At 41.3% G+C, this 57,671-nt stretch carries 54 protein-coding genes, 4 tRNA genes and 2 pseudogenes (1 of these 60 running past the window's edge); 24 read left to right on the top strand and 36 right to left on the bottom strand.

Annotated elements, in window-relative coordinates; translation table 11 throughout:
* Positions 1-836: the 5' portion of an acyl-CoA dehydrogenase family protein gene (locus FTU36_RS01635; RefSeq protein ID WP_180116683.1), read on the bottom strand. It extends 826 nt beyond the left edge of the window; only the first 836 of its 1,662 coding nucleotides appear in the window; it begins with the start codon at positions 834-836; its stop codon lies off the left edge, out of view.
* Between the two features lie 91 nt (positions 837-927).
* Here FTU36_RS01635 and FTU36_RS01630 point away from each other — a divergent pair, with 91 nt between their 5' ends.
* On the top strand, positions 928-1,536 hold the full coding sequence (locus FTU36_RS01630) for a TetR/AcrR family transcriptional regulator (protein ID WP_180002945.1): 609 nt from the start codon (positions 928-930) through the stop codon (positions 1,534-1,536).
* A 204-nt stretch (positions 1,537-1,740) separates the two neighbouring features.
* On the opposite strand, the gene FTU36_RS01625 is transcribed toward FTU36_RS01630, so the two are convergent.
* Positions 1,741-1,920, bottom strand: a complete 180-nt coding sequence (locus tag FTU36_RS01625; RefSeq protein WP_180048821.1) for a hypothetical protein — start codon at positions 1,918-1,920, stop codon at positions 1,741-1,743.
* A gap of 211 nt (positions 1,921-2,131) precedes the next feature.
* Positions 2,132-2,287, bottom strand: a complete 156-nt coding sequence (locus FTU36_RS01620; protein WP_180116682.1) for a hypothetical protein — start codon at positions 2,285-2,287, stop codon at positions 2,132-2,134.
* A 1,166-nt stretch (positions 2,288-3,453) separates the two neighbouring features.
* Between FTU36_RS01620 and FTU36_RS01615 the strand changes: the two genes are divergently transcribed.
* Positions 3,454-4,974: a catalase gene (locus FTU36_RS01615; protein WP_111884100.1), complete on the top strand. Its 1,521-nt coding sequence runs from the start codon at positions 3,454-3,456 to the stop codon at positions 4,972-4,974.
* Between the two features lie 82 nt (positions 4,975-5,056).
* Here the strand turns inward: FTU36_RS01615 and FTU36_RS01610 are convergent, their stop codons facing one another.
* The 9 genes from FTU36_RS01610 to hcaE form a co-directional block, all read right to left on the bottom strand.
* Positions 5,057-6,112 carry an MBL fold metallo-hydrolase gene (locus FTU36_RS01610; protein WP_180116681.1) on the bottom strand — a complete coding sequence of 352 codons (1,056 nt, stop codon included), beginning with the start codon at positions 6,110-6,112 and terminating at the stop codon, positions 5,057-5,059.
* Between the two features lie 60 nt (positions 6,113-6,172).
* Positions 6,173-7,114, bottom strand: coding sequence for a cation diffusion facilitator family transporter (locus FTU36_RS01605; protein ID WP_078192768.1), 942 nt, complete (start codon positions 7,112-7,114; stop codon positions 6,173-6,175).
* Positions 7,115-7,345: 231 nt separating this feature from the next.
* Entirely contained in the window at positions 7,346-8,248 is a 903-nt protein-coding gene (locus FTU36_RS01600; RefSeq protein ID WP_168377924.1) for a DMT family transporter, read from the bottom strand.
* Positions 8,249-8,684: 436 nt separating this feature from the next.
* Positions 8,685-9,920 carry a 3-phenylpropionate/cinnamic acid dioxygenase ferredoxin--NAD(+) reductase subunit gene (gene hcaD, locus FTU36_RS01595; protein WP_180116680.1) on the bottom strand — a complete coding sequence of 412 codons (1,236 nt, stop codon included), beginning with the start codon at positions 9,918-9,920 and terminating at the stop codon, positions 8,685-8,687.
* 11 nt (positions 9,921-9,931) lie between these two features.
* Positions 9,932-10,894, bottom strand: a complete 963-nt coding sequence (locus FTU36_RS01590) for a 3-carboxyethylcatechol 2,3-dioxygenase (protein ID WP_180116679.1) — start codon at positions 10,892-10,894, stop codon at positions 9,932-9,934.
* Between the two features lie 65 nt (positions 10,895-10,959).
* A complete protein-coding gene (gene hcaB / locus FTU36_RS01585; protein ID WP_067763930.1) occupies positions 10,960-11,778 on the bottom strand; it encodes a 3-phenylpropionate-dihydrodiol/cinnamic acid-dihydrodiol dehydrogenase in 819 nt (272 codons plus the stop codon).
* Positions 11,779-11,780: 2 nt separating this feature from the next.
* Positions 11,781-12,107: a 3-phenylpropionate/cinnamic acid dioxygenase ferredoxin subunit gene (gene hcaC / locus FTU36_RS01580; protein ID WP_067763933.1), complete on the bottom strand. Its 327-nt coding sequence runs from the start codon at positions 12,105-12,107 to the stop codon at positions 11,781-11,783.
* On the bottom strand, positions 12,107-12,625 hold the full coding sequence (gene hcaF, locus FTU36_RS01575) for a 3-phenylpropionate/cinnamic acid dioxygenase subunit beta (protein WP_067763936.1): 519 nt from the start codon (positions 12,623-12,625) through the stop codon (positions 12,107-12,109). Before hcaF ends, hcaC begins: the two co-directional genes overlap by 1 nt.
* Entirely contained in the window at positions 12,622-13,989 is a 1,368-nt protein-coding gene (hcaE, locus tag FTU36_RS01570; protein ID WP_067763943.1) for a 3-phenylpropionate/cinnamic acid dioxygenase subunit alpha, read from the bottom strand. The genes hcaF and hcaE overlap by 4 nt, the downstream gene beginning before the upstream one ends.
* A gap of 279 nt (positions 13,990-14,268) precedes the next feature.
* Between hcaE and hcaR the strand changes: the two genes are divergently transcribed.
* Positions 14,269-15,174 carry a DNA-binding transcriptional regulator HcaR gene (gene hcaR, locus FTU36_RS01565; RefSeq protein ID WP_180002937.1) on the top strand — a complete coding sequence of 302 codons (906 nt, stop codon included), beginning with the start codon at positions 14,269-14,271 and terminating at the stop codon, positions 15,172-15,174.
* 406 nt (positions 15,175-15,580) lie between these two features.
* Here hcaR and FTU36_RS01560 read toward each other — a convergent pair whose 3' ends face one another.
* From FTU36_RS01560 to FTU36_RS16870, 8 genes and pseudogenes are all read right to left on the bottom strand, one after another.
* The gene (locus FTU36_RS01560; RefSeq protein ID WP_168377928.1) at positions 15,581-16,438 is read right to left on the bottom strand and encodes an alpha/beta fold hydrolase; all 858 of its coding nucleotides are present in this window, start codon (positions 16,436-16,438) and stop codon (positions 15,581-15,583) included.
* 293 nt (positions 16,439-16,731) lie between these two features.
* Positions 16,732-18,012, bottom strand: a complete 1,281-nt coding sequence (locus FTU36_RS01555) for an OprD family outer membrane porin (protein WP_180116678.1) — start codon at positions 18,010-18,012, stop codon at positions 16,732-16,734.
* Positions 18,013-18,581: 569 nt separating this feature from the next.
* Positions 18,582-19,601, bottom strand: a complete 1,020-nt coding sequence (dmpG, locus tag FTU36_RS01550) for a 4-hydroxy-2-oxovalerate aldolase (RefSeq protein WP_180116677.1) — start codon at positions 19,599-19,601, stop codon at positions 18,582-18,584.
* Positions 19,602-19,612: 11 nt separating this feature from the next.
* On the bottom strand, positions 19,613-20,509 hold the full coding sequence (locus FTU36_RS01545; RefSeq protein ID WP_180048814.1) for an acetaldehyde dehydrogenase (acetylating): 897 nt from the start codon (positions 20,507-20,509) through the stop codon (positions 19,613-19,615).
* Between the two features lie 36 nt (positions 20,510-20,545).
* Entirely contained in the window at positions 20,546-21,343 is a 798-nt protein-coding gene (gene mhpD, locus FTU36_RS01540) for a 2-keto-4-pentenoate hydratase (RefSeq protein WP_078189749.1), read from the bottom strand.
* 692 nt (positions 21,344-22,035) lie between these two features.
* Positions 22,036-22,704 (bottom strand): HAD-IA family hydrolase, encoded by a 669-nt coding sequence (locus tag FTU36_RS01535; protein ID WP_180116676.1) that lies wholly within the window; start codon positions 22,702-22,704, stop codon positions 22,036-22,038.
* Positions 22,705-22,856: 152 nt separating this feature from the next.
* Complete coding sequence (locus FTU36_RS01530; RefSeq protein ID WP_078189751.1) at positions 22,857-23,828, bottom strand: RluA family pseudouridine synthase; 972 nt, start codon at positions 23,826-23,828, stop codon at positions 22,857-22,859.
* 55 nt (positions 23,829-23,883) lie between these two features.
* A pseudogene (locus FTU36_RS16870) lies at positions 23,884-24,192 on the bottom strand (hypothetical protein).
* 394 nt (positions 24,193-24,586) lie between these two features.
* On the opposite strand from FTU36_RS16870, the gene FTU36_RS01525 reads away from it, so the two are divergent.
* From FTU36_RS01525 to FTU36_RS01500, 6 genes are all read left to right on the top strand, one after another.
* Positions 24,587-28,015 carry an Rne/Rng family ribonuclease gene (locus tag FTU36_RS01525; RefSeq protein WP_180048811.1) on the top strand — a complete coding sequence of 1,143 codons (3,429 nt, stop codon included), beginning with the start codon at positions 24,587-24,589 and terminating at the stop codon, positions 28,013-28,015.
* Between the two features lie 185 nt (positions 28,016-28,200).
* Positions 28,201-30,042, top strand: a complete 1,842-nt coding sequence (locus tag FTU36_RS01520; protein ID WP_180062897.1) for a long-chain-acyl-CoA synthetase — start codon at positions 28,201-28,203, stop codon at positions 30,040-30,042.
* A gap of 140 nt (positions 30,043-30,182) precedes the next feature.
* A tRNA-Lys gene (locus FTU36_RS01515) sits at positions 30,183-30,258 on the top strand.
* Between the two features lie 21 nt (positions 30,259-30,279).
* Positions 30,280-30,355, top strand: a tRNA-Lys gene (locus FTU36_RS01510).
* Positions 30,356-30,404: 49 nt separating this feature from the next.
* Positions 30,405-30,480 (top strand) — tRNA-Lys (locus FTU36_RS01505).
* 262 nt (positions 30,481-30,742) lie between these two features.
* Positions 30,743-30,818 (top strand) — tRNA-Lys (locus FTU36_RS01500).
* A gap of 122 nt (positions 30,819-30,940) precedes the next feature.
* Here FTU36_RS01500 and FTU36_RS01495 read toward each other — a convergent pair.
* Positions 30,941-31,594, bottom strand: coding sequence for a hypothetical protein (locus FTU36_RS01495; protein ID WP_180116675.1), 654 nt, complete (start codon positions 31,592-31,594; stop codon positions 30,941-30,943).
* A gap of 300 nt (positions 31,595-31,894) precedes the next feature.
* Here FTU36_RS01495 and FTU36_RS01490 point away from each other — a divergent pair, with 300 nt between their 5' ends.
* Complete coding sequence (locus FTU36_RS01490) at positions 31,895-32,152, top strand: PspC domain-containing protein (protein WP_180116674.1); 258 nt, start codon at positions 31,895-31,897, stop codon at positions 32,150-32,152.
* A 117-nt stretch (positions 32,153-32,269) separates the two neighbouring features.
* On the opposite strand, the gene FTU36_RS01485 is transcribed toward FTU36_RS01490, so the two are convergent.
* Both FTU36_RS01485 and FTU36_RS01480 read right to left on the bottom strand, forming a co-directional pair.
* A complete protein-coding gene (locus FTU36_RS01485; protein WP_180048808.1) occupies positions 32,270-33,376 on the bottom strand; it encodes an HPP family protein in 1,107 nt (368 codons plus the stop codon).
* A gap of 258 nt (positions 33,377-33,634) precedes the next feature.
* On the bottom strand, positions 33,635-34,147 hold the full coding sequence (locus FTU36_RS01480) for a hypothetical protein (RefSeq protein ID WP_180089023.1): 513 nt from the start codon (positions 34,145-34,147) through the stop codon (positions 33,635-33,637).
* A 200-nt stretch (positions 34,148-34,347) separates the two neighbouring features.
* On the opposite strand from FTU36_RS01480, the gene glyQ reads away from it, so the two are divergent.
* The 8 genes from glyQ to FTU36_RS01440 all read left to right on the top strand — a co-directional run bounded on the left by glyQ (position 34,348) and on the right by FTU36_RS01440 (position 41,439).
* Positions 34,348-35,331, top strand: a complete 984-nt coding sequence (glyQ, locus tag FTU36_RS01475) for a glycine--tRNA ligase subunit alpha (RefSeq protein ID WP_078192785.1) — start codon at positions 34,348-34,350, stop codon at positions 35,329-35,331.
* Positions 35,331-37,400: a glycine--tRNA ligase subunit beta gene (gene glyS / locus FTU36_RS01470; RefSeq protein WP_180116673.1), complete on the top strand. Its 2,070-nt coding sequence runs from the start codon at positions 35,331-35,333 to the stop codon at positions 37,398-37,400. Before glyQ ends, glyS begins: the two co-directional genes overlap by 1 nt.
* Before the next feature lie 107 nt (positions 37,401-37,507).
* Positions 37,508-37,981, top strand: coding sequence for a hypothetical protein (locus tag FTU36_RS01465; protein WP_180007118.1), 474 nt, complete (start codon positions 37,508-37,510; stop codon positions 37,979-37,981).
* A gap of 307 nt (positions 37,982-38,288) precedes the next feature.
* On the top strand, positions 38,289-38,573 hold the full coding sequence (locus tag FTU36_RS01460) for a DUF3060 domain-containing protein (protein WP_180116672.1): 285 nt from the start codon (positions 38,289-38,291) through the stop codon (positions 38,571-38,573).
* A 106-nt stretch (positions 38,574-38,679) separates the two neighbouring features.
* Entirely contained in the window at positions 38,680-39,069 is a 390-nt protein-coding gene (locus FTU36_RS01455; RefSeq protein WP_078189759.1) for a hypothetical protein, read from the top strand.
* A 352-nt stretch (positions 39,070-39,421) separates the two neighbouring features.
* Positions 39,422-40,069 (top strand): hypothetical protein, encoded by a 648-nt coding sequence (locus FTU36_RS01450; protein ID WP_180116671.1) that lies wholly within the window; start codon positions 39,422-39,424, stop codon positions 40,067-40,069.
* A 260-nt stretch (positions 40,070-40,329) separates the two neighbouring features.
* The gene (locus FTU36_RS01445; protein WP_180116720.1) at positions 40,330-40,818 is read left to right on the top strand and encodes a hypothetical protein; all 489 of its coding nucleotides are present in this window, start codon (positions 40,330-40,332) and stop codon (positions 40,816-40,818) included.
* A 111-nt stretch (positions 40,819-40,929) separates the two neighbouring features.
* Positions 40,930-41,439, top strand: a complete 510-nt coding sequence (locus tag FTU36_RS01440; protein ID WP_180041819.1) for a hypothetical protein — start codon at positions 40,930-40,932, stop codon at positions 41,437-41,439.
* A 30-nt stretch (positions 41,440-41,469) separates the two neighbouring features.
* Here FTU36_RS01440 and FTU36_RS01435 read toward each other — a convergent pair whose 3' ends face one another.
* From FTU36_RS01435 to FTU36_RS01420, 4 genes are all read right to left on the bottom strand, one after another.
* The gene (locus FTU36_RS01435) at positions 41,470-41,895 is read right to left on the bottom strand and encodes a hypothetical protein (protein WP_180116670.1); all 426 of its coding nucleotides are present in this window, start codon (positions 41,893-41,895) and stop codon (positions 41,470-41,472) included.
* A 56-nt stretch (positions 41,896-41,951) separates the two neighbouring features.
* Positions 41,952-42,905: a 2-hydroxyacid dehydrogenase gene (locus FTU36_RS01430; RefSeq protein ID WP_180116669.1), complete on the bottom strand. Its 954-nt coding sequence runs from the start codon at positions 42,903-42,905 to the stop codon at positions 41,952-41,954.
* A gap of 97 nt (positions 42,906-43,002) precedes the next feature.
* Complete coding sequence (locus tag FTU36_RS01425; protein ID WP_180002912.1) at positions 43,003-43,194, bottom strand: hypothetical protein; 192 nt, start codon at positions 43,192-43,194, stop codon at positions 43,003-43,005.
* 124 nt (positions 43,195-43,318) lie between these two features.
* Entirely contained in the window at positions 43,319-44,590 is a 1,272-nt protein-coding gene (locus FTU36_RS01420; protein ID WP_180116719.1) for an alpha/beta fold hydrolase, read from the bottom strand.
* Between the two features lie 116 nt (positions 44,591-44,706).
* On the opposite strand from FTU36_RS01420, the gene FTU36_RS01415 reads away from it, so the two are divergent.
* Positions 44,707-45,483: a class I SAM-dependent methyltransferase gene (locus FTU36_RS01415; protein ID WP_180108796.1), complete on the top strand. Its 777-nt coding sequence runs from the start codon at positions 44,707-44,709 to the stop codon at positions 45,481-45,483.
* Positions 45,484-45,492: 9 nt separating this feature from the next.
* Positions 45,493-46,068 (top strand): hypothetical protein, encoded by a 576-nt coding sequence (locus FTU36_RS01410; protein ID WP_168377944.1) that lies wholly within the window; start codon positions 45,493-45,495, stop codon positions 46,066-46,068.
* A 128-nt stretch (positions 46,069-46,196) separates the two neighbouring features.
* On the opposite strand, the gene FTU36_RS01405 is transcribed toward FTU36_RS01410, so the two are convergent.
* The 3 genes from FTU36_RS01405 to FTU36_RS01395 form a co-directional block, all read right to left on the bottom strand.
* Positions 46,197-46,607, bottom strand: coding sequence for a GFA family protein (locus FTU36_RS01405; protein ID WP_180048801.1), 411 nt, complete (start codon positions 46,605-46,607; stop codon positions 46,197-46,199).
* A 73-nt stretch (positions 46,608-46,680) separates the two neighbouring features.
* Positions 46,681-47,886: a TIGR03862 family flavoprotein gene (locus tag FTU36_RS01400; RefSeq protein WP_180048800.1), complete on the bottom strand. Its 1,206-nt coding sequence runs from the start codon at positions 47,884-47,886 to the stop codon at positions 46,681-46,683.
* A 6-nt stretch (positions 47,887-47,892) separates the two neighbouring features.
* Positions 47,893-48,543: an SAM-dependent methyltransferase gene (locus FTU36_RS01395; RefSeq protein ID WP_180116718.1), complete on the bottom strand. Its 651-nt coding sequence runs from the start codon at positions 48,541-48,543 to the stop codon at positions 47,893-47,895.
* Between the two features lie 83 nt (positions 48,544-48,626).
* Here FTU36_RS01395 and FTU36_RS01390 point away from each other — a divergent pair, with 83 nt between their 5' ends.
* Positions 48,627-48,812 (top strand): DNA gyrase inhibitor YacG, encoded by a 186-nt coding sequence (locus FTU36_RS01390; RefSeq protein WP_078189771.1) that lies wholly within the window; start codon positions 48,627-48,629, stop codon positions 48,810-48,812.
* Positions 48,813-48,905: 93 nt separating this feature from the next.
* Here the strand turns inward: FTU36_RS01390 and FTU36_RS01385 are convergent, their stop codons facing one another.
* The 5 genes from FTU36_RS01385 to FTU36_RS01365 form a co-directional block, all read right to left on the bottom strand.
* A complete protein-coding gene (locus FTU36_RS01385; protein WP_078189772.1) occupies positions 48,906-49,550 on the bottom strand; it encodes an MBL fold metallo-hydrolase in 645 nt (214 codons plus the stop codon).
* 12 nt (positions 49,551-49,562) lie between these two features.
* Positions 49,563-50,585 (bottom strand): ferrochelatase, encoded by a 1,023-nt coding sequence (gene hemH, locus FTU36_RS01380; protein ID WP_180116668.1) that lies wholly within the window; start codon positions 50,583-50,585, stop codon positions 49,563-49,565.
* A gap of 65 nt (positions 50,586-50,650) precedes the next feature.
* Complete coding sequence (locus tag FTU36_RS01375) at positions 50,651-51,679, bottom strand: DUF4062 domain-containing protein (RefSeq protein WP_180116667.1); 1,029 nt, start codon at positions 51,677-51,679, stop codon at positions 50,651-50,653.
* A 122-nt stretch (positions 51,680-51,801) separates the two neighbouring features.
* Positions 51,802-52,689, bottom strand: coding sequence for a glutamate racemase (gene murI / locus FTU36_RS01370; protein ID WP_168377950.1), 888 nt, complete (start codon positions 52,687-52,689; stop codon positions 51,802-51,804).
* Positions 52,690-52,738: 49 nt separating this feature from the next.
* Positions 52,739-53,347 carry a DUF1285 domain-containing protein gene (locus FTU36_RS01365; protein ID WP_168377951.1) on the bottom strand — a complete coding sequence of 203 codons (609 nt, stop codon included), beginning with the start codon at positions 53,345-53,347 and terminating at the stop codon, positions 52,739-52,741.
* 194 nt (positions 53,348-53,541) lie between these two features.
* Here FTU36_RS01365 and FTU36_RS01360 point away from each other — a divergent pair, with 194 nt between their 5' ends.
* The gene (locus FTU36_RS01360; protein WP_067764047.1) at positions 53,542-55,254 is read left to right on the top strand and encodes an electron transfer flavoprotein-ubiquinone oxidoreductase; all 1,713 of its coding nucleotides are present in this window, start codon (positions 53,542-53,544) and stop codon (positions 55,252-55,254) included.
* 438 nt (positions 55,255-55,692) lie between these two features.
* Here FTU36_RS01360 and FTU36_RS16665 read toward each other — a convergent pair.
* A pseudogene (locus FTU36_RS16665) lies at positions 55,693-55,881 on the bottom strand (transposase); the annotation flags it as partial.
* Between the two features lie 356 nt (positions 55,882-56,237).
* Between FTU36_RS16665 and FTU36_RS01355 the strand changes: the two are divergent.
* The gene (locus FTU36_RS01355) at positions 56,238-57,014 is read left to right on the top strand and encodes a hypothetical protein (protein WP_111885928.1); all 777 of its coding nucleotides are present in this window, start codon (positions 56,238-56,240) and stop codon (positions 57,012-57,014) included.
* Between the two features lie 4 nt (positions 57,015-57,018).
* The gene (locus tag FTU36_RS01350; protein WP_180066218.1) at positions 57,019-57,564 is read left to right on the top strand and encodes a hypothetical protein; all 546 of its coding nucleotides are present in this window, start codon (positions 57,019-57,021) and stop codon (positions 57,562-57,564) included.
* Positions 57,565-57,671: the final 107 nt, after the last annotated feature.

Below are 57,671 nucleotides of genomic sequence, written 5' to 3'. Positions count from 1 at the left end.
ACTTCCGAGCTTGAATTACTGCGGTTACCGACTTTTTCTTTTAGGCGTTGCACCTGAATATTATTCTTCGTGCCATCTTCCAACCAACGTGGCACAAAGAAACAAGCCAAGCCATCTTGTTCGGTTTTTGCCACCACCAAATGCGCATCACACATCGGTGCAGAGAAAAACCATTTATGCCCCGTGAGTAAATAAGCTTTGCCTCGTCCTGTTTCTGCCACAGGCACAGCTATAGTTTCATTAGCACGTACATCCGAACCGCCCTGCTTTTCAGTCATGCCCATACCGAGCCAAATCGACATTTTCTGCGCAATCGGTACATCGCGTTCATCATATTCAGTCGATAGTAGTTTCTCTCCAATTTTGGCCCACAGTTCAGGTTCACGCTGAATGAGTGGAATACTGCCGAGTGTCATTGAATTTGGACATAAATTGCCGCACTCGACCTGACCTGCTAAATAAAAACGTGCTGCCCACTCCACCCATTTTGTCTTGGAATTTGGCTGATTAAATGGATGTGCATGGGTATCAAACTGGCGGTTGAGCCCCATCCATTTATGCCATGAAGGATGAAACTCGATAAAGTCAGTACGGCGGCCTCGCGCATCGAAGGCATGTAAAATTGGGGTATGTTTGTTGGCTAAAGCCCCATGCTGAAAGTATTCACTCGAACCTGCCACTTTGCCCATTTCGCATAAAGTCGGCTGATCATGGCTGCTGCAGCGTTTTAAGATTTCATGTAAAACCGTATCGCTTGAAAATAGATTGTAGTTTTCTAGTTCATCAAATTGGTTGCTGATTTGATGCGTCATCCATGTCTGTTCTAATGTATTCATCGTCTATATTTTCCGCTTGTTCTTGTTGGCTTTTCATTTCAGTATAGAGAAAATTTAAAGCATAGACGTTCGGTTTTCCGCGCTTAAAAATATGAAGCATTCAGCCATTCAAATACGGCGTAAGCCACGTCAATCACGTGCCAAACTGACGCAAGAAGCCTTACAGGACAGTTTTGTTCGGCTTTTGCATGAGCGTCCTGCCAGCCAAATTACCATTCGGGAAATTACCGACCTTGCAGGCGTGGGCTTGGGAACGTTCTATGAATATTTTTCTAAAAAGGAAGATTTGATTGCGCTAACCATTCATTTACATGTGAAACACAATGCGGAAAGCTTAAAAAGTTATGCACATAGCTTGATCAAGTTATCCACAGATTTGAAGTTTCAGACTTATTTAGAGCGAATTATTCATTTTCAAATTGAGCAAATTCAAGCACAGCAGTTTTTATGGTCACAGGTGTTTTTGTTAGAACGGCAGATTTCAGATATTGAAAGTTACCGTAAGAGTTATGCCATGATGGTGCAAATGTGGCGCAGTATGCTTGAGCCATTTATACAGGATGATGAACAGCTCAAACAGATGGCTTTAAATATGCAGCGGGTGTGTTATGGCTTTGTGTCGCAAACTTTATTGATTGAGCCTGATTTTGGGGAGTGGGATGAATTAAAGCGAGATATAATTCATATGTTGCGCGATTAGACTTCGCGGACAAGTCTAATGATGTTTCAAATGCATCGGTGAATAAAATAAAGTCATGTTATTTACAAAAAATCGGCTCTTAAACCAGTTATTTTAGATATTTAGGAAATTCATTTTTACGGTAGAAGAAAATCATTCATCACTTGTTTCATCCGTCAATAAAAGTGCTTTAGAAGTTAAGCTTTTATTGCCAGCTTACTTGTCTCATTTATACGCCTTTGCAATGCTGGCCAGTTGTAAGCTCTTTAAAAATTCAGCCGTATATTTTGGACTATGGCCTAATGCACCACGATGATAGCCATTTGGGATCGCCTGATAGACTACTGGCAATTTTTTATTTGCACACTTTTTGGTAATAACTTTGAGTACCAAGGTGATCGACAAATGGTCTGCGGCGCCTTAAACAAACATCAGTGTTACGGTTAGGGTCATATATTCAATCGACTGCCGTTTTAAATAGCTTAGGGATGGCCTTAAGTCTGAATTTTTTAAAAGATTGGCTGAGGTGCTTGTTTTAACTAATTTTTTAGTTCTGATAAACAGCGTTTACGGGCCTGATTTAGTAAAGACTTCATATCTGGACTAACCTGTTGATCTACATTGATCGATCTGCTTCGGCTGCTCCCAACAACACGATGGGGAAAAATGCCGCTACGTTGGTATCTGGATTTGGATTGGTTTCTACGTATTCAGCAATACATTCATATTGATAACCACCCGGTGCCAAGGGTATTGCAGCTTTAAGATTCAATTCAAGCGCATCTTTTTGTCCCTGAGCTGCAACCGCAATAGCAGCTGCACCACCTTGACTATGCCCCCATCACCATCCAGTCTTTATTAAATTGCTTCGGCTTCCAAGAATGCAGTGCATGTACAGAATCCACCAAATTATAAACTTAACTGACTACATTCATATAAGGGTGCTGTTTTGGCTTACCTAGTCCTTGATAATCTGTTGTAACCACTACATAGCCATGCCTCAAACAACTGTCGATTGCACCATCTATGACTAGTTGCAAACTATACACAGGCCCATTGTATAATCACTTGAAGGAGCACTTGTATCAGCCACACAGTCGTGCCATGTGCTCATGCCAATACGGTCCAGTCTTGTTTAAGTACTTATCCTTTTGGGAGTAAAATATATCCCGAGGTCAAAATGGGTTCGCCATTAACCCCCTCAACTACGATATGCGATCACGTAAGGTTGCCTAGTATGTTGATATGATGTAGGAATCGATTCACGCTGGAGTGACAACACCTGACCTGATAACAATAAAGATAGGTGTGCCAACTAGCATCATCCCATAAAAATTTATATACAATTTTCTAAAACAACTTAGACCACTTGCCAATATTTCTTCAGCAGTATTTTTAGCTTATTTTAAGTATTAAATAATGTCTTTAATGTTGAAAAACTCTCCAATATTAATAGCTCAAAAATGTCTTTCATTAACTAGAATCAGCTAAAAAACCTATATTAAGGCCAAAATCCATAATAAAAATATGGGTTTAAATATTTCGTCCTGTTCTACCTATCATAGCGATATATTTGAGTTTAATTCATCGATAAAATGTTAAAACAAAATATATAAACAAATAATTTAAATTCAACAACTTGATTCATCGAATTAACCATTTATTCAAAACTATTTTTCCATTTGTAAAAAGCCACAGAAAGCTTTAGAGTCAATAAGTATATAAAGATTTTTAAGCTTTTAACGGCTACAGTTTTATGACTTCTCTTCGATTGATTGCTGCTTGAAAAATTTTAGAATGAGAGAAAAACTGTTGTCACATTGTCACTTTAAAATGAATTAACAAAACGGTTAATGTCATGTGCTGTTGAGCGTGTTATCAATTGATAAGGTTATAACTCCCAACTTTAATACATGATTATAATAATGGAGATACTCAATGAGCGACGACGTTAAAAAATGTCCTGTCACCCACCTAACAACTGATGCTGGTGCTCCTGTTGTAGATAATCAGAACAGTATGACGGCAGGTGCACGTGGTCCTTTGCTTGCCCAAGACCTATGGCTTAATGAAAAACTCGGTAATTTCGTTCGTGAAGTAATTCCAGAGCGTCGTATGCATGCCAAAGGTTCTGGTGCTTTCGGTACGTTTACCGTGACTAACGATATTACCCAATATACCCGCGCTAAAATTTTCTCAGAAGTTGGTAAAAAAACTGAACTTTTTGCTCGTTTTTCTACCGTAGCAGGTGAGCGTGGTGCTGCAGATGCAGAACGCGATATTCGTGGTTTTGCCCTGAAATTCTATACTGAAGAAGGTAACTGGGATTTAGTTGGTAATAACACCCCTGTCTTCTTCCTACGTGATGCTCGTAAATTCCCTGACTTAAACAAAGCAGTAAAACGCGATCCTAAAACCAATAAGCGTAGTGCAACTAATAACTGGGATTTTTGGACTTTACTACCTGAAGCTCTACACCAAGTTACGATTGTGATGTCTGACCGCGGTATTCCAGATGGTTACCGTCATATGCATGGTTTTGGCAGTCATACTTTCAGTTTTATTAATGCCAATAATGAACGCTTCTGGGTTAAATTCCACATGCGCACTCAACAAGGCATTAAAAACTTAACCGATGCTGAAGCTGAAGCGATTATTGCCAAAGACCGTGAAAGCTCACAAACCGATCTGTTCAATGCAATTGAACGCGGCGATTTTCCAAAATGGAAAATGTACGTTCAAATTATGCCTGAACTTGATGCAGAAAAAGTACCTTATCACCCATTTGATTTAACCAAAGTATGGCCTAAAGGCGACTATCCGTTGATTGAAGTGGGTGAATTCGAACTCAACCGTAATCCTGAAAACTATTTCCAAGATGTTGAACAAGCCGCTTTTGCACCAAGTAACTTGGTGCCGGGCATTAGCTTCTCACCTGACCGTATGCTGCAAGCGCGTTTATTCAACTATGCTGATGCTGCACGTTATCGCGTGGGTGTAAACCATTACCAAATTCCTGTAAATGCACCACGTTGCCCTGTTCATTCCAACCGTCGTGATGGTCAAGGCCGTATGGATGGTAACTATGGTGCAACACCGCATTATGAACCAAACAGCTTCAGCCAATGGCAAGAGCAACCACAATACAAAGAACCACCATTGAAAATTACTGGTGATGCTGACTTGTGGGATTATCGTGAAGATGACAGCGACTATTTCAGTCAACCACGTGCATTATTCAACTTAATGAATGATGAACAAAAACAAGCATTGTTTAATAACACTGCTGGCGCAATGGGCGATGCACTCGACTTCATTAAATACCGTCATATCCGTAACTGTTACGCATGTGATCCAGCTTATGGTGAAGGTGTTGCAAAAGCATTAGGCTTAACTGTAGCGGATGCGCAAGCTGCTCGTGCAACTGATCCAGCTCAAGGTAATCCAGGCTTGCTTTAAGTTTTATCTTTGAATAAAAAAACCACCTTTTAAGGTGGTTTTTTCTTGGCATTAAATATTCCAATTACCTTTTAATTAATTCTTAAACAATCAATTTTTTGCCTTCATGCATGGTTAAAAATGGATTCATTAACTTTGATGTTTTTCGCATTGCATGATGTAAGTCATGTTCAGGTTGGTCTCTAGCTTCATCAGTCAACTGAAAAGTCCGATAATGCATTGCCAATGAACATTTTGACTGTAAATCTTTATGCGCCTGAAAAGCTTCTTCGGGATTCATGTGCAAATATTTCATTAAACGACGTGGCTCATAAGCTCCAATCGGTAATAACGCTACTCGGGGTGCACCTAAGCGTGTATGGATTTGTTTGAAATGTGCGGCATAGCCCGTATCTCCAGCAAAGAAGAAATGTCCTGTACTATGCACGATGGAAAAACCTCCCCATAAGGCATGATTTTGATCTCGCCAACCACGACCTGAACCATGCTGTGCAGGCGTATAAACGATACGCAAATCTTCAAACATTTCCGATTGCCACCAATCAAGTTCAATGACATTGAAGTGTGTTGGCAAATAATAAGCGTTGCCTAAACCGGTATAAATCGGCATAGCAAATTGTTCATGCAACCAATCTAGACTTGCCAAATCCATATGATCATAATGATTATGACTCAGCAAAACCCCATGAATGGTGGGTAATTCTTCTAAGGCAATGCCTGCAGGACACGCGCGTCGTGGTCCAGTCCCCTGACGTGGGCCTGCATACTCCGCCCACACAGGATCGGTCAAAAAATTATACGGCCCAATCTGAATCAGAACCGTAGCATGCCCGACAAACCATACCAACCAATCATCCATTTTAGCCAAAGGTCGATTTTGCGGAATGCTACGCGAAGAGGCAAAAAACTGTTGGTATTCTTGCTCACGATCTACTTTCCACGTGTCGCTTTTACGCGTCATGATCCATTTCAGCATATCTTTACGCGTAAACGGATCTGGATTTCGAATGGTATTAAAGAATTTTTCCCCATTAAAATGGTCGGTTGCCAGATAATCAAATACAGGCTTCGTCCACGTATGTTTCATACAGCGTTCAGTACTGATTTGAAATTGTGCTGATTGAGTTTTTTGATTCATATGTATTTAAAATTCATTCACTGTGCTGACAAACCTTGCAAAGTATTTAACCTCGCAGACCTATTGATCAAGACGACCTTTCATGCGCTCAAGCCAAACCTTCCGAGATTGAGGCTTGACAAAGAGTGCCACAATTTCAGGATGAAGCTGTTTAATTTGTGCTTCAATTCTGTTGACACAAGCTTCGATATCATCTGACGTTAAATTATCTTTAAATTCAAGACTCAAAGATGCCAAAACTTGATGTGCACCCATCTGCTCTGTTAACACCCCATTGGCAGAATGCACTGCTGGATCTTGCTCTGCAACCATCAAGACATTATGCCTCAATTGTGGGTCAGCAGTTTCTCCCATGAGCAATCCTTTAGTCTCACGTGCAAGTAAAATTGCTGAAATAGCGAGTACAACCCCAATTAGAATTGATGCCAGACCATCAAGCATTGGCATATTCAGCGCGTGTGATAAATAGATACCGATCAGGGCAATAAACAGACCAATCAGCGCTGCTGAATCTTCAAATAACACGGTAAATGTCGTCGGATCTTTACTGCGTCGAAATGCTTCAAAATAGCCCTGTTTCCCTTTGATTTTACGAAATGCTTTCAATGCCACAAACCAAGAGGTCCCTTCACACAAAATCGCAATACCTAATACGATATAGTTAATCATCGGATTTTGCATTTCTTCGGGGTGATAAATATGACTAATCCCTTGATAAATCGACACGATCGCACCCAAAGCAAAGACCATCAACGCCACAATAAAAGCCCAAAAATACAGCTCTCGCCCATAGCCAAACGGATGGCGTGCATTTGCTGGCTGCTGCGATTTTTTCATACCGTAGAGCAGTAAGATTTCATTTAAAGTATCAACCACAGAGTGAATAGCTTCACTCAACATGGCAGAACTATTCGTGATATAGGCAGCGACAAACTTCACCAGTGCAATCGCTAAATTGCCGAAGAGCGCTGCATATACCACGATTTTGTTAGATTCAGACATTTAAAATTGTCCTAAATTTATTTTTATCAAACAGATCTATTTGATTTTATAGCTCATTCCATAGTACTCAAACTGACTGTAGCTGTTGTTTGTTATTTTGTTGTTTTTACACCAACTGTCGATTGTTTCGACAATGCCATCATATTCCATGTGAAACACGCTCTTTAGCGCAAAGGTATAGAACAAAAAAGGAAGCCGCAGCTTCCTTATAATTCTCTAGATGTACGAGGTTCAACGTACTTTATTAAAATACTGCTCGCGCCACTCTTTCCAAAAGTACATCACAATACCAAACATCACGACGACGATTCCAACAAAGGCATTGGAGCTAATATGTTCACTGTTCAACGTAGCTCCCAAAACCAATGCTATGACAGGTGTCATCACATTACTGAGTGACACCGTTGATGCGGCCAAACGTCTTATAAGCCAGAAGTAACACAGCATTGCCACAATGGATGACATGATCATGGTAAAGACAAATCCAATCATCGCACGGCCACTTGGCAATTCGGTTGGAAAATGCTGCCAAATAAATGGAATAATGAGCATCGATCCTAAAGCAGAAACAATCAGGGAACCGGTTGCCTGTGACATCGGCTTTAACGGTGCATTAATCTGCTTCACCCAAAAAATCGAACTAATATACGACACCATGCTGATTAGCATCAGTACAACGCCAATTGGATTGACTTTGCTATCAGCAGAATCTGCAAAGACAAAAGTTAGACCTCCCACTGCAACCGCCATGCCCAACCACTGCAAAGCGACCAATTTATGTGTTTTTAAAATTACATGCCCAATCAAACCGGCAATTAAGGGTGAAAAACCAAAAATCAGTGCCATTAAACCAGAGGTGAGATAATTGGCTGCCAGATAAATAAACAACTGTGCGCCAATCAAATTCAAACTCCCTGCCACATAACTTTTTAATGAGGTTTCATCAAACGGCAAAGGATCACGCATCAATTTCAATAGAAACAGCGCAATAATAGATGCGCCGAAGTAACGGATAATCAACACCCACATCGGATGTATTTCCTGCACACTCCACACAATCGCGAGCGGCGTCGTCGCCCAAATCAGTACCAAAAGAGCATATATACTTGCCGTCAGCGGCAGTGAAGATTTCATTTCATTCTCAAATTTGATTGTTCTAACGACTTAACCTGAAACCCACTATTCAGATCTGGAACTACTCGTAAGACCATTAACTAATAAAGTTTAAGACCAATTATTGTTCTCCCCTTTATCAACTAAATTGGAGGCGGTATGAATGCCACCCGATCGTTTGGGGTATAAGGACTTCTCTTCAAACGATCAATAATCTCCCCTAACCACTCTTAAAAAAAAGAGGAGGGAAACATCTAAACGAAATCCATTCTTCACAAAGACTACTCCCTCCTTTGAAAAAGGAGGGCTGGGGAGGATTAAAACCGTTGAATAGATCTACATAAGCTAAAACTATATACATGGACTACAAAATAGCTTTATAAGTGCGATGCTAAAACTAAAGACATAAAAAAACAGACCTACGTTACCGCAAGTCTGCTCATCTTAGACATTCAGCTTACTTTACAAGTTTACGTAAATCTTGGCTTAAATCTAAATATTTATCTGCTTCAAACGCTGCATTCTTGCTGATCAGCTTTTTCAGGTGACGCATTTCTTTTGCCGCATTTACCGTAATACCGCCGACAATAACGCCATCAGTCACACCAAACATCACGAATGATGATTCAGCGCGAAGCTCTGGATTGATTTCACCACGAACTTGCCATTCAGCAGCCGCCATGTCACCTACGAACTGATAATTGATGTCCAACTGATCTGTCCAGAACCATGCCGGGTTAGGTGTCGGATGCTCAACGCCCATCACATGACGTGCAAAGATCCCTGCTTGCAGGTTGGCATTTTCCCAAGTTTCGACACGACGGTGGTTACCGCAATTACGAAGTTGAGTTGCCACATCACCTGCTGCATAGATGTCTGCATTTGAAGTCTGGCAGTTTTCATTTACTTTAATCGCGAAATCAACATCCAGGCCAGCTTCTACAGCCAATTGAGCATTTGGCACAATACCAATACCATAGATCACTGCATCGGCACGAAGTTCTTCACCGCCTTCAAGCGTGATCACTACTTCTTCGCCATCAAGCTTACAGTCAGCAATAGAAGTCGAAAGACGAACATCTACACCTGCAAGACGTTGCTGTGCCAATAAGAATTCACTTAAAACACGTGGAGATGAACGACCCATGACCATCGGACCCATTTCAATCACGGTCACGATACAGTCTTTAGAACGTGCTGAAGATGCAAGCTCAAGACCAATCACACCACCGCCGATCAATACAATACGGCGACCCGCTTGTAATACAGGCACCAATGCTTGTGAATCTTCAAGGTTACGTAAGGTATAAACGTGTTTACCCAAAGCATCGAAATTCGGTAAACGGCGTGCTGCACCACCGGTTGCTAGAAGCAACTTGTCAAATGCAACAATTTCGCCATTTTTCAGTTCAACTGTTTTCGCATCGCTATGGATTTTCACAACGCCATTGCCACGAATATGTTCAACACCGAGTTCTGCCAATTTTTCTTCTGACAGAATTTCGATTTTGGTCTCTTCAGGTTTTAGAATTACGTCTTTAGACAAAGGCGGACGTTCATAAGGAAGATGTGTTTCATCACCCACCAAAATGATTTTGCCTTCATACTTGTTCGCACGGAGTTCTAAAATGGCGCTAGCACCAGCTTGACCAGCTCCAACAATAACGATGGTTTCGATACCATTTTGGCTCATGGGTTTGTTCCTTATTTCAATTCTGCAGATACGATGCCGAAGCCCGCAATCCACTCACTAATATCTTCGTAGCAATGTGTTGTTATGTCGTATTCGCCCACTTCATGTAGTGCAGCAAAAGCAGCCATCCAAGAACGAACTTCTTGACCGCCACGACCGCCTTCAACACGAATTTCAGCTTCAGTCATCGCTTCAATGGCAGCAAAGTCAGCTTTGGCGAAAGTATCAAGCAATGCACGATCCCATTCTGGGTTTAAAGGCACTGCGACAGAAGTATCACCCGCTGCGAGTTTTTGACCGACAGCAATGATTTTGCCTTGACGTGTATTACGTGCCTCTTCAGTTGGATTACGACCTGCAATCAGGAACTCTTCCACTTCTGGTGGAACTGAACCCATTTGCGGCGTTGGTGGATCATGAGACAAACCACCTGTACCCAAAACAAGTACACGTTCATTCTCTAAGTTCAATGATTTAATGAACTGACCGACTGCACGACCCAAAGCGACTGTACGCTTGGTTGTTGGCATCGGTGCAGCTGCACCATTGATAAAAATTGGAATCGTTGGATAACGATCAAGCTTGCCACCACAAAGGAAATGTAATGGTTGAGTCACACCGTGGTCTGCCTGCATACGATAAGAGTATGCAACATCGACACCTTCATCCAATACGCGACGAACCAGACTGATTGCTGTTTCTTCAGGCACATTGATGTGGTCATTGTCTTTACCATAATCCCAATCACCTGCTGCTTTGGCACGAATACCGACGCAGAAAGATGGCATGAGGTCATAGAAGAAACCATTGAAATGGTCTGGACCAAAAGTAATGATCAATGTTGGATTATAGTCTTCAACTTCTTTCGCAAGTTTGGCAAAAGTTTCGCGAACTTTTTCCTCTTTGTATTTCTCTTGCGGAGAAGCGAATTCCATTAGGGGACTGTGCGATGCACAAATAAGTTTAACGGCCATGGGTGACTCCTAAACGGAAGGCAGCCAAGACGGCTGCCGAGTAAGTCCTTTACGTATTTGGCGAATTAAATCTCGTCAAAGAAGCCAGCACGTGGTTGACGTAAACCACGGATACCCAGACCACATTCAGCATTAATTAAAACACCAGTTAATGGGCGGTTGTTTTGACGAGAAGCCAATAACACGTATGAACCAGTCATATCTTCAGGTTCGGGTAAGAAATTGAGCGGCATGCCGCGTGCAATCTTCTCAGGATCACGTGCATCGAGTAGACCGAGGTTTTCTTGGCCTAAAGAAGCAGCACCTTTGATGTTTACATTCATACCCGACGGAGCAACAGCGTTCACTCGTACTTTAGGCGCAAGCTCATAGGCTAATTCTTTCATGATCCCAACGCCAGCATGCTTAGACGCTGTGTATACAGGGCCTCCGCCTGCCGAATACAGTGCTGAGTTAGACAAAGTAAATATGATAGAACCTTCCGAAGCTATCAATGCATCAAGTGCAGCTTTGGCACCTAAGATGAGAGATTTGGTGTTAATACCCATAATCTCATCAAAAGCTTTCTCCAGCTGTTCACCCGATGTATTGACGATATCTGCGTAATGATCCCAGATACCTGCGTTTCCGACGAAACAGTCAAGTTTGCCATAATGTTCTACAGTTGCTTGAACTGCACGAACATTATCTTCATAGCTGGCTACATCTCCTGCGATCGCAAGCACGCGGTCACCAAAATGTTCTTTCAATGCATCAACTTTCGATTGAGAACGTTGAAGAACGGCAACTTTTGCACCTTCTTCTAAGAAACGTTCAACCAATGCCCAGCCTAAGCCTGAACCACCACCGGTAATAAGTGCAACTTCGCCTTGTAGCCAACCCATGATTACTCTCCTGCCATCTCTACGTATAAAGCACCATCTTCAACAATCACAGGGAATGTCTTGATAGGATCTGTTGCTGGTAAGCATAATGCTTGACCAGTTTTCAAACAGAATCGAGCCGAATGAAGTGGACATTCAACAGTGCCATCATCTTCAAGGTAACCTTCAGACATTGAAGCATTACCATGTGAACAACGGTCGTTCATCGCGAAAAATTCGCCATTGTTGTTGAATACTGCAAGCGCATCGATACCGTTAACGCCGCAATCTACTTTCAATGCTTCGCCTTCGTCTAATTCGTCAACTTGGCAAACAAAAATCTTATTCATTAGAAGAACACGCTCAGGTTATGTGAGTTGTAAGTCACCTGATCAAGGGTAATCTTACGGTTGAAGATTTCGAAACCTTGCTCAGTGTCGACTTTGCGGATCTTGTCGTGACGCTTACCACAGTAGATTGTTACATCTTTCTCTTTCTGGGTACGGTACAACAAGTACGTTACGTAAACGTCGTATTCGCCTTCAACTTCAGTCGCTTCAACAATCACATTTGAAACCATGTGTGTTGTACGTGAAGGAGGTTCTTCAGCCCAAGCCATACCTGTCTCTAAACGAGCTACACGGCGTTCTAACAAATCTTTAGTATCGTTAAATACCCAAGTTGTTGGCGGCTCAATCGAACGACGACGGTCACGTGTTTGCGCGTTTGGTGTTGTGCGTAACGTATAAGAAATATCTTCAGCTAATACAGCTAACCAATCGCGGAACTTCCAATCGTCAAGCAATTTTGCTTCACGATAAAGAAACTGACTAATTTGGTGATGGAGTTCTAAACTAATTTGACTCATTTCATAAGCTCCTTCTCATATTCGTCAGCCGCAGCTTCAACGTCTTCCCATTTTTCATGAATCAATAGGTCAGCCCAACGACGGTACATACCACGTGCAGCTGTTTCTGAGAAAATGTAGTTGGTGATACCAGGGATACCATCTTCACGTACTTTCTCGTTACCTTTACCCATTTCCATAATTAATTTGTTTTGACGGGCTTTATAACCACGTAAAACTTTTTGAATTTCAATCCAGTTCTCAGAGTCATCTTGCTCAAGGAAACCAGCAGGACCGAATGCACGTGTTGCAGAACGTTCGAATGCTTCTTTTACTTCTTGAGATGCTTCAGCGTCTGCAATACAGAATGCCCACACTTCAGTTTTATTTGGACCACGTGGGTGCCATACACGAAGCGTTGCAGTACCGTTCAACCAAGACAATGTTGGGAACATGGTGTTGTGACCAGCAAGACGAAGTGCACGTACTTCACCAAGACGCTCTTTAACTTCATCAAATGTTTCACGGAAGTAGTTCGCCACTTCACCGTCTACCCAAACGTTTGCATCTGGTTTTTCAGTAAAGAAGAAGCCTGAACCATGACCGCGTGAACCATATTGAATCGCGTCTTTCGCAGTTTCCCAAACAGGACGAGCGGTTTGTGCAGCACCTAATTTCTTAGATGATTCGTCATCTGGTTTTGCACCCAATACTTGGATCGCAGATGCGTGAGAGAACAATGCGTGGTATTGGTCAGATGCAAACTGTTCAGCTGCAAATTTCCAGTTACACTCGATTTCCCACTTGTGTACACCACCGATAATTTCTGTACCACCTGGACGACGGTCAAGAACACCATCTAAGTACCAAGCGATATCGCCCATGTATTCTTCTAGGTCAGGTGTAGTTTCATCCCAACAAGCGAATACTAAGCCTTTGTATGATTTAACACGGTTAACTTCAACAAGACCCCATTTCTCTTTGCAAGCACCGTGCGGGAACGCGCGGTCTTCAAGTGGGATATCTTTTAAAGAACCATCAATGCCGTAAGACCAGCCATGGTACGGGCAAGTAAATGCACGTGTATTACCACAGTCTGCGAAGCTCACACGCATAGAGCGGTGACGACATTGGTTTAAGAATGCTTTGATTGAGCCGTCTTTTTGGCGTGCCACGATAATCGGATCTTCACCCATGTAGGTATTGAAGAAATCGCCGGCTTTAGGAATTTGGCTCTCATGGCATAGGAATAACCATGTACGACCGAACACACGTTCTAATTCAAGTTCGTAAATGTCTGGATCGGTATAGATAGATGGCGTGATACGTCCATTTTGTGCATCGACCAAAGCATCGATTTCGCGCACATCAATTTTTCCACTCATGAAAAGCTCTCCTGTGACCAGTAAGGCACAAAGTAATAGACTCAACTTTTCAACGATGATGGATTTTAGAGCGATATTCGGGAAATATTTATTTTGTTTTAATTAAGAGATTTTATGGATTATTACGGTAGATTTTTTTTATGGCATTTTTTTTAAATTGCCGAGAACACCATTTATTTCGTGAATGGTAAAATAATCCTCACGCAATAGTTGTTTATAGATTATACTGAACGGACTTCTAAGTAAGACATTTTTTGGATTACTCCACGGGTTGATTATATGGAATTACGACACTTACGCTACTTTATTACTGTCGCTGAAGAACTCAATTTCAGTAAAGCTGCGTTAAAACTTTATACTGCTCAACCTTCTTTAAGCCAACAAATTAAAGATCTTGAAGAAGATGTCGGCGTAAAACTGTTGCACCGTACTAAACGTAAAGTTGAGCTCACAGAAGAAGGTGCCGTATTTCTAGAACAAGCACGTTTGACACTAGCTCAAGCAGACAAGGCCGTGGCGATGGCACGTCAGGTTTCACAAGCCAAACAGCAGATGCTGCGCATTGGTTTTGTCCCTGTCGCAGAGATGAAAATCTTCCCTTATGTGCTGCCAAATTTACGTGTTCAGAACCCAGAACTCAAGATTGAATTACTCAGTTTAAATAACCGTGATCAGATGAAATTGCTGCAAAAAGGTGAACTGGACATCACTTTTACCCGCAATAACTTCCACAGCGACGAAATTGAAAGTCAGTTTGTACTGCGTGAACCATTGATCTTTATTTTACCCAAAGATCACCCTTTAGCGAAGTACGAGCGCATTCCAGTTAAAGCATTGAATGGGATTGATTTTATCATTCCTGCACGTGAACAATCTGGCACGTTGCATGAAGCCATTTTGGACTTTGCTTCGACCCATGATATTCAATTTAATATCGTGCAAAAAGCCGACAATATCCTGTTTAACATTAACTCCATCGGCATGGGCTTAGGCTGCACGATCCTACCGGGATACATCGCGCCATTGACCATGAACAATACGGTGATTCGTCCTTTAGATGTCGAATTACCGTATCTAGACTTGTATGTAAGTTACCGAAAAACGGCGAGTTCTGTGGCTGTAGATAAATTCCTTGAACTGCTAACCAAAGTTTTTTATCTCGATATTAATCGCGAACAGCGTTAATTTTCGCCAAGTCATAATTTATAGATATAGCACCATTATTTTTAAAATGAATAATGGTGCTTTTTTTATGGCTAAAAAGTCGCTTTTTTAATCGTTTAAATGTTTTAATCGACGCATTTTATCTATCATGCATATCGACTTGATGGAAAATAACTTATAAATTTTAGTTTAGATATTGATAAAAATTGCTAAGAATAGCCGATTTACAACTTAAGTCTAATAAATAATTCCCCTTCCCCAACCATTTAGATGAGCTTATTTTATGCCTTTTTACTGATTTAGACCGTACACTGTCGACCCATTAATGAGAATAATACTCATTTACAGTATTTCTTTCAAAAGATTTATATAAAAAAAAGGATGGCAAAACCATCCTTTTTTTGAATTTCATGTCAGTGACAAGAAATTACACACCACGCGCTTTTAAATAATCTTTAATCACGGTGTTGAATTCTTCTGCTTTTTCAACTTGTGACCAGTGACCACATTGGCTAAAGATATGCGCATCCGCATTTGGAACTGTGTTCAAAATATCCCACGTACGAGATACTGGAATCACCACGTCTTGTACACCGTGAATCAACAATACTGGCACAGTAATGTCTTTCATTTTTTCAAAGTCGAGTGGGAATTCGAAACGGTCACGGTCGCGTGCGCCAACAACATCCATCAAACGATTTGATGCATAGTCATTTGCAGCAGAAGCGAAACGTACTTTTACCAATTCGTCTGTGATCAAGTCTTTGTTTACAACAAACATAGACAAGGTTTTCTTGATGCCTTCTTCGGTTAATACAGGGTTTGCATGTGCTTTAAGTGCTGCAGTTTGTTTAGCACCGCCTGTACCCATAGACACGATACCCAATACACGTTCTGGATAGTCCAAAGCCATTTGGAATGCTAACCAGCCACCGAGTGAGTTACCCACTAACCAAGTTTTTTCAATACCTAGGGCATCTAACGTACGTACAGCGTGATCAACCCAAGCACGGATACCATAAGCAGTATTCGGTGCAACAACAGTTTGACCATAGCCAATCGTATCGATAGCGATACAACGAGCTTGTTCACCAATTTGTGGAAGGTTTAACCACCAGTTTGCCGCAGCAGATACACCTGTACCTGAACCGTGTAAAAATAGAATTGGTGTGCCTTCACCCACTTCGTGGTAATGCGTTAATTCGCCTTCAGCAGTTTCAATCCATTTATCTTCTAAACCAAAGAATGAATCAGTTGTATAGTCAGGAATCTGAACAGTGCTCATACATGCTCCTCGTATTGCGTAGAGCTTATGTTTCAATCCATAACGGATTTAAACACAAGGGGGACTCTTTTGGATTTTGTGGTTTTTACAGTCTCATATTACCTGTTCAGCCACTGCTAACTGATACATATTTACGATCATAAACAACAAATAGACTATAATTTAAGTTATTGTTTTTAAATACATAACTCAAAAATATATCCATAAAATCTTTGAGGTATTTCTTTTTTAAATAAACCAGCGAATAAAAAGGGAAGCAATGAATCCACTTCCCTCTTTTTTATCCTGAGAAATTAGAACTTATAGGTATAAGTTGTCGCGACACGGTACTCTTGCAAGTCAGATTTGTAATCGAAATCGGCATCGATATACATTGCCTGGAAGCCTAAGCCCTTCAACTTACCTTCAGGCACGGTGTAGTTCACGATTAAGTTAAGCTCATCAGATTTTTGATCTTTCAGGATGCCATTTGCAGTACCAATTTCTGCATCAGAACCTGTAAAGTAAACCGCTGTAGCATTTAGGCCTTTCGCACCAAGCTCTGCAAAGTCATAACCATACGTAAAGCCCCATGATTTTTCATTTTTTGCAGTAAATGTTGCTATACCCCAGTTGACTAAGTACGGCTGCGGCACCCATCCACCCAGTGTTGGGAATGCATTATCACCAAACATTTGTTGATAACCTAAACCAAATGTATGTGAGCCATAATTCACTTTCGCCCCCACCGACAACGCTTGGTTATCAATTTCACCATAGAGCTTGTCACCCGAATCCGAGTTATCAAAATAGCGGATATGACTGTCTAACTTGACTTTTTCACCCAGTTTAGTTTTGTAGTTCGCACCTATATAGTGCTGTTGGTAGATATCCTGTACATCGGCATACCAGTAGCTACCACCAATTTCAGGCGTAAATTGGTGATCAATCCCCGCAATATACATCCCGTCAGATGCTGGACCGTTGTCAAAATGACCTATTTTTCCATTCGGCAGCTCTTTACCTGGTGAAAATAAAGTTAAATCACGGAACTGGTTATCATAACGATTATTAATACCGTCAATATAAGCCACGGTCAACTTGGTATCTTTCAGGTCTTTCGACTCCAGCCATGCACCGCTGTAAGTAGTCAGCAACTGACGTGATGGATCAAATACTAGCACTGGAGATACCGGCAATAGCTCGCCCACTTTCAATTCAGTTTTTGACACTTTGGCTTTAAGGGTCACACCCACTTTACCAAAGTTATCTTTTGATTCTTTACCATCGTGCGGCAAAATAAAGTCTGCATTGGTATCACGGCCATTGAGTTTAAAGGCATGCTGTACCAGCAGGTCCGCGCCGACTTGAATGCCCGCGCCAATATCCTGATAACCTGATTTGGCATCCAGTGTGATGCCTTGACTCCATGAACCCCAGTTTTTGTTTGGCGTATCTTCAATTTGACGGTCTAAATAGAAATTTTTAAATTTCAATTGAACCTGACTGTCGCCAATAAAGTCTGCATGAGATGCAGTTGTCCCTAAAGTTGCTGTCGCAGCAAGCATTGCTATCCATAAGTTTTGACGACGCATGGCTCTCTTCCTAAATCATCAAATTAAGCTATGGTGCTATCATGCTGAACAATGCGAGTTTGAGAAATCAGACCACAGTATTAAGTTTTTTCGATGAATATCTCATCCTGATTCATTGCGTAATTTTGACTGATTTTGTTTAGAGTTTTCAGCAATAACTGTTTTCCACTTTATTTACCACATGGTTTAAATAAGTAAATGTTTTATCATGGTTAAAATTATTTTTTAAAGTTTTTAATTAAGTTCTACACGCTACTTATTGCTTTTAAGTTTAACACCTTAAAACAGAGGCCTAATCTCGCCCCCAAACTTATATTTAAAACAAATAATATAATATATTAAAACTATTAATTTCAAATGTTTAGATCAAAAAAATAACATATTTTTCAACAGTTTTATTAAGTTGAATTGTTTCAGCACACAATGACGCTGTTATGACATGCAAAATCTCTTTTTAACAACATCATCGGCCAATCGACAACATCAGCCTCTTGTCTAAAATTCATGTGCGATAAACAAAAAAAGCACCCCAAATGGAGTGCTTTTTAGTGAACTTTGCTTAAGTAATATTAAGCTTGTAATTCACGTGCTTTAGACATTGTTAAAGCTAAATCTTCGATCATGTCTTCTTGACCACCAACCGTACCACGACGACCAAGCTCAAGAAGAATTTCACGAGCAGATACGCCGTATTTCGCTTCAGCGCGTTTTGCGAACAATAGGAATGAAGAATACACACCTGCATAACCTAAAGTTGCTGCATCACGGTCAGCACGGATCGGGTTGTGCATCATTGGAATAACAAGGTCTTCAGCAATGTCTTGTACTTTAAACAAGTCAACGCCAGTTTCCATTTGCATACGGTTCGCAACAGCCACGAATAACTCAAGTGGTGTGTTACCTGCACCCGCACCTAGACCTGCAGATGCAAGATCGACACGAATCGCGCCAGCTTCAACAGCAGCAACCGTATTTGCTACGCCCATACCTAAGTTGTGGTGACCATGGAAACCGAGCTCAATCTCTGAACCCAAGTTTGCACGTAAGATACCTACACGGTCAGTTACATCTTGAGGAAGCATGTAACCTGCAGAGTCTGTTACATAAATACAGTTTGCACCGTAAGACACCATTTTTTGTGCTTCTTCGAGTAATTTCTCTGGTGTCGCCATGTGCGCCATCATCAAGAAGCCCACAGTGTCCATGCCAAGTTTACGTGCAGCAGTAATGTGCTGTTCAGAAACGTCAGCTTCAGTTGAGTGCGTTGCAACACGAATGGTTGCTACACCAACATCATGTGCCATTTTCAAATGGTCAACCGTACCAATACCAGGAAGTAAAAGTGCAGATACTTTCGCCTGTTTCAGGTTTGGAATCACCGCTTTTAGGTATTCTTCATCGGTTGCTGCTGCAAAACCATAGTTCACAGAGTTACCGCCTAAGCCGTCACCATGCGTAACTTCGATTAAAGGTACACCTGCATCATCCAAAGCAGTTGCAATGGCAACCATTTGTTCAGGTGTAGTTTGATGGCGCATTGGGTGCATGCCATCACGTAAAGTCATATCATTAATAATAATCTTAGACATGAAGACGCTCCTTATGCTTCAACTGAGTTTAAAACGCGTTCCGCAAACATTTCTGCGGTACGCGCAGCAGCTGCAGTCATGATGTCAAGGTTACCGGCATATTTAGGCAGGTAATCACCCAGGCCTTCAACTTCCAGGAAGATTGAAACACGGTTACCGTCAAATACAGGACCATTCACCAGTTTGTAACCTGGTACGTATTTTTGAACTTCTTTGATCATCGCATGCACTGATTCAGTGATCGCAGCTTGATCTGGCTCACCTTCAACAAGACAGTGCACAGTATCACGCATCATCAATGGTGGCTCAGCCGGGTTAATGATGATGATCGCTTTACCTGCTTTAGCACCACCGACTTTTTCAATCGCACCTGCAGTGGTACGGGTAAATTCATCGATGTTTTTACGTGTACCTGGACCCACAGATTTTGTTGAAACTGTTGCAATGATTTCGCCGTATTCAACAGGCTGAACTCGTGAAATCGCAGCAACCATAGGAATCGTTGCCTGACCACCACATGTCACCATGTTGACGTTCGGAACTTCACCTGCGTCCAATAACGCTTCTAAGTTTACTGGTGGTACGCAGAATGGACCGATTGCAGCAGGTGTTAAGTCAATCATTAACACGCCAAGTTCATTTAATTTGCGGCTGTTTTCAGCATGAACATAGGCAGAAGTTGCATCAAATGCGATTTTAATGTCGTCTTCAATTACGTGTGCAAGTAAACCATCTACGCCTTCAGCAGTGGTTTTTAAACCCATTTTAGCAGCGCGAGCCAAACCTTCAGACGTCGGGTCAATACCAACCATCCATACTGGTTCTAAAAATTCGCTGCGTTGAAGTTTGTAAAGCAAGTCAGTACCAATGTTCCCTGGACCGATCAATGCACATTTAATCTTTTTCATGAATGCGTACTCTTAAAAATTCCGTAAAACCCAAGCTTATTTCGCTGCAAATGCTGCAGTCACAGAACCAAAGCCTTCAATTTCAACTTTGAATTCATCACCAGGATTTGCCACAACCATTGGGCCTAAAGCACCGGTCAATACGATGTCACCTGCAAGCAATGGACGACCTCGACGAACCATTTCGTCAGCCAACCACACTGCTGCATTTAATGGGTTAGAAAGACATGCTTTACCCACACCTTGTGAAACTACTTCTTCACCACGCGTCATGACCATTTTGCAATTTACAAGGTCAAGATCTGCAAGTTTTACAGGCTTAGAACCCAGTACAAAACCTGCTGAAGATGCGTTATCTGCCACAGTATCAATCAACGAGATTTTCCAGTTTTCGATACGGCTATCGACCACTTCAATTGCAGGCAGTGCATATTCTGTTGCACTAATAATGTCTGCATAGGTGTGTTTTTCTTTGGTCAAATCTTGGTTAATCACCAAAGCAATTTCTGCTTCAACTTTTGGCTGAATCAATAAACCAGCAGGGATTTCTTCACCATCGCCATACGCCATGTCAGCAAACAACATACCGAAGTCAGGTTGATCAACGCCTAACTGCGCTTGTACAACTTTTGAAGTTAAGCCAATTTTACGACCTACAAGGCGACGACCTTCTGCCACCGCACGTTTGGTATTCACTTCTTGAACGGCATAAGCAATATCTACATCAGCACTTTCACCACCAAGTTGTGGACGGATCGGTGCAATCGCAGCCTGATTTACTTCCGCATCGCGTAATGCTTGCGCAACTGATTCAACAACAGCAGAATTCGACATCAATGTTTCCTTAAACTGCAAAAATTGGATGCACAACGTGTTTCATCCCGATCACCATCAAAATCAAAGTGATGAAAGTCATGTCAGGATTCGCCTAAAGCATTTCACTTGACATACTACACGTTATGTTTAGATGCATTTAGCATCGAGATTTTAGAAAGTGAATACCAATACTTATTTTATTTATGACTATAGCTATTAGCTATAAATTAATCATTATTTATTATTAATATTCAAAAACTTAAGTCAAAATAATTAAATAAAATTCACTATTTTTTTCGTCCTTAAATCTGAATCTCGACCAAAAAACTTGGCTTATACGACTAAAAGATAAGATTGAAAGATTATTTTAGCGTCAGCCTAATACCCGAATAACAATGTTCAATTATGATAAATTAAGTACGCCACTTTCTTCAAATAAAAATAATTCAATAAATAACAACAAGATAAATCATAAAATTCAAACAAAACCCTATCCTGGCTTGTGCTAAAAAAGCAAATAGTCGCGCCAAACTACACAGATAAATCAGCTTGAGGACCGCTTGTTATTGTTAAAAAATCTAGTGTTATCAGTTTTTTAAAATAATTCAGTTCAATACTTCTCAAAAAAGATGAATGATGTATTACCCCCTATGATTGGCAATAAAAAAGGTGAAAACCAGTTTCACCTTTTTACTCGTTTGTATCCGCAACTAGACAGCGAGACGCAATTTAACGTGTTCCAGTAGAAATTCCGCCAAATCATCGACTGTATGTGCAATATGTAGGGGGTGAAAATGTTGCAGGGTTTCAACCGTATGCACCCCATAGCTCACACCTACACGTGGCATCTGAATATTGAGGGCCATTTCTAAATCATACGACGTATCACCAACCATAATGGCTTGATCGGCACGTAGTCCTGTTTCCGCCAAAATTTCTGCCAACATCAACGGATCTGGCTTAGATTTGGTTTCACTGGCTGCACGTGTCGCACGAAACAACTCATGACTTTGCGTTTGAGCCAAGACACGGTCTAGACCTTTACGACTTTTTCCTGTTGCAACAGCCAATTGTAGACCGGCATCGCGTAATTCCTGCAACATATCCGCGACACCATCAAACCACATATCCCCTTTGGAATGGGCCACATAGTGATCGGCATAACTTTGCAAAATGTCGCTGTGCAATTCAGGAACCGTCGGAAATAACCGCTGTGCGACTTCCGGCAGACCTAAACCAATAATGCTTTTCGCATCAGCATCGGTCAGCGGCTGTGAATATTGATCTGCTGCAAATTTTAAACTCGCTACAATTTGACCCACAGAATCAAATAAAGTGCCATCCCAATCGAAAATGACTAGTTTTACAGCTGAGTTCATACGTTTTCCTAGATTTGATTCAGTGTTTGGTAATTCAGATTCTGGAGTGCATCAATTTATTTACCTCACCCCGGCCCTCTCCTTAAAGGAGAGGGAGAAAGAAAACTTACGAAGCAGTCCTGCTCAGGGGGGAGAAGTCTAATATTTAAAACTTACTCGTCATCTTCCGAAGACTTCACCACTTTGTCGGCTTTTTGCGCGCGTAGCTGCGCCACAAGGCTTTGCATATCTTCTGGCAATGGCGCTTCAATGGTTTGGTAACCCGGAATTTCTAAACGCATAGCATGCAGACATAAACGACGTGGCTTTGGACCACGGTATTCAGTTTCATGACCGTATTTTTCATCGCCCACCAATGGATGACCAATACTTAAACCATGTACACGGATCTGATGGGTACGGCCCGAAAGTGGAGACGCATACACCAATGTGGCATGCATAAAACGTTCTTTCACGTTCCACAGCGTCTTCGACTCTTTACCTTCTTTAGGTGATACACGAACACGACGCTCGCCATTTGCCAGTTCGTAACGATGCAAAGGCTGATCAATCAGCTGCTTATCCAGACTCACCACGCCTTTCACCACAGCAGCATAAGTTTTTTGGATTTTGTGCTCACGTAACATGTCTTGCAGGCTTTTTAACACACTACGTTTTTTCGAAATCATCACCAAACCAGAAGTGTCGCGGTCAATTCGGTGAATCAGCTCAAGGTATTTCTTCCCTGTTGCGGCACGTAAGCCTTCGATCAAGCCATACGCCACACCACTACCGCCGTGAACAGCAATACCAGAAGGTTTGTTTACCACCATTAAGCCTTCATCTTCGTACACCACACGGCTCAGTAAACTTTGTGCCACTTTGTCCGATACGGGAACCGCAGACTCATCTTTTTGCTCATAACGAATTGGAGCAACTCGAACTTGGTCACCAATATTGAGTTTGGTTTCCGCTTTGACGCGTTTTTTATTGACGCGGACTTGGCTTTCACGAATCAGACGATAAATGCGACTTTTAGGCACACCTTTCAGACGACTAAACAGGAAATTATCAATACGTTGACCCGCCTGATGCTCGTCCACTTCAAACCAGGTGACGCTTTGCCATTCTTGCGTAGAATTCATACAGTTACTGTGACCTAAAAAAATACTAAAATTGATTAAAAATTGATCATTTAAGCTATACTTTTCGCAAGAAACATAAGCTTAGCCCATAGGCAGATGATGCAAGGTTTGATATAGTCAGCGCACGGAAACCACCGTAACTGAGTAAAAGTTGATTCATTTCAGTATTTACTGTCATTGAACTTTCAAGCAATTACTCATTTAGCTCGGAAAGGTCCCAAAAGAATTATGCCGACGCCGAAGGCTTATTATATCGGCAAAACTGCAAACTGTTGCGTTTAATTGTGCCGTAGGTACATAAAACAGTTTGCCCCAAAAAAATATGTGCCAACCAAGGTTGGTTTTTAAACGTAAACTGATACACATCAGACCAGTCGCTCCCTGGAAATCGTGTTCAGGCCACAACGTTTGATGCATTGGATCTGCACAGTTTGTAAAGGTACGATGATAATTCCGTATCAAGACGCTCTATCAGATATGAATAGATGCTCTTCGAGCAATGTGACAGTGAAAGTTACTCACATCCAATGCACCGTTTGTCCGCCAGTGAAACGCGTTCAGGTGACTTTAATCGTTTAAAAGATTGAAGCCGTATTGCCATCATCAATACGTGAATCAAAAATCGTTGCCCACCCAAAGAAGGTCGGTACACATGCACAGATGATGTTTTTCGATCTGTGCAACTTGATCCATGCTATCTGATGCTCGCTACGAGTCAGGCGATGTTCTTCTGTGTATCACTATTAGGTGTTACACCCATGAAACGTATGTTGATTAATGCAACACATGCCGAAGAAATTCGCGTTGCACTTGTCACTGGTCAGCGTCTTTACGATTTTGACTTAGAGAATCGTACCCGTGAACAAAAAAAATCGAATATCTATAAAGGTCATGTGACCCGCGTAGAACCTTCATTAGAAGCTGTATTTGTTGAATACGGTGCAGGTCGTCAAGGCTTCTTGTCGATGCGCGAAATTGCCAATTCTTATTACAAAGCAGATCCTCGCCAAACTTCAAACATCCGCGAATTGATCACTGAAGGCACTGAACTTTTGGTTCAAGTGGAAAAAGAAGAACGTGGTAATAAAGGTGCTGCCCTTTCTACATTTATCTCACTTGCTGGTCGTTATTTGGTATTGATGCCAAACAACCCGAAAGGTGGCGGTATTAGCCGTCAAATTTCAGGTTCAGTTCGTGAAGAATTGAAAGAAATGTTGGCGTCTTTAAATGTCCCTCGTGGCATGAGCGTAATTGTACGTACTGCAGGTATTGGTCGTTCTCAAGAAGAACTGCAACTTGACCTGCAACACTTGCTTGACCTTTGGGCACAAATCCAAAGCACATCAAGTTCAGGTCCATCACCAATGTTGGTTCACCAAGAAGCCGGTGTGGTTACACGTGCGATTCGTGACTATTTACGTGATGATGTTGCTGAAATTCTGATTGACTCTGAGCAAGCGTATAACGAAGCATATAACTTTGTTAAAGCTGTGATGCCACGTCAAATCGACAAATTAAAAACTTATACTTTAAATGAACCGTTATTTGCTCATTTTGGTATCGAAAGTCAAATCCAAACGGCCTATGAGCGTGAAGTAAAACTTCCTTCTGGTGGTTCAATTGTGATTGACCAAACTGAAGCATTGGTTTCAATTGATATTAACTCTGCAAAATCAACACGTGGTAGCGACGTAGAAGATACAGCGCTCAATACCAATCTTGAAGCAGCAGAAGAAATTGCTCGCCAATTACGTTTACGTGATATCGGTGGTTTGGTTGTGATCGACTTCATCGACATGACCAAAGACCGTAACCAACGTATGGTTGAAGCTAAACTTCGTGAAGCAACACAAAGTGACCGTGCGCGTATCCAATTCGGTCAATTGTCACGCTTTGGTTTGATGGAAATGAGCCGTCAACGCTTACGTCCATCGCTTGAAGAAGCCACTGGTTATGTGTGCCCACGCTGTCATGGCACAGGTATGGTACGTGACCTACGTTCTTTATCACTTTCAATTATGCGTAAAGTGGAAGAAATTGCGCTACGCGAACGTCATGGTGAAGTTCAAGTTGAAGTGCCTGTTGAAATTGCTGCATTCTTATTGAATGAAAAGCGTCACAGCCTTGTATATCTTGAACAAACTTCAAATGTTCGTGTGACTGTACTTCCACACCCTCACCTAGAAACACCACATTACGAAATTTCGTATAACCCTGAAGGTTTTGCACCTACAAGCTATGAACGCACTGAAGCGACACGTTCTAGCGAAAAAGAATTGGGTTACGAAGCATCTGAATGGCATTTAGGTGAAGAACAGGCCGCTGCTGCTCAGCAACAAGCACCTGTACAACAACAAGAAAAAGGCCACAAAAAGAATAAGCAACAACCCGTTGCTGCTCAACAAGCACCAGCACAAGTTGCCGCTCCTGCAGCATCATCTAGTCCATGTGCATGGTTAGAAAACTTATTTGTTCAAAAACAAGCTGCAACCGTTGACCAGTCGCGTACTGCAAACAATGCCGCTGCTGCAATTGAACAAATGGTAAATAGCGGTGCTGCAAGCCGTGGCCAGTTTGGTCAAATTACCCCTGCATCGGCAGCGCCTGTTATTGTCGTAGACAATAATGCTTACCTTGCGCCTTCTTCTGTTGTGCACAAACAAGAACGTGACAGCCATTCAGAAAAAGCTGACCGTGAAGAAAAACGTCACAACAAAAAGCGTACTAAGCATAAAGAACCACGTGAACAAGAAGCTCAATCGCATCAAGTTCATGAAGAAGTGTTACAACCTTCACGTCAAGACCGTCAAGAACAGCGTAATAACGAAGCACGTCAAAACGAACGCCAAGAGCAACGTTCTGAACGTCAAGAACCGCGCCAAGACAACCGTCAAGACCAACGTGAAAACCGCCGTAACTCACGCCGTCAACACAACAACGAACAAGTACAGCAAGATGTTCAAAATAATGAGCAACCGCAGTCTGTTCCACGTCGTGACCGCAACAACCAACAACGTCCAAATCGCCCAAATCGCCACCGCGATCAAAGCGTATTGAACGAGCAAGCGATTGCTCAGGAAGTTGCAACTGAGCAACAACCTGAAAACCGCAATCAACGTCAACCTAAAGTTGAAGTTGTTGATGCACCACGTCAAGACGTGATGCCAACAGCACTTGTAGTAAATGTTGATCAAGCTCAAAGCGAAATCGTAGCGCTAAATACTACCCCAGCAGTTGAAAAACCTGTAGAAACCCCAGTAGTCCAAAAAGCCGCTGTCGTTGAAGCAGAAAAAGTGGAAAAACCTGCGACTGAAACAAAAGAAGCAGCGCATAAACCACAGCATGCGCAGCAAAAACCGTCTCGTGCAAGCAATGACCCTCGTCAGCGCCGCCGTGAACAGCGTGAAGCTCGTGCTCAACAAGCACAGGCTCCGAAAATTTCGCCATCTCAAGTGCCGACACTAGGTCAATACACTATAAGCAGCTTGATTAAGCATGTATACGGCGAAGACTGCTCAGTACTGATTGAGCAATTTGGCTTAATTCCAACATTCAACCGTGCATTGCAAAAATTCACGGAAGAATATGCCGCAACTTTGACTGCACCTGCAGCTGAAACAGCTGTAGAGAAAAAGCCTGTCACTCGTGATGTTCAAGTTGCAAAAGCTGCACCTGAAGCTGAACCAGCGCCAATGTTGGATTTGACACCACCAAAGCCTGTGTCAGATAAACGTGTTGCTAATGACCCACGTGAGCGTCGTCGCCTTGCTAAACTTGCCGCTGAACAAGCGAAACAAGACCAAGCAAAAGCACATGCTGAGGTGGAAGCTACGCCTGTCGCAGACACTACTATTGAGGCGCCTGTAGTTGCAGAAGCTAAAGCTGCTACAGTTGAAGCCAATGTATCCGACGTTGCAGGTCAAACTGAAGCACCTGAACCCGTTCAAGCTGAAGTACTGACACCCGTTCAAGCTGAACTGGATGTGAGTGCGCAGCCTGAAAAGACGGAAGAAGTGTCTGAAGCTCCTACTAAACCAGTAGAAGAAAAAGCTCAAGCCGTTGAAGCGGAAAAGAAAGTTGAGGTTCCTGTAGACGAAAACTCGGCCGCTGAAGGTGAAAAACCTGCACGCCCTCGTCGTCCTCGCGGTCGTCCACCGAAAAAAGCAAACACCGCAACTGAGCAGTAATTTGCTATTTTGCAGGTGAATAAAAAAATCCAGTCATTTCGGTGACTGGTTTTTTTTTGATACTTTTGTCAAATTAGGTTGATTGCACTAGATCGAAACGATTAAAAGACAATTGTAGAATTTGCTGCAAATTTCATTGCAAAGAAATAGACCGTATCGGATTACGAAAAATAAATAGGATTCACATGAGCCAAACTACACAACACGACCTTATTGGGATTGCTGATGTTGCAGCAAAAATTCCCGCGTTCATTAGCAAAGTACCCAACCTGTTGAGTGGTCTAAAGCAAGCCTATTTACGTACCCCAAATACTTCCGCAGGCTTGGGAATTGCATTTGAAAAAGCCGTAAAGCGTAATCCCAAGGGTTATGCACTTTATTTTGAAGAGCAAAAATATACCTATAACGAATTAAATGAATGGGCCAATCAAATTGGTCACTATTACCTTGCACTCGGTGCAAAAAAAGGTGATGTGATTGCAGTGATGATCGAAAACCGATCTGAACTCGTGGCAACCATCGTGGCTTTAGCCAAAATTGGCGTCACCAGTGCTTTGGTCAATACATCACAAGTCGGCAAAGTCCTGACACACAGCATCAACTTAGTGAACCCAATTGCGGTAATTGTGGGCGAAGAATGCCGTCAAGCTGTAGAAGAGATTCGTGATGATCTCAGTGTAGCTGCAGATCGTTTACATTGGTTCGCAGATCAAGCCACTCGTGTAGATGCTGGTCAAGCACCGAAAGGCTTCTTAAACCTTGCAGAAGCGATTGATGAATTTCCAAAATTCAACACACCCACCACTGCAAGTGTAAAAGGCAAAGACGGCCTATTTTATATCTACACCTCTGGGACAACAGGCTTACCTAAAGCGGTGATTTTCACCAACAGCCGTTGGACTTTGGCTTATGGAACATATGGTCACGTCCTTAATCTGAATAAAGATGATGTGATGTACGTAACTTTGCCGCTCTATCACGCTACAGGCACTGTAGTTTGTTGGTGTGGGGTGATTGCCGGTAGCGCCACCCTTGCCCTGCGTCGCAAGTTCTCGACCTCTTCATTTTGGAAAGATGTACAAAAATTTGATGCATCAGCCATTGGCTATGTGGGCGAGCTTTGCCGCTATTTGATGGATGCTCCACATTCAGACCTTGAAAAAGGCCATCGTGTGAAAAAAATGATTGGTAACGGCATGCGACCAAACATTTGGGATAAGTTTAAAGAACGCTTTGGGGTCGAAGAAGTCCTTGAACTCTATGCTTCAAGTGAAGGCAACGTCGGCTTTAGTAATGTGTTTAACTTCGACAATACCGTTGGTTTTTCACCAACGCCTTATGCGATTATTCAGTTTGATAAAGAAAAAAATGAAGCTGTACATGATGCTAAAGGTCGCTGCATTAAAGTTAAAAAAGGCGAAGTTGGCTTACTCATCGGTAAAATTACCCGTCGCTCACCTTTCGATGGCTATACCGACACGGAAAAAAACAAATCCGTCATTATGAAAGATGTATTCAAGCATGGTGATTCATACTTCAACACTGGCGACTTGGTTCGTGACATTGGCTTCCGCCATGCACAATTTGTCGACCGTCTAGGTGATACTTTCCGCTGGAAAGGTGAAAACGTTTCAACCACTGAAGTTGAAAATATGGTGAGTGAGTACGATAAAATTGCTGAAGCTGTGGTTTATGGCGTAGAAATTCCAGATACAAATGGCCGTGCAGGTATGGCTGCCATCACGCTCACCGACGGTGCCGAACTCAACGAACAAGATTGTAGTGAAATGGTTCTACAATTTAAAAAATGCTTACCAGCTTATGCCGTGCCAGTATTTTTACGTGTACAGAAAAAAGTCGAAACCACAGGCACATTTAAATACCAAAAAAACAAGCTGAAAGAACAAGCTTTTGATCCTCAGCAAACTGATGAACGTTTATTGGTATTGCTGCCAAATGCAACTGCTTACTGTGATTTAACTCCTGAAATTTATGCCAATATTCAGGCATATAAATACCGTTTTTAAGCAAATAGCGCTCATTTTAGCGACAGATATCCGCTAAAATGAGCTACTTTGTTGTATTTATAATCAAACACAAGCAAGTTTATGATTTTTTACTTGCGCTTGAAGCAGATCTTGCTACAATACGCACCATCAAGCGAAATGGGTCGTTAGCTCAGTTGGTAGAGCAGTAGACTTTTAATCTATTGGTCCCGCGTTCGAGTCGCGGACGACCCACCATTTCCTTCGATACCACAAGATGGGTCGTTAGCTCAGTTGGTAGAGCAGTAGACTTTTAATCTATTGGTCCCGCGTTCGAGTCGCGGACGACCCACCATCTTTCTAAAATGCCAGTTTTAGATTACAATCTTGTGCATACCCCCTAAGGGTCGTTAGCTCAGTTGGTAGAGCAGTAGACTTTTAATCTATTGGTCCCGCGTTCGAGTCGCGGACGACCCACCATTCTTTCTTAGGGCTTCTTTCTTCCGGCAGTTGAAGAAAAAGAAACCTGCAGGTTCCGACCAAGACAAACCATCACCATTACTGGTTTTGATTCGCCATTCTCGAAATTTTGCTATAGCGATGTTGCGAAGTATCATTCTTGTCTTGCTAGATGAAGTATTTGACCTGAAAAATTTTAGATAACAAATATTCCCTAGTATTCAAAACTACGCGCTTCGTTTATCTTGCTAAAATTTTAAAATGCTCTTTTAAAATTTTCTCAGGGTTGTTAGCTCAGTTGGTAGAGCAGTAGACTCTTAATCTATTGGTCGTGGGTTCGAACCCCACACAACCCACCAATTCTATATCGTATTAATAATTCAATTTTTTTTAGCTAATTCCATTCGATTAGCCAAGAACTACGAATTTCACGCCGACACTCAAACGCAATTTATAATTTTATTTACTTCATTCGCAGTATTTAATTTGGGTCTTTCACCAAGGTATAGGCATGTTGAGGCTGAGGATAGCCTTTAGAAAATAATTCCTGATTTCGGTCGACTTCACCTTGACGAATTTTGTCTAAATCCATGGTGATTTTATTTTCATTAATCACATGATAATAGAAATTCACGCCTTCTTTTCGATGAACCACCAGCTCGGTATGTGCTTCATTAACACTCCACGTATCCTTACGGTATTTCACATTAATGCCTGGCGTATTGGTTTTTTCAGCAAACACTTTACCAATTTGAATAATACTGCGGTGTACCGTGCCATCTGGCAATAAGTTAAGAATGAACTCCGCATCGCCTTCTGGGCATGGAATAAAACTGTCATCGCATTTTACTTTGGCATGAAAACGTCCAATAAAAATTTTGGCATGCTCAGGAACAGGAGCTGACTTTATGTCCTCGTCATTCGGCAATGTCGCCTGCCCTGCCACTTGGATTAATTTTTTTCCATGATCTTGCTTCGCTTGAACTTCCGATGCGACAGTTGATGCTGAACTTTCACCCTTTTCCGCTGCGGGTTGATGCGTTGGACTACAACCAATAAAAGAGAGGCTGAACACTCCTGCAAACACTGAAAGATATGCAAATTTCATCAAAAAAGGTGAAGCCGATGTTTTCATATAATGTGCCAAGACCAATCATTCATTGGTTTTTTCAGTTCTTGCTGACTTAATATTGTAATCAAAAAATCAACGCTGTATACATATATTTGCGATATATGTTAATCATATCTCATTGTTATCGTTGATATTTAATTAATACTCAAGCTATTTTAAAGGCAAACTAATCAAACCAATTCTTCAAATTACATAACTTTACTTAATTTTTTTTCTGCACCCTTTAAATCGCAAAGCTTGTCACCATTTCTATAATATGAATTTGGAAATATTCAAATTTATTCTTTTTTGAAGGAGACCTGAATGGCCAATGTTGGTTTATATCGCTCAAACCGCTCTAACATAATTGCTGGTGTGATGGGGGGTATTGCTGAACGTTTTGGTTGGAACGCAAATTTACTGCGTATTATTTTTATCTTTGTATCATGCTTAAGCGCAGCCTTTCCCGGTATTTTGGTGTACTTGGTTTTATGGTTAGTCATGCCTAAAGCACAAGATAACTTTTTCCGTACCAATGGCTATTCAGACCCTATTCGTACTGTGAATGATGACAGACGTTAAAATCCTTTGACCCAGTTGGTCGCTACGGTTTCTCCCCCAAGATTCCGTAGCTTTTTTTTGCCTATATATTGGCAAAGCCATATTTAAGTCTGATGAATTTAAATCAAAGTTTAAGGCTTAAGATTTTGTTTGCTGATTTAGCTGTTGATATAAGGCGGCAATCATATCGGCACGGCTAATCATTCCCACCAACCGTTTTTGCTCAACGACTGGAATATAATTAAAAGATCTTTCCACAAAATAAGGCACTAAATCTTGAATGGGTTGATCCGGCTGCACGGTCACCACTTTGGGATTCATAATTTGATAAACGTGATTTTCCCAACTGGCTTTGGGGTCTGCGGCCCGTTTAAACCATTCCACCACATCATATAAAGCCAAATTTCCCACCAAGCGATCCAAATCACTCACCACAGGCAAACTCATCAAATTGACTTGTTTAAACTTTTCCAACGCTGACTGAATATCATCTTCTGCACGCAAGCTAATCACTTGCTGGCTCATGAGATCACGACAATGAAACTGGCTTAGACCACGACGACTAGCTAACTGCTGTGCTTCTAAAATGATTTTTTGTAGGTCGTATTCACTGATATCGAGTAACTGACTTTGCTGTTCTAAGACTTGCTGAATATCCGCAGGTTGAATCGACACTTTTTGTGTCGGTGTTGGATCTGTCGTCCGTGTATTAACTTGTGCTTTTTGTGGATACTGCTTACCTAGTAATCGGTTATAAATAATAGCAACCACCATCAGCAGTACCGAATTTAAAAGCACTGGATAGAAGAGAAAGGCGTAGCCTAAATCATGGACTGCCTCTCCGCCTAATACCGCGGTAATCGCTACTGCCCCACTCGGTGGATGCAATGAGTCCGTGGTCATCATTAAGATAATCGCTAATGCAACTGCGATACTAAAAGCTTCGGTTAAATTAGGAATATACATCGCACAAGTCACGCCAATCAAAGCCGCAAGACTATTACCGACCACCATATTCCACGGCTGTGCCAAAGGACTAGCAGGTACAGCAAAGAGCAGCACAGACGATGCGCCCATCGGGGCGATATACCATGCATTTAAGTCACCTAGCGCTAACCAACTAATCAGCGAAGAAATACTCAAGCCAAGCAAAGCACCTACCCCACATAGGATGCGATCTTTTAATGGTAAAACTTTAAAGTTGGGTTTAAGCGTATTAAGCCAAGCTGATTTTGCGTGAAACACGAGATACCTTGTTTGTTGTTTTGCGAGATGTGGCAATTATAAAGCCATGCAAGCAATAAGATGTATTCAACTTACATCTTTATCTTATAAATTTTACTTTTGATTCTTTTGAATGATGTATACGCCGCTTACTTGCGTAGTTTTATCCCAAGAAATGAGCCTAAAATTCTCATTATATATTACTGATAATTAAAATAAAAAATCTATCAGCGCTCACATCTGTACTCACTAAAACAAAGGAACATTTAGGCGGTCAGCTTATTCATCTTGATCAATTAAATCTTCACTGCCATAAATAATTTTCTGAGCTGTTTCATCATACACAATAGGAAACCATTCATAATAAGCCGAAGGGATTCGTTCAACTCGAATACGTCCAATCACATAATTATGCCCACCCAATAAATCAACTGTGAATCGAGCTGGACGAGCGATAACTAGCTGTGAATTATGATCAATGACGAGCTCAGTTTTTCCCTGTTCTACAGCGGTGGTAAACCGTCCGTGAATAGGTGAGTCAAAAGCCATTCCTCGTGTGACTTTTCGAGTCCCCTGCTGACCATTGACCTCAAGCAAAAGACCTTCGCTCATTTGATACTTTGAGCTGACCACTAACTGCTGTTTAATCACCTTCTTACATTCTGCGTTGCAAGAATTTGTAATAGTCGCAATTTTTGAAGCGTGAAGTGATGAATCTGAATACAAAGCTACAGGCGTCGTACTACAGGCAGATAGCACCATACTTATCACAATAAAAGACTTCTTAAACATTGTTATCGCTCATCATTCAATTTATTCATCCACTTTATGCCACAAGTAACTTCGTTTTTATTCTGTACAATAGGAAAATATAAAATTCTGCGCATCATTAAAACATCAAAGCTTGATTCAAGAATGATTAACCCTTTGCCACACACCCCCAAAATCCTTATAATTGAGCACAATTTTTATCTAATTTTAAGTGGATGACCATGAGTCGCGCCATATCGCATATTGATACCTTCCAAGGCTTAATTCTTGCCTTACAAAACTACTGGGCTGAACAAGGTTGTGTAGTGTTACAACCTTACGATATGGAAATGGGTGCAGGTACTTTCCACACTGCAACTTTCCTACGTGCTTTAGGCCCTGAAACTTGGAACGCGGCTTATGTTCAGCCTTCTCGTCGTCCTAAAGATGGCCGTTATGGTGAGAACCCAAACCGCCTACAACACTACTACCAATTCCAAGTCGTGTTGAAGCCAAACCCAGACAACATCCAACAGTTGTACTTAGATTCATTAAAAGCCATTGGTATTGATACCCTTGTTCACGACATTCGTTTCGTGGAAGACAACTGGGAATCTCCAACACTTGGCGCATGGGGCTTAGGTTGGGAAGTTTGGTTAAACGGTATGGAAGTGACTCAGTTCACTTACTTCCAACAAGTCGGTGGTGTTGAATGCTACCCTGTAACTGGCGAAATCACTTACGGTCTTGAACGTCTTGCGATGTACTTGCAAGGTGTAGACTCAGTTTACGACTTGGTTTGGACCAAAGGTCAATTCGGTACAGTAACTTACGGTGACGTGTTCCACCAAAATGAAGTTGAACAATCAACTTATAACTTCGAATATGCCAACGTTGAAAAAATGTTTGAATTATTCGACTTCTATGAAGCTGAAGCGACTCGTTTAATGGAAGCTGAACTTCCACTGCCTGCCTATGAACAAGTAATTAAAGCATCGCATAGCTTTAACTTGCTTGATGCACGTGGCGCAATTTCAGTAACTGAACGTCAACGTTATATTTTACGTGTACGTACATTGGCTCGTGCGATTGCCCAAAGTTATGTCGCTGCGCGTGCGAAGCTTGGCTTCCCGATGGCAGAACCTGCTTTACGTGACGAAGTATTAGCTCAGTTAAAAGCACAAGTTGAAGCTGAAGCAAAAGTAGAATCTAAGGAGAGCAAATAATGTCTAAACATACAGTATTGTTCGAATTAGGCTGCGAAGAACTTCCACCAAAAAGTTTAAAAAAATTACGTGACGCGCTACATGCAGAAACGGTAAAAGGCTTAAAAGACGCAGGTCTAGCATTCGATTCAATCGAAGCATATGCAGCACCACGCCGCCTTGCACTTAAAATTGTGAATGTCGATGCTGCGCAAGCCGACACTCAAAAACGTTTCGACGGCCCTGCTAAACAAGCAGCGTTTGATGCCGAAGGCAAACCAACTAAAGCGCTTGAAGGCTTTATGCGCGGTCAAGGCATTACGGTTGATCAAGTTTCAACTTTCCAAGCAGGTAAAGTTGAAAAAGTGTGCTACTTAAAAGATGTAAAAGGTCAAAGCCTTGATGTTTTACTTCCACAAATTTTACAAGCCGCTTTAGACAACTTGCCAATTGCAAAACGCATGCGTTCTGCTGCAAGCCGTACTGAGTTTGTACGTCCTGTAAAATGGGTTGTGTTGTTGAAAGACAGTGATGTAATTGAAGCAACCATTCAGGATCACCAAGCAGGCAACGTGACTTATGGTCACCGTTTCCATGCGCCTGAAGCAATTACACTTGCAAATGCCGATGCTTATCTTGATGCCCTTCGTACTGCAAAAGTGATTGCAAACTTTGAAGAGCGCCAAGCCATCATCGACCAACAAGTCAAAACTTTGGCTGATGAAGTAAATGCCATTGCGATTGTCCCTGCGGACTTACGTGACGAAGTAACAGCATTGGTTGAATGGCCAGTTGCGCTTCGTGCAAGCTTTGAAGAACGCTTCCTTGCTGTTCCTCAAGAAGCACTCATCACGACGATGCAGGACAACCAAAAATATTTCTGCTTAGTGAATAGCGACAATAAACTTCAACCTTACTTCATTACAGTGTCAAATATTGAGTCGAAAGATCCGACTCAAATTATTGAAGGTAATGAAAAAGTTGTACGTCCGCGTTTGTCAGATGCTGAATTCTTCTTTTTACAAGATCAAAAGCAACCGCTTGCATCTCGTAAAGAGAAACTTGCAAACATGGTCTTCCAAGCAGAACTTGGTACACTATGGAACAAGTCTGAACGTATTGCGACTTTGGCTGTTGCACTTTCTGCAATCACTGGGGCAAACCCAGCAGATGCTGAAAAAGCTGCCCTCCTTGCAAAATGCGACTTAACGTCTGAACTTGTGGGTGAATTCCCTGAGCTTCAAGGTATTGCGGGTACTTACTACGCACGTATTGAAGGCGAAAATGATGAAGTTGCTGAATCTTTAGGTGAACAATACTTACCTAAATTTGCTGGTGACGTTTTACCAAAAACCAAAACAGGTACTACGCTTGCGCTTGCTGACCGTTTAGATACATTGACAGGTATTTTTGGTATTGGTCAGGCGCCTACAGGTTCTAAAGACCCGTTTGCATTACGCCGTTCTGCGATTGGTATTTTGCGTCTTGTGACTGAAAATGATTTAGATGTTTCGATTGAAGATCTAATCAAACTTGCACTTGCTGCTTATGGCGATGTGATTAAAGATCACGATAAAACTTTAGCGGATGCTGTTGCATTCCTTGAAGGTCGTTACCGTGCGAAATACGAAGACCAAGGCGTGGCTGTAGATGTGATTCAAGCTGTTCAAGCACTTTCTCCAAAATCGCCACTTGATTTTGATAAACGTGTAAATGCGGTAAATCATTTCCGTGACTTACCTGAAGCTGCTGCGCTTGCTGCTGCAAACAAACGTGTTGCAAACATTCTTGCAAAAGAAGCTGCTCCTGAAGGAAATGTCGTTGAAGCAAACTTAGTTGAAGATGCTGAAAAAGCATTGTTCGCTGAACTTGCGAAAATCACACCTGTGGTTGAGCCGTTATTTGCTGCGAAAGATTACACTGCTGCGTTGTCTGCACTTGCTGCACTTCGTGCGCCTGTTGATGCGTTCTTTGACGGTGTGATGGTGATGGCAGATGATGCTGACCTAAAAGCAAACCGTTTACGTATGCTTGCACAACTTCGTGACTTGTTTACGAAAGTGGCTGATATTTCAGTGTTACAGCACTAAGTTTAAGCATTAATTAAAAACTCGCTTTAAAGCGGGTTTTTTTATGCCGTTTGAAATCTAGGTAAAATCCTGTTAGAAATAGCGGGATTTTTTGATAAGAACAATATATGAAAAGTATTACAGTCAATCATCCTTACCGCCCAGATCTCTATCTTTTTATCTTACATACAGTATTGATGGCATGCAGCTTTTACCTTTGGAAGGTTTATCCATACATTCCAAACAAGCCAGATATGGGTGCTTTATTCTTTTTGATTATTTCTGTTTTGGGTGGATTTATTGGAATCGTCATCCTTGCGGTGACTTTGCCAAGATTAGACCGCACTGTGCGTTACTTAACGCTTTCAAAATTTGTTTTAAGTTTGGTGTATTGGTTGTCGAGCACAACCATTTTCGTTTTATTGGGCAGTACTAAATTTATATTCAATAATCCCCTCGTGCTATTTGTCTTCGTTTTTCTATTTTTTAGCAGCCTGTATTTTTCAGTAATTCGTGTTGCAGATATGCGTAAGAAAGATTGGCTCATTATCGGTGGAGTATTGGGTGGCCTTGTGTTGTTGTTCTTTTTGCCAAAACTTTAATCGCTAAATAAACCAGCTAAGGCTTCATGGGTTATTTAGAATAACGTCCTGATAATTCAATGAGACGGTTTGAAATACGAGATCAATCACCAAGCTAAATCACTTCTTAATACATCAATGTGAAAAAGATCTGCTGTTGCACTCAATATCTCGTTTTAAATAAAGTTGAATAAGACTTGAGCAAATAAATCTCGGCATGCTAAAAATAACTCAACCTGAATAAAATGAAATACCTATGATGAATAAAAAATTACTTAGCTTTGGATTATTGATCCTATCTATTTCTTCTGCAAATGCTGGAACGGAAATGACTCATTCTCAAATCATCATTTCTTCACCTGATACCGTTGCAAGTTATGATTGCGCAGGACGCTCAGTGAATATTCCTGCTCCAGATAGCCGTATTACTCTAAAAGGCAGTTGCCCGATGATTACTATTGCAGGTCCAAATACAACGGTCTATGTAGAATCAGTCAATAAAATCAATATTTATGGACCAAATTCGAAAGTGTATTATCAAAAAAGCACCCATCCATCACGCCAAGTCAGCATCAATGCCGTTGGTCCAGGAAGTGCAGCCTATAAACGTTAAATATTAAGTGAATGAAGTTGAATTTGGGCTTAAGACTTAAATCTATAGCCAATAATTCACCAATTCCCTATACTCAATCCAACAACACTCAACAAGAATGAAACTTATGAAATTGAAAGCATTCCTTTTGACTGGTCTTGCGGGTCTAACACTTTCTGCATGTACATCTGCACCAACGATTCCACAACTTGAAACTGGTGTATTACAAGAAGTTCAAAACATTGATGTCTACCCAGATACCACGGATAACAAAGCAAAACTGACTAAATTTGTAGATAAATGCGTGATTGAATTTACAGGCAATTTAGAAGAAGCAAAATCGGTTGAACAATGGTCATTTAAAGGCTTAACCCTAATTTCAGGTGGTACAGCAACCTTTGCTAAAGATGGTACAAGTTCAGCGCACAATTTTGATTTAAATGCGGCGGATGTACAAAAGAATTTCCTTGCATTACGCGGTCATTTTGCAAAAGATGCGCTTACACAATGTGAATAAATAATAAAAACCATATCTCCAAAATGGAGGTATGGTTTCATTTTTCCTTGAATCTTGAACCATAATCCGTTCAAACCCATTATTTTTTATGATGAAGATCGTAACTAGAACCACACCGCAGCAACGCGCAAAACACATATAAGCCACTGTATTTTCATAAAATTACAATACTGCATTAACTTAACCAAGTTTCCACACTTCAAACTTCCGCGTATCTGAGCTGTTATCGCATTGTGTGACTTATCGCACAAAACCACTATTTGCTTTTTTTTACTCTTAAGATGTCCTCTGCTCCAAAAGCGCAAATGCTGAGTGCAACAGCGGCGTTCAATAAAAGAGGACAATTGCAAAGATGAAACCTTTATTTAAAACAACACTGATCACCGCAGCATTATTCGCAACCACTCCACTATTTGCGAACACCGCAGTAGAAGCCAATGCGAAAGTTGAAACACATCAACCGTCTGTACTGCAAAATCTAAAACAAGACATTAATCAGTCTGCTCATACAGCGGGTGACAAAATTGAAAAAGGTGTCGATAAGACCAAAACATTCACCCAAGAAAAATGGCAAGACACCAAAGAATTCAGTGCTGACAAAAAGCAAAATGCAAAAAATAAATGGGCTGAGCTAAAACAGTCTAAAGATGAAAAGTCGGATGCAGCGAAAGCCAAGATCGATGCTAAGGCTGAGCAAAACAAAGCCAAGCTTGATGAGCGCAAAGCACAGCTCGATGAAAAAGCTGCAAAAGACAAAGCAAAACTTGATGAACGTAAAAGCAATGTCGACAACAAAGTTGATCAAACCAAGAGCTATTTAGGTGAAAAAGCTCAGGAAGGTCGCCAATTTGCCAGTGAAAAATGGCAACAAACCAAAGCGAATTTCCAAAAAGGTCAAGAAGCCAATGTGAGTGGCAGTAGCAATGTACAGTTGCAAACGCCTGTCGCACAAGCTGAAGTCCATAGCTCACATGAAGCCAGCTTAGGTGCTCACAAATAAGTAAACTGGCTTTCATACCCTCTCCTCCAGAGAGTAGGCTCACCCTTCGGTGGGCCTTTTTTACCTTATGCAAAATACAAACGTGTACAAAGCTGTCATTTGCTGTATTGATTTTGCTAAGGCAAGTTTTTTTCGCTGCAATTTTTCCTATAATGCGTTAAAACCATTCATCAGATAGAAAATCTATAAAACTCAGAGGTGAAGCTGTGAAGATTTCATTAAAAGCAACGTTATGCCTAAGCTTAATATTCACGACACCCATGCTTTGGGCACAAGAAAACACGGCAGCGCAAAGTACTGAGCAACAAGCGAAAAAACCTGTGAGCCCTTATGGCGATAATCCAAATTTATTGCATGTGTGGGCCTATAAAGCCCAAGAAGGCGTGGTCGGTGCTGCTAAAAATATTGGTGAAATGACTGAACGTGGAATTTCTAAAATTAAGCCTTCGGTCAACCAAGCTTGGGACAATACGAAAACTGCTACTCAAAATACAGTACAACAGGTTGATCAGGGCGCACAGCAAGCCACCCAAAACGTCAATGAAAAATTGAAGCAAACCCGTGAAAATATCACAGGCAAAACCAGCCAACCTGCGCCCATTAGCCAACAGTCGTTGAGTGAACCGTCTTCAGGCAATACAATCAATACGGCTCCGAGCAACAATGCGGGGCAAAATAACAATCAATATCCACAAAGTAGCTATCCATCGAGTTCAACGTCTACGACCTATCCAGTGACTGATTTATAATTTAGCACCACATTTAAAAGCTCAACTTTGGTTGGGCTTTTTTAAAACCAAAATTGAATGCTTTTGGTCTTTGGCCTATGCCTATAAAAACAATGAATTAATGAGAAAAAAATGCGAATTTTATTTGGTATCTTACTTGGTATTCTGCTCTGTGTTGGCTCTGTGATTGGCTTACAACGTTTTCCACAATTGTTGAAAAGTTATCCACAGTTGCAGACTATTTTCCCCCAATTGTACGATTCATACCAATATAACCATGATGCCGAAGGTAAATTATTACAAACCTTAGAAATGCTAGATGACGAAGAATACAAATCGACTGAAGGCAATGAAGCAACACTGTATCAACTCGATGGTCAATGCAAAATTAATCTTTATGTTTTTGGTGAATCCAATCAATCCCTAACAAGTTTCTATTTTCACAATGATCAGATTTTACGTGCCTATGAGACAAATTTGATCTACCCAAATGGTGGCTTTAATCCTGTACCCAATACCAAAGAGCCTTTTAAACTCGAAAAAAGTTATTTACGAATCATGATGCCAAACAGTATCAAGACTGAACTTGAATTTGAGCAAATCAAAAATCATTTCAATGCTAAATTTTTGAAAAAATGCTGAAATTTAACTATTAAATTAAACATTAATGCATTAAGCAGTAGGCTTGAGATATCGCCTACGTACAAACGATGCTGTACAGATTTGAATAAGCATCAACAGGCAAAATGGATAGTCAACCCAGACTGATAAATGCTCAATATGAGCAACCTCTCCAAAGACAGAAAAATAGACCTGCCCCACAATAATAGGCACCACAACAAGCCATAGACCCCAATACCAATAGCGATTTAAAAAATCAATAAGCGCCAAGACGAAATGCGCAATAAAAAATACCGAAACTAGCGCTACTTGTAAGGTCGGCATGAATTTATGAACTTCAAAATCAGGATTCTGGAATAAATGATTTTCACTGATATTTAGTACATAACTGTACCATGCCCAAGTAATGCATGCGGTAAAGAGAATCAGCATGCAAAATATTCTTAAACTTTTTTTATTGGCAAGATCGACTTGCATAGACATCCCTATTTATATGGAGCATTGTTCAAAAATAATGTTCCTTAAACTCGATTTTAATTGACCTGTCGAATGACCATTCCCGCTTTAAAGGCTTCTACATTTTCCACCAATTGCTGCACAATGCGTTGTCGCGCATCGACGCTTCCCCATGCACTATGTGGGGTAATAATTAAATTTGGAATACTTGGGTCGAGCAGCACATTACCCTGCTTGGGTGGCTCAACCGTCAAGACATCGGTTGCTGCGCCTGCGATCGTCCCTAATTTTAATGCCTCGGCTAATGCCGATTCATTAACCACACCACCTCGTGCACAATTGATCACAAAGGCCGATGCTTTCATTTGAGCCAAGCTTTCATGATTGAGTAAATCACGGGTTTCCTCTGTTAAAGGACAATGCAAACTCAGAAAATCGACCTGCGCTAGCATCTCAGAAAATGCCACACGCTCAGCTGCCATAGGTCGATTCGGTAGCGCACCAATCATAATTTTCATGCCAAAAGCTTTAGCCAAATGTGCCACGGCTTGCCCCAATTCGCCATAGCCGACAATCCCCAAAGTCTTACCAGCCAGCTCAATAATTGGAAAATCCAGTAAGCAGAACTGATCCGCTTTTTGCCAATTTCCCTGTTGAACCGCCCGATCATACTGTCGAAATGATGTCGCCAAGTTCAACATTAACATCAAGGTATGCTGTGCAACCGCAGCGGTGCCATAAGCTTGGCAATTACACACCACGATGCCTTGTTGCTGTGCGTGTACAAGGTCAACGTTATTGGTGCCAGTGGCAGAAATTAAGATCAGTTTTAATTGCGGATTGAGCTGCATGTGCTCAGCATTGATGTGTACTTTATTGCTGATAATCACATCAGCCCCTTGTATGCGCTGGGCAACCTCTGAAGCCGTTGTTGCGGGATAGAGTGTCAATTCATCAAACTGTGCGTCTAGTCCGCTAAAATCTAAGTCCTGTTTATCTAGAGACTGATAATCTAGAAATACCGCTTTCATGGCTGCTTCCCTTCTGGTCGATTATAAAGATTCGATTGTGGATGATTAAAACCTGTGATGCACCAAAGTGCAATCGAACAGCATATAAAAAAACCCGCTATTTCGCGGGTTTATCGAGATGATGTTGCAGTGAATTTCGAATTTTGAGTATGACATAAATGGTCAGTATCGTAAGTAACAACATACTGCTGCTAAAAATCAGTATGCTTGAACTAACCCCCTGTGCATAGGCTGAACTCATGGTCAGCACTAAGATGAATAATACAGCAAGCATCTGTGTTGAATGCATACTGATACCCCTCATATTCCTTATGATGTTTTGGGCAGTATGGTTGTTTTTTATACTACCTTTCTCTCATCATAATCTCTTCCTACAAATTAGCAAGCTTTGGATTTTCAACTAAATGTCGAGCTTAAATCTGTTCGGGCTGCACCACGAACTGGCAAGACGCATCGGGGTTTTCGACAAAGAAGACTTGACCAAATTCATCGCTACTCAAACGCAGTTCTTTATAGTTGAGCGTGTAATAGCCCACATATTTCTGCATTAAAATCGGATGCATACCTGTCGCCAATTCATCTTGAGCTAAGACCAGTTTCATTACCTGACGGTCATTCATCACCACCATGTAACGCTCATCTTGGACTTGTACGTATACCAGGCCTGTGCCCTTCGGCTGCAAAGGGATCAAAAACTTGTGATTCAGCGCAATCACACCGGCTGCATAGCTTTCAATTTTTTGGCTAATCACATTAAACACTAAACCATGTTCAAACTGGTCGAGTAACAGGTTACGATTATCCTGTGGCACAAAAGTTGTGATCCCCAACTTTTGCAGATCTTGCTCACTGACTTGTTTGTTATTAAACAATACCCGTAATAAGGTCTGCTTTTGTTTGGCATCAAAAAATTGTGGATCAAGCTGAAACGAATTGCTTTTTAAAATTTCACCCAAGGCATCACGATGGCGTGTCAGTAAATTTTCAATGACTTTTCGATAGTAGAATTTACTGTTTTTCTTAACCCGACGCATTTTTTGATAAAAATACGGCGCATCAAAAGGATGTCTCAAGAAATCATTTAACAGTTCTGAACTCGCCAACACTGCAATGGCATCATGCCCTGTAAACGGCAGATGTAACACATGCACATGCGGAATTAAGGCCTGTAGTTTTTCAAAGTGTGCGCGATCTTCTGGACAATAAGGATCATACACCACGATATATTCACGTGTAGTCGATACGTCTTCAGCAAGCACCCGCATATTGGCATGCAGATTGGGTTGAAAGAACATGCCATAGCGTGTATCGACAATATCGTCTGGGTCGATGGAGTACTGCGGCACCATACTGACCACACGCTGAAAACCAAATAAATTGGCATACTTAATGGCAGCATAGCCGCCCATGGAACCACCATAGGCAATTCGCAGCTCAAATTGATCAAGGATCGGCTTGATGGCTTGATACATCGGCTGCATTGACGATGCTGGAAACCACGATTTTTGTTTCGGCATCACACCGATCACATTAAAATCATATTTTTGCAAAGACTTCTCTGCATTGATGCTCAAGCCCTTGGCACGGGTAATCAAATCACCGAAGGAAAAAATAAGCTCACTAGAACTGCCAGGCTGAAAAATGACACGAATTTGATCATCTTCAAAAATGATGTGCTTTTCCATTGTACTTTGCTCCAGTCCTTGTTGCGTCACGCTTTTCCTTCCTTGTTGCATTCAAAGTTTATCTTGTTCCGAATATGCTATTTTATAGAGGCCATACAGATTAAAAAGTGCAGAATATGACACATTCAATACATCCTGCCGCACAACAAGGCTTTAGCTCTGCAGCTGAACTCTATCAACAAGCCCGCCCTGACTACCCGATTGAAATCAGTGCGTGGCTACAACAACATTTAGCTTTAGCCCCTCAAGCCCATCTGGTGGACTTAGGCTCAGGTACAGGCAAATTTCTCGAGTATATTCGCCCACTCAGTGAAAATATCACCGCGATCGAACCTGTGCATGAAATGCTGCAACAATTGCAGAAAAAACATCCGCATATTGCAACTTTAGCCGCCCAAAGTGATCAGATTCCACTGCATGATCATTCTGTGGCAGCGGTATTTTGTGCCCAGTCTTTTCATTGGTTTGCCACCCCTGAAACCCTCAATGAAATCAGTCGTATCTTAGTTCCCCATGGGGATCTTGTATTGATTTGGAACCAACGTGATATCCAAGTCAATTGGGTCAAACAACTCGCTGATATCTTGAGTGTACTCGAAGGTGACACACCACGTTATCATAGTGGGCAATGGCAAAAAGTGTTTGCACAGCAGCAAACATTTAAATTAATTGCCGAAACGACCTTTCAACAAGTGCATCATGGTACAGTGGAACACGTGGTTTCCAAACGATTATTGTCCACCAGTTTTATTGCAGCGTTAAGCATGGATGAACAACAAAAACTGAAACAACAATTTGAAAATATCGTGGCTGAATCAACCCAAAAGACTGCGCAGGATTTCATTGATTTTCCCTATATCACGCATGTCTATATCTTTAGAAAAACACATTAGGACACGATTATGCTCTTGCCAATCTCTTTAAAAAAACTCAGTGTCATCTTCCTCATGGGTACGGTGCTAGGACTCACTGCATGTGAAAAATCATCAAAAACGGTGGAACAAAATAGTGAAATCAGTTCCGATGATCAAATCATGAAAGAACTGAATAGTGATCCTATTAAAAACTTTGCCAAGACCCCAGATGATCTACACGACCTCACGCTTCTGACGCAATATGACGAGAGCTTTAGTCAAATTAGCGATGAGATGGAAGATGAGCTGATGAAACTGCGTGAGGAAGGAAAACTCACCGATGAATTTGCCACACAGCGTAAGCGTGACAACATCCAGTCGGCGCTGAATATGCTCAAAGAACTCGAAATGAAAACTGAGCAAGGCCGTTATATTCAAGGTTTGATGTATCAGTACTGGGACAATCAATCACAAATTTATCGTGAGAAAAATCAAGCAGCCGATGGCGAGTTAAAAAATCCTAGTGATAGTGTCAAAGGTCTCGGTCAGTTTATTCATGCTCAAGAACAATTGGGACATTGGCAGGAACAATATCCTGAACTACAAAAAACTCGACAGCCTTAATCTTCCAACCCTGTTGCAATCTATTCACCCAAATTCAACTTGGATGAATGAGAGAGCGATACGAGCTTATTACTTAACATCAAGGGTGCAAACCTGCCCTTGATGTGATTGCTCAATCTTGATTTTCGCTATGGTCGTTCAGCATATTGTGGTAAATCACCTGCGATATCATCCCATTCTGCTTTGGATGCGACAAAGATATGACAGGTTGGTTTCTGTGTCAGAGGCGTGTCTAAGGTGCCTATACGTAAGCGGTAATAATCAGGCGTTTCAGCCTTTATACTGATGATCGGCGAACCACACTCACTACAAAAACAGCGCTGTGTGGTAGCGGTAGACGCATACTGTTTCAGAAACTGCTCACCGGCTACAATTTTAAAATCTGCTTTAGCAATCGGGGCATTGGTCGCAAATGCTGTACCATTGGCTTTGCGGCACCGAGAACAATGGCATTGCATGATCTCACCGACCGGACCATTGATCTCATAACAAACCGCTCCACACAAGCAGCTTCCGGTATATTGTTCTTGTACGCGCATAGTGGTCTTTCTTAGAAGAATTTCATCTCAAAATATCACAACTCCTCAGCAAGATTGTGACAATTTGAAGCGCTTAGTTCTGCAAAGAAACCAGATAGTTTTGAACCCCTTCACCCGCTGCTCGACCGGTTGCAAGGCAGGCTGTTAGTAAATAGCCTCCAGTAGGCGCATCCCAATCCAACATTTCACCGCAAGCAAATACTGCAGGATTGCTCTTCAATTGTAAGCCATCATTTAGGACTGAACGCTTCACACCACCTGCGCAGCTAATCGCCTCATCTATCGGGCGAAATCCGTCAAGTTGAATATCTAAATGTTTAATTTTCGCTGCTAGTAAGGCCGGCTCATGCCAAAAAGATTTATCCACCAGTTCACGGACCAGCGCAGCTTTCGCCGCATCTAAACCGGCTTTACGCCAAACATTGGTTAAAGACTGCTTTTTCGAAGGCTGTAGTTTCTTTGCCAATTGCTCAACACTTTGATCTGGCAATAAGTCCAAAGTCAGCTGCATGGGCTGAGCAGATTTCACCTGTTGACGCAGTGCTCGACCTTGTTTGTAGATCAATCCACTTTCCAGCCCATAGTGTGAAATGATGATATCGCCTTGGGTCGGCTCGGCTTGATCGACCCATGCATTGACTCGCTTTAAGGGCTGTCCAAACACAGGCTGCATAAACTTCGACCAAGCGCGTTCCACGCCAGCATTACTGGCTTGAAAAGTTTCAATGCTCTCAGGCTGCAGCCATTTTTGCCATGCGCCATCACTGCCTAAACGTGACCAAGACACTGCGCCACATGCCATAATAATCGCATCAAAGCCAAGCACTTGACTTGATTCATCAACAAGGTTTTGAATCGTTAGCTGATTGGACTGTAAGTCCAAAACTTGATGTCGATAATGAAACTGCACCCCGTCTAGACTAAGACGTTTTAACCAGGCTCGCAGCAAAGGCGCAGCTTTCATTTCAATAGGAAAGACCCGACCAGATGAACCAATATAGGTTTCAATGCCCAGCCCCATCATCCACTGTTGAATCCATGCTGCATCCCACTGCTTAACCCATGGGCTCAGCCATTCCACTTGATCATAGCGCTGCACAAATTGTTCAACGGGTTCTGCATGCGAAATATTCAGCCCCGTCTTGCCCGCCATTAAAAATTTACGGGCTGCCGATGGTTTTTGCTCATAAACATGAATGTCATAGTCAAATTGGCTAAGCACTTCCGCCGCCATCAATCCCGCAGGACCTGCCCCAATGATTGCAATACGCTGAGTCATGCCCAATTATTCCGCAGATGCTTCGGTGGGTTGCTTGCCTTGTAGCGGCTGAAAATCATCAAAACGTGTGGTATAGCCAGCGGGTTTAGTCACCAATAATTGTTGGCACAACTCACCACGTTCTAGATATTTAATCTCAAAGTGTGTACGTGCTGAAGTCTCTGCAATGCGTTCTTTGACAAAAGGTAGCTTCCAAACATCGATTAACTGCTGCTGCGCTTCCTCAATATATTCAGGAATATTACTGGCCAAGGTAATCTGACCACCCGGCTGCAAACGCGACAATAAAAATTCAAAAAACGGCATATTTAACCAGCGCTGTGCAGGATTATGCGGTTCAGGGTTTGGATACAAAATAAAGAATTGCTGTACTTGCGCAGGATGTAAGGCATGTACTACCCAAGGCAATGCATCAGCATGAACTGGAGCTAAATTGCTTTGCCCTTCAAGTTGATGCTGCTTTTGCATTGCCACAAATTTTTCACGTGTCCGCTCAACAGCAATCAATTGAAATTCAGGGTGATTGGCTGAAAACAATAATGCATGTTTACCTTTACCAGCCCCAATTTCCACACAAATCGGCGTGGAATCAATCGGCTGAAAATCACGGGGAGCTCGCATACGCTGCGCTTGAAATTGACGAATAGGCATAAACAGATCAAACTAAACAGAACGGCATAAGTCTAACAACTGCGACTGTATTTGCCTAATTGAATCATCCGTTTTTGCTGGAGTTAAGCATGCCCACCACCATGAATTGTCCACGCTGCGGCGCATTGACGACTTGGGAAAATAATGAATATCGCCCGTTTTGCTCAGATCGTTGTAAATTGATTGATCTCGGTGCATGGGCCAATGATGAATATCGTCTGCCGACACAAGATGCACCTCAGGCCGATGGTGGCCGTGAAGAAGACCAATTCTAAGGACTCAAGTGCATAACCCTATTATTTAGGTAAATAAAACAGGAATCCGTTTGGATTCCTGTTTTGTTAATTTAAGTTTCTCAATCTAGTTGCTTAACCCGCTTTACCAGCAACGAAAGGATTATGTTGTTTTTCATAACCAATGGTACTCATTGGACCATGCCCTGAAATAAACTGCGTGTCATCCGGCAAGCTAAAACATTCACGCTGAATGGAGTCGAGTAATTGTTGATGGTTACCGCGTGGAAAATCTGTCCGGCCTATCGAGCCTTTAAATAACACATCCCCCGTCCAAAGCACGGCATATTTTGCGTTATAGAACATGACATGACCTGGTGTATGCCCCGGTGCAAAACGAACTTCAAACTCTTCTGCACCCAGCTTCAAGGTTTCGCCGCCTTCCAACCATTGGGTCACATGGACATTTTCAGGGATCGGGAAACCGTATTTCGCAGAAACCTCCTGAATCATGTCCAACCAAAACGCATCTTCTTTATGCGGGCCAATCACTGGAACATTCCAAGCTTGGGTTAATGCCCCAACCGCACCTGCATGGTCTAAATGGCCATGCGTTAACCACAAGGCTTTGACCGTTAAACCGAGCGCTTCAACTTCGGCTTTTAATTTTTCAGGCTCTCCCCCTGCATCAATCAAGACCGCTTCTTTCGACTCAGAGTCCCAAACAATGGAACAGTTTTGTTGAAATGCCGTAACGGGCACGATTTTAACTTGCAACATAGGGCGAAAACCTCAAGGCGATGAATGGGCTAATGTTTGCTTTAAGGCATCAAGATTAGCTTGAAGTAATAAATTGAGCAATGCGACATGATCATCCCGCGCGTTTAATGCAGGAATATAACCATATTCACCACCGCCTGCAGCTTGGAAAATTTCAGCATTTTGCAGCGCCAACTCTTCTAGCGTTTCCAAACAATCCGCTGAAAATGCAGGGCTCATAACCTGTACCGATTTCACGCCTTGTTTGCCCCATGCGTCCAAAGTGGCATCAGTATAAGGTTTCACCCATTCTTGCTTACCAAAGCGAGATTGGAAACTGATTTCATATTGATCTTCAGTTAAACCAAGCGCTTGCGCGACTAAATGTCCTGTTACACGGCAACGGTCAGCATAGGGATCACCCTTGTCTGCATAAGGCTGTGGAATGCCATGAAAAGACATCAATAACTTATCCGCGACCCCATGCTCCGCTTGATAATCACGCACACTTTGCGCTAAAGCTTGAATAAATAGCGGGTGCTGATAGTAATCACGAATAATACTCAAGCCCGGCAAATTGCGTTGCTGCGGAATCCATTGTGCGATCGCATCATATAGCGGTGCAGTCGATGTTGCTGAATATTGTGGGAATAGTGGAAACAGGACGATGTGGTCTTGTGGCTGCTCAGCCAATTGCGCTAAAGCGGCAGAAATCCCCGGATTACCATAAGTCATGGCCGGAATCACATTCAGTTCAAATTCTGGATATTTTGCTGTGAGATGCTGTTTTACTGTGGCGACTTGCTCAAATAAAATTTCACGCATGGGCGAATCATTACCCCAAACCATGTCATAAGCATGTGCAACACGTTTAGGGCGAAATGGCAAAATAAACAAACGTAGAATGATTTGCCATATCGGTTTCGGGATTTCAATCACCCGCTGATCTGACAAAAACTGTTGCAGAAAACGACGCACTGCGGGCACAGTTGGCGCATCAGGCGTACCTAGATTCGCCAGAATAATGGTGACTTTAGCTTTCTCGACAGGCAACATTACGCTTTTTCCATCAATTTGAATGACGCTAATGTAGCAGCTTTTTATCCATTTAATAAAATAGATTAATATGTAGATTTAAATTGAAAAACTCGATCATTATCAAGCAAATTACTTTCTAGTAATTTTTGACCTTTACTGGTCACTTGCCACAACATCCGCTGACGATCATCTCGGCCATTGGGCACAATCCAGTCATTCTGCCGCATTTGGCTTTTAATGCTGTGTAAAGCACGAATATTCACTTGTGCCCGCGCAACCGCATGAGCACGTGGCATCTCAATACGTGCATCATCCAGACCTGTTTCATTCAAAAACTCATTCATTCGTTTAGAGAAGAATTCTTCAGGGGTTGGGTTAACAAAGGTTGCGCCTAAAATCGACAAGAGCTGCGCCCACGTCATTTTCTTCTGTACTTTTAATTCTTTGAAATTACCATCTTGATAAGCGTGCATGCGGTATTCAAATGAAAATAGTTCATGCATCGACACTTTTGGTAAAGATAAGAACGGATCAACTTCGCGTTTTCCAGACTCTGTTTCGAGTTGAACTAACTGGGCTTTTAAACGATCAATTTCATCATGTAAAGCTTGAGTATTCTGTGGACGCACCCAACCTGTAACAGGATAGCGCTCTAGCATTTGCGGCATGTTCAATCGCACTGCCATTTCTAAATCACGCAAGGTTCGATAGCTAAAGACTTGATCCACTTCATTTTGCAATAGCTTACGAAAGTCTTTGAATTTTTCACGTAGCTCAGGCTTTTCATCATGCAAAGAAAGATCACGTGAATTTGGATCTTCATGCATAAACACAATGACCGGCTTTTGTTTCGTCACTGCATAAATATATTCAAGGTGCATATAACCCACACCTGAAACAGACTGCTCGCCATACTGACTACCCAGTAAGATCACCACATAATCACAGTCATCAATTTGACGACGCGCAAAAGCCGTACTTAATGGTGTGCGCTGTTCCAACCCCCAAGAGAAAAAACCCATCCCTACAAGCGTCTGAGCCAAAATGATCCGTTCTGGCTGCATTTCACTGCCAGATGTGGAAATGAATACTTGATAACGCTTATCGAGCATTAGAGATCCTCTTCCCGTTGCACGCTATATCCAGCACTCAAAAAAGTGGTTGCTGAAACATACAGCATGACTACCCCAAATAGATTTAAATTGTTTTATCTAAAATCGTTCAATCACAATGATTAAAATTCTAAACTTGCCGCCTGAATATTGCAGATTTTCCAAGTGATTTGATCATCTTGAATTAAGCGTGCTACCACAGGTGTTAAGTTTTCCGCATTATTTCCACTGACATAACATTCGATACGCAGTGAATCTTGGCGGTTATGCTCAAATAATAACTCATTTTTAATCAAAATTTGGGCTGTTTGTCGTGCAACCGCAAATCCTGAGTCAATTAATGTCAGCTTCTGACCAAAAATATACTGAATTGCCGATTTTAGGAAGGGGTAATGCGTACATCCAAGCACTAAATAATCTGCACCTGCATCTACAACTGGCTGTAATATCTCAGTTAATGTCTGCAGGCAAGGCTCAGTCATTTGCGCCCCCGCTTCAACAAAGGGCACCAATTCCAAAGAAGTCACTGACAAAACTTGCACCCCTGCAGGTTCAGCAAATCGCTGCATGACATCTTTGATTAATTTACCCCGAAAAGTCGCAGGCGTTGCGAGGACAGCCACAGTTTTACTTTTGGTCTGTAATACCGCAGGTTTTAAGGCTGGAACCAAGCCAATAATCGGAAAATTTTCACCGTAGTGTTCACGCAAATAATCCAAACTAAATGCCGATGCCGTATTGCATGCCACCACCGCGACTTTACACCCCTGACGGTATAACCACTCAATCGCATGTGCAGTCAGTTCACGGATGTCCTGATCTTGACGCGGGCCATAAGGGACATGTGCCGTATCTGCAAAATAAACAATCCGTTCATTCGGTAAATAACGTGCAATTTCCAACGCAACAGACAAACCACCAATACCTGAGTCAAATACCCCAATAGGCGCATCAGCAGTCGCTTTTGGCATGGGTACATTTAAGGGGTAAATGGGATGAATGGCGGTCATAGGGTCACTTTAATTTAGATTCAGAATGACAAGGTGGAAAGCTTAAACCTCAGGTGCCTAATTGCAAGTGCAAATCACCACTTTGTAACACTAAAATGGACTCCCCTTGCTCATTTTCAAGCAGCTCACCCATCTCGACTAAATGAAAAAATGCAGCACGTTGAATTAAGGCATTTATACCAAAACGAACATGCACATAAGGACGTAGTTCACCCTGATATTCACGCATAAAAATCGGATGTTCCTGATCAACAATAATCAGGTCTTGGGTGGTTGTGGTGAATTGAATATAGTTTTTAGCGTCAATCTCAACGTGATCCACCTGATTGACAAATAAAGGCTCATCTTCCACCTGTATTTCAATTTGTTCCACAGGGGTTTTTAAATAGAATTTCCCATCTTCTTTCCAAAGCACGGTTGAGAACAGATCAATGAGTGCTTGCCGCTTGATCAATTGACCATCGTGCCACCATTCTCCATTGGCTAAAACCTTCAAATCCATTGCACCACAATGCTTTGGATGCCATTGATCTAATGGAGGGATTGACCTTTTGTGACCGGACTGTCCATCTTTTAAGTATTGTGCAATGTTCATTAAATTTCTATCATCCCTATTAATGAATTTTTTCGTCGGGTTTTCGTTCAATTGCTGCTTCATCCGCCTAATAAATACCTTAGTGACGGAAAAATAATATGATTCAGCCAATTGGCTAGAACTCGGTTTAAAACTATACTAGCCCACAATATCAAAGACACGATAGAAAAATTGTGTCTGGGCATTAAGAACACTCATGGCAGCACCATTTAAATGAATTGAATGGATGCCACCTTCCGAAATATGAGGAGTCCTACATGGAACACATCGAACGTGAATCGATGGAGTTTGACGTAGTTATCGTCGGTGCAGGTCCTGCCGGCCTATCTGCTGCGATTAAAATTCGTCAACTTGCAATTGAAAATAACCTAAACGATCTGTCCGTTTGTGTCGTGGAAAAGGGCTCCGAAGTGGGTGCGCATATTCTATCGGGTGCTGTGCTTGAACCCCGCGCGATGAATGAATTGTTCCCAGATTGGAAAGAACAAGGCGCACCGTTAAATGTGCCTGTGACTGAAGATAAAACCTTCTTCTTATTGTCTGATGAAAAATCACAAGAAGCACCACATTGGATGGTGCCTAAAACCATGCATAACGATGGCAACTATGTTATTTCGTTAGGTAATGTGGTTCGTTGGTTGGGCGCTAAAGCTGAAGAATTAGAAGTGTCTATTTTCCCAGGTTTTGCAGCGTCTGAAATCCTTTACCACGAAGATGGTACTGTGAAAGGTATTCAGACTGGTGACATGGGCATTGGTAAAGATGGCGAACCAACGCATAACTTTACTCCTGGCTATGAACTTCATGCCAAATACACATTATTTGCTGAAGGCTGTCGTGGTCACTTGGGTAAACGTCTGATTGCTCAGTTCAACTTAGATAAAGATGCTGATCCGCAACATTATGGTATTGGTATTAAAGAACTTTGGGAAATCGATCCTGCTAAGCACAAGCCAGGTTTGGTGATGCACGGTGCAGGTTGGCCTTTAAGTGAAACAGGTTCTTCAGGCGGTTGGTGGTTATACCACGCTGAAAACAACCAAGTGACGTTGGGTATGATTGTTGACTTGTCTTACACCAATCCACACATGTATCCATTTATGGAAATGCAGCGTTGGAAAACACATCCACTGATCAAGCAATATCTTGAGGGTGGTAAGCGTATTTCTTATGGCGCACGTGCGGTTGTAAAAGGTGGCTTCAACTCACTACCTAAATTCACTTTCCCAGGTGGTAGCTTAATTGGTGATGACGCAGGTTTCCTAAACTTTGCGAAAATCAAAGGCTCTCATACAGCAATGAAATCAGGCATGCTGTGCGGTGAAGCTGTATTTGAAGCGATTGCTGCGGGTGTGGAAAAAGGTGGTGACCTTGCCATTGCACGTGTGACTGAAGGTGAAGACTTCTTCGCTAAAGAGTTAACTGCGTACACAGACAAGTTCAACAACAGTTGGTTGAAAGAAGAGTTATATAACTCTCGTAACTTCGGCCCTGCTATGCATAAGTTTGGTCAATGGATGGGTGGTGCGTTCAACTTTGTTGATCAAAACATCTTTAAAGTGCCGTTCACGCTGCATGACTTACAGCCCGACTTCAGCGCTTTAAAAACTGTCGATGCTGCGAACTTCAAACCGAATTATCCAAAACCAGATGGTAAAATTACATTTGACCGTTTGTCTTCAGTATTCGTATCAAATACGGTGCATGAAGAGAACCAACCTGCTCACTTGAAATTGACAGATGCTTCTATTCCTGTAAATGTGAACTTACCAAAATGGGATGAGCCTGCTCAGCGCTACTGCCCTGCTGGCGTTTATGAAATTATGGAAGAAAATGACGGTTCTAAGCGTTTCCAAATTAACGCAGCAAACTGTGTACACTGTAAAACGTGTGACATCAAAGATCCGTCTCAAAACATTACTTGGGTAACACCTGAGGGTGGCGGTGGTCCTAATTATCCTAATATGTAATCTCTTTTGAGATTGAAATAAACCCGCTTAATGCGGGTTTATTTATTAAGCTTCAACATAACCAGGTGAGATTTTTTAAATAGAAAAATATAAAATAAATAAACCCGCAAACAGATACGTAATAAAACTATTTGAATTACTCTCTTCTTCTAATCCACTAGATTTAATATAAGTAAAAGCTAATAGGGCTAAGAAAATTAATATTACAAAAAACCTAAAAACTTTCCACTTAACACCCAACTATTTTAAACCAATTTTAATAAATTGAATTCTATATTATTCATTTAAATTAGGATTACCAACAAGCTCACCAACTAAATTATTTCTTTTTCAATCTCAAAAATCCACTCATAATATTAAGTTAAATTTTTGTTCAATATATCAATTTTAATAGGCGTTTGTACAAATGGACATGTAATATTGTACTATCCAATCTTAACCACAAAGTTTTATGATACTTTTTACGAAATCCGTAATCATACGTAAAGAAAGGCGAAATAGAAATTTGATCAAACAGTATTAAATTATTATATCGAAATAGGTTTGATTTCGTCCATGCTCACCTAATGGCTGAGTATACTATTGAGTCCGAGAATCAAACCCAATCGAAATATTCGCTCGCTTTATTCAAGAAGACCAATTGGTTGTACAATAGGCCTTGAGTGCAAGCATCTTTATTCGGGAATTATATTGCTGAAGAAGCCTTTAAGAATATCTCCTTGTACAACAAAGCCAATTTTTATTAAAAACGTAGTTAATCTATGAAATTTCTCATAAACTAAGGAGTTTACTTCCACTTCGAGACGCTAACCTAGAATATATTTCAAAACATTACAAGATGTGGCATTTAAGAAAATATGATATACATAAAAGTTAAAAATGTAACATTTAAAAAACATAAATGTACTTAAACGAGTATTTATCTAATAAATTTTAGATTATAATTTCTACTATTGAAAAATATAAATAGAACTTAGATTTAAATGACTGTACAAAGAAACAATCCTTTTGCTGGCCTATATGATACAGCAGGAAGAGCAACTAATTCATACGGATCTTCAAATGTTCCTACAAGATATGGCACTCTTCAAAATATTGAAAATGTTAAAATTACAAAAAAATGGACAGTTCATGATCTTAATCGAATAGTTAAGAACGGAATTCAAGGATTAGACGATCCAACTAGAAATTGTAGCATGTGTTGTTTAAATGCTTTAGCAAGCAATATCAATGCCTTATATGCGGGTTATTCACCCAAATCAATACCAACAAATAATACAATGATTCAAGCAACTGAAACATTAGTCAAAAAAGGGTACGCTGTACGCTTAAAAGATATTCAACCTACTATTAAAAACACTACTAAAAGATTCACTACAGCTGCAGACATATTAGATAATGATGTTGAGAAGTCAGTATCTGCTAATATTTCAGCAGCTTTAAGTAAATTAACCCCTGATAATTCACTAATGTTTTTTTCTGTTGGTATTGCTTACGGATATCACTCAACCATAATAGCTGTATCTAAAATATCAACACTATCTGTTGGTGGCGGTGGTATTCGCCTAAGTGGAAACAATAACAAACCACTTTTTTTATTTATTGAGGATAATGGTGGTGCAAGAAAATATTATGGTCCAGAATTGGATGTTAAGTGTTGTCAATATATTGTTGGAGCAACTAGACATTATAGAGGTCGAAATAATCTAAATGCCAACCTAGATGCTATAATCTTCCAATTAAATGTCCCAAATAAATAAAATTATGAAAATAAAAAATTACACAATAGCAGGAGCCATTTTTCTTTTTGGCTGTACTTTTCAAAAAAATGATATATCACCTACAAATATTGATATAGATCTACTACGAAATAGTTTTAAAATAAAAAATTTAAACTTTGTGCACAATAAAATCAATAATGATTTTTTTTCAGAGAGTTTAAGTAAATGCTTAGGCCCAAACCAAAAAAACAATCTTAAATTAAAAAACACATATACCATTAAATTTAAAGATAATATAATTTCAAATGTCACAGAATACGAAATACAGAAAAATCAACTCTCTTCTTCTGTTAATAAAATAACCAATAATTTCCTAATAACACCTAGATCTAATTTTTCCAAATTATGCTGGGAAGATACTTATACAAAACCTATTTACAGTAAAAACTTTGGGACAACTTTATTTGTTTTCTCAAGCAATGAAAACTATATCTTTAACTCAAAGAATGATTCAATTAAAAGCACTATTGAAAATAACCCTCAGGACTATTATTTAGACGACATTATATCAATAATCAATAATCAATAATCAATAATCAATAATCAATAATCAATAATCAATAATCAATAATCAATAATCAATAATCAATAATCAATAATCAATAATCAATAATCAATAATCAATAATCAATAATC

Origin of the sequence: Acinetobacter sp. YH12096, from assembly GCF_013419215.1 — a bacterium.
In the GTDB taxonomy this organism is placed as follows: Bacteria; Pseudomonadota; Gammaproteobacteria; order Pseudomonadales; family Moraxellaceae; genus Acinetobacter; species Acinetobacter amyesii.
Note: the sequence above shows the minus strand (reverse complement) of the source record. Positions and strands in the feature narration are given on the sequence as shown.

Coding starts and splice junctions, on each gene's coding strand:
- FTU36_RS01630 (WP_180002945.1), top strand. CDS start 928: ATGAAGCATTCAGCCATTCAAATACGGCGTAAGCCACGTCAATCACGT.
- FTU36_RS01615 (WP_111884100.1), top strand. CDS start 3,454: ATGAGCGACGACGTTAAAAAATGTCCTGTCACCCACCTAACAACTGAT.
- FTU36_RS01610 (WP_180116681.1), bottom strand. CDS start 6,112: ATGAATCAAAAAACTCAATCAGCACAATTTCAAATCAGTACTGAACGC.
- FTU36_RS01605 (WP_078192768.1), bottom strand. CDS start 7,114: ATGTCTGAATCTAACAAAATCGTGGTATATGCAGCGCTCTTCGGCAAT.
- FTU36_RS01600 (WP_168377924.1), bottom strand. CDS start 8,248: ATGAAATCTTCACTGCCGCTGACGGCAAGTATATATGCTCTTTTGGTA.
- hcaD (WP_180116680.1), bottom strand. CDS start 9,920: ATGAGCCAAAATGGTATCGAAACCATCGTTATTGTTGGAGCTGGTCAA.
- FTU36_RS01590 (WP_180116679.1), bottom strand. CDS start 10,894: ATGGCCGTTAAACTTATTTGTGCATCGCACAGTCCCCTAATGGAATTC.
- hcaB (WP_067763930.1), bottom strand. CDS start 11,778: ATGGGTTGGCTACAAGGCGAAGTTGCACTTATTACCGGTGGTGGTTCA.
- hcaC (WP_067763933.1), bottom strand. CDS start 12,107: ATGAATAAGATTTTTGTTTGCCAAGTTGACGAATTAGACGAAGGCGAA.
- hcaF (WP_067763936.1), bottom strand. CDS start 12,625: ATGAGTCAAATTAGTTTAGAACTCCATCACCAAATTAGTCAGTTTCTT.
- hcaE (WP_067763943.1), bottom strand. CDS start 13,989: ATGAGTGGAAAAATTGATGTGCGCGAAATCGATGCTTTGGTCGATGCA.
- hcaR (WP_180002937.1), top strand. CDS start 14,269: ATGGAATTACGACACTTACGCTACTTTATTACTGTCGCTGAAGAACTC.
- FTU36_RS01560 (WP_168377928.1), bottom strand. CDS start 16,438: ATGAGCACTGTTCAGATTCCTGACTATACAACTGATTCATTCTTTGGT.
- FTU36_RS01555 (WP_180116678.1), bottom strand. CDS start 18,012: ATGCGTCGTCAAAACTTATGGATAGCAATGCTTGCTGCGACAGCAACT.
- dmpG (WP_180116677.1), bottom strand. CDS start 19,601: ATGTCTAAGATTATTATTAATGATATGACTTTACGTGATGGCATGCAC.
- FTU36_RS01545 (WP_180048814.1), bottom strand. CDS start 20,509: ATGAAAAAGATTAAATGTGCATTGATCGGTCCAGGGAACATTGGTACT.
- mhpD (WP_078189749.1), bottom strand. CDS start 21,343: ATGTCGAATTCTGCTGTTGTTGAATCAGTTGCGCAAGCATTACGCGAT.
- FTU36_RS01535 (WP_180116676.1), bottom strand. CDS start 22,704: ATGAACTCAGCTGTAAAACTAGTCATTTTCGATTGGGATGGCACTTTA.
- FTU36_RS01530 (WP_078189751.1), bottom strand. CDS start 23,828: ATGAATTCTACGCAAGAATGGCAAAGCGTCACCTGGTTTGAAGTGGAC.
- FTU36_RS01525 (WP_180048811.1), top strand. CDS start 24,587: ATGAAACGTATGTTGATTAATGCAACACATGCCGAAGAAATTCGCGTT.
- FTU36_RS01520 (WP_180062897.1), top strand. CDS start 28,201: ATGAGCCAAACTACACAACACGACCTTATTGGGATTGCTGATGTTGCA.
- FTU36_RS01495 (WP_180116675.1), bottom strand. CDS start 31,594: ATGAAAACATCGGCTTCACCTTTTTTGATGAAATTTGCATATCTTTCA.
- FTU36_RS01490 (WP_180116674.1), top strand. CDS start 31,895: ATGGCCAATGTTGGTTTATATCGCTCAAACCGCTCTAACATAATTGCT.
- FTU36_RS01480 (WP_180089023.1), bottom strand. CDS start 34,147: ATGTTTAAGAAGTCTTTTATTGTGATAAGTATGGTGCTATCTGCCTGT.
- glyQ (WP_078192785.1), top strand. CDS start 34,348: ATGAGTCGCGCCATATCGCATATTGATACCTTCCAAGGCTTAATTCTT.
- glyS (WP_180116673.1), top strand. CDS start 35,331: ATGTCTAAACATACAGTATTGTTCGAATTAGGCTGCGAAGAACTTCCA.
- FTU36_RS01465 (WP_180007118.1), top strand. CDS start 37,508: ATGAAAAGTATTACAGTCAATCATCCTTACCGCCCAGATCTCTATCTT.
- FTU36_RS01460 (WP_180116672.1), top strand. CDS start 38,289: ATGACTCATTCTCAAATCATCATTTCTTCACCTGATACCGTTGCAAGT.
- FTU36_RS01455 (WP_078189759.1), top strand. CDS start 38,680: ATGAAATTGAAAGCATTCCTTTTGACTGGTCTTGCGGGTCTAACACTT.
- FTU36_RS01450 (WP_180116671.1), top strand. CDS start 39,422: ATGAAACCTTTATTTAAAACAACACTGATCACCGCAGCATTATTCGCA.
- FTU36_RS01445 (WP_180116720.1), top strand. CDS start 40,330: ATGCTTTGGGCACAAGAAAACACGGCAGCGCAAAGTACTGAGCAACAA.
- FTU36_RS01440 (WP_180041819.1), top strand. CDS start 40,930: ATGCGAATTTTATTTGGTATCTTACTTGGTATTCTGCTCTGTGTTGGC.
- FTU36_RS01435 (WP_180116670.1), bottom strand. CDS start 41,895: ATGCAAGTCGATCTTGCCAATAAAAAAAGTTTAAGAATATTTTGCATG.
- FTU36_RS01430 (WP_180116669.1), bottom strand. CDS start 42,905: ATGAAAGCGGTATTTCTAGATTATCAGTCTCTAGATAAACAGGACTTA.
- FTU36_RS01425 (WP_180002912.1), bottom strand. CDS start 43,194: ATGCATTCAACACAGATGCTTGCTGTATTATTCATCTTAGTGCTGACC.
- FTU36_RS01420 (WP_180116719.1), bottom strand. CDS start 44,590: ATGGAAAAGCACATCATTTTTGAAGATGATCAAATTCGTGTCATTTTT.
- FTU36_RS01415 (WP_180108796.1), top strand. CDS start 44,707: ATGACACATTCAATACATCCTGCCGCACAACAAGGCTTTAGCTCTGCA.
- FTU36_RS01410 (WP_168377944.1), top strand. CDS start 45,493: ATGCTCTTGCCAATCTCTTTAAAAAAACTCAGTGTCATCTTCCTCATG.
- FTU36_RS01405 (WP_180048801.1), bottom strand. CDS start 46,607: ATGCGCGTACAAGAACAATATACCGGAAGCTGCTTGTGTGGAGCGGTT.
- FTU36_RS01400 (WP_180048800.1), bottom strand. CDS start 47,886: ATGACTCAGCGTATTGCAATCATTGGGGCAGGTCCTGCGGGATTGATG.
- FTU36_RS01390 (WP_078189771.1), top strand. CDS start 48,627: ATGCCCACCACCATGAATTGTCCACGCTGCGGCGCATTGACGACTTGG.
- FTU36_RS01385 (WP_078189772.1), bottom strand. CDS start 49,550: ATGTTGCAAGTTAAAATCGTGCCCGTTACGGCATTTCAACAAAACTGT.
- hemH (WP_180116668.1), bottom strand. CDS start 50,585: ATGTTGCCTGTCGAGAAAGCTAAAGTCACCATTATTCTGGCGAATCTA.
- FTU36_RS01375 (WP_180116667.1), bottom strand. CDS start 51,679: ATGCTCGATAAGCGTTATCAAGTATTCATTTCCACATCTGGCAGTGAA.
- murI (WP_168377950.1), bottom strand. CDS start 52,689: ATGACCGCCATTCATCCCATTTACCCCTTAAATGTACCCATGCCAAAA.
- FTU36_RS01365 (WP_168377951.1), bottom strand. CDS start 53,347: ATGAAGCAGCAATTGAACGAAAACCCGACGAAAAAATTCATTAATAGG.
- FTU36_RS01360 (WP_067764047.1), top strand. CDS start 53,542: ATGGAACACATCGAACGTGAATCGATGGAGTTTGACGTAGTTATCGTC.
- FTU36_RS01355 (WP_111885928.1), top strand. CDS start 56,238: ATGACTGTACAAAGAAACAATCCTTTTGCTGGCCTATATGATACAGCA.
- FTU36_RS01350 (WP_180066218.1), top strand. CDS start 57,019: ATGAAAATAAAAAATTACACAATAGCAGGAGCCATTTTTCTTTTTGGC.